The organism is Aliiglaciecola sp., assembly GCF_039982535.1.
GTDB lineage: Bacteria > Pseudomonadota > Gammaproteobacteria > Enterobacterales > Alteromonadaceae > Aliiglaciecola.
The window spans coordinates 1-57,671 of sequence record NZ_JBDWYG010000024.1 but is presented as its reverse complement, the minus strand read 5'-3'; the positions used below and the strand labels follow the sequence as shown (position 1 = coordinate 57,671).

At 41.3% G+C, this 57,671-nt stretch carries 50 protein-coding genes (1 of these 50 running past the window's edge); 30 read left to right on the top strand and 20 right to left on the bottom strand.

Features of this window, described 5'->3' with window-relative positions; all coding sequences use genetic code 11:
• Together prfB and lysS are read left to right on the top strand one after the other, a co-directional pair.
• Window positions 1-964, top strand: a protein-coding gene (prfB, locus tag ABJV04_RS05195) for a peptide chain release factor 2 (protein ID WP_348490241.1); it begins 135 nt to the left of the window's first position. Within the gene, window positions 1-964 belong to an annotated coding region that runs on past the window's edge; the region does not span the whole gene.
• Window positions 965-1,007: 43 nt separating this feature from the next.
• Window positions 1,008-2,552, top strand: a complete 1,545-nt coding sequence (gene lysS, locus ABJV04_RS05190) for a lysine--tRNA ligase (protein WP_348490240.1) — start codon at window positions 1,008-1,010, stop codon at window positions 2,550-2,552.
• 33 nt (window positions 2,553-2,585) lie between these two features.
• Here the strand turns inward: lysS and ABJV04_RS05185 are convergent, their stop codons facing one another.
• From ABJV04_RS05185 to ABJV04_RS05170, 4 genes are read right to left on the bottom strand one after another with little or no spacing between them, the layout of a single operon-like run.
• The gene (locus ABJV04_RS05185; protein WP_348490239.1) at window positions 2,586-3,485 is read right to left on the bottom strand and encodes a 2-dehydropantoate 2-reductase; all 900 of its coding nucleotides are present in this window, start codon (window positions 3,483-3,485) and stop codon (window positions 2,586-2,588) included.
• Window positions 3,479-3,853 (bottom strand): VanZ family protein, encoded by a 375-nt coding sequence (locus ABJV04_RS05180; RefSeq protein ID WP_348490238.1) that lies wholly within the window; start codon window positions 3,851-3,853, stop codon window positions 3,479-3,481. Before ABJV04_RS05180 ends, ABJV04_RS05185 begins: the two co-directional genes overlap by 7 nt.
• Window positions 3,850-4,551 (bottom strand): TIGR01621 family pseudouridine synthase, encoded by a 702-nt coding sequence (locus tag ABJV04_RS05175; RefSeq protein WP_348490237.1) that lies wholly within the window; start codon window positions 4,549-4,551, stop codon window positions 3,850-3,852. The genes ABJV04_RS05180 and ABJV04_RS05175 overlap by 4 nt, the downstream gene beginning before the upstream one ends.
• Window positions 4,552-4,571: 20 nt before the next feature.
• A complete protein-coding gene (locus tag ABJV04_RS05170; protein ID WP_348490236.1) occupies window positions 4,572-5,129 on the bottom strand; it encodes an Hpt domain-containing protein in 558 nt (185 codons plus the stop codon).
• A gap of 228 nt (window positions 5,130-5,357) precedes the next feature.
• Between ABJV04_RS05170 and ABJV04_RS05165 the strand changes: the two genes are divergently transcribed.
• The 3 genes from ABJV04_RS05165 to ABJV04_RS05155 all read left to right on the top strand — a co-directional run bounded on the left by ABJV04_RS05165 (window position 5,358) and on the right by ABJV04_RS05155 (window position 10,601).
• Complete coding sequence (locus tag ABJV04_RS05165) at window positions 5,358-8,114, top strand: pitrilysin family protein (RefSeq protein ID WP_348490250.1); 2,757 nt, start codon at window positions 5,358-5,360, stop codon at window positions 8,112-8,114.
• Window positions 8,115-8,262: 148 nt separating this feature from the next.
• Entirely contained in the window at window positions 8,263-9,852 is a 1,590-nt protein-coding gene (gene gshA, locus ABJV04_RS05160) for a glutamate--cysteine ligase (protein ID WP_348490249.1), read from the top strand.
• 107 nt (window positions 9,853-9,959) lie between these two features.
• A complete protein-coding gene (locus ABJV04_RS05155) occupies window positions 9,960-10,601 on the top strand; it encodes a hypothetical protein (RefSeq protein WP_348490235.1) in 642 nt (213 codons plus the stop codon).
• A 19-nt stretch (window positions 10,602-10,620) separates the two neighbouring features.
• Here ABJV04_RS05155 and ABJV04_RS05150 read toward each other — a convergent pair whose 3' ends face one another.
• Window positions 10,621-11,349, bottom strand: a complete 729-nt coding sequence (locus ABJV04_RS05150) for an NAD(P)-binding domain-containing protein (RefSeq protein WP_348490234.1) — start codon at window positions 11,347-11,349, stop codon at window positions 10,621-10,623.
• Between the two features lie 279 nt (window positions 11,350-11,628).
• Between ABJV04_RS05150 and ABJV04_RS05145 the strand changes: the two genes are divergently transcribed.
• Window positions 11,629-11,751 (top strand): hypothetical protein, encoded by a 123-nt coding sequence (locus ABJV04_RS05145; RefSeq protein ID WP_348490233.1) that lies wholly within the window; start codon window positions 11,629-11,631, stop codon window positions 11,749-11,751.
• Window positions 11,752-11,796: 45 nt separating this feature from the next.
• Here ABJV04_RS05145 and smrB read toward each other — a convergent pair whose 3' ends face one another.
• On the bottom strand, window positions 11,797-12,399 hold the full coding sequence (gene smrB, locus ABJV04_RS05140) for an endonuclease SmrB (RefSeq protein ID WP_348490232.1): 603 nt from the start codon (window positions 12,397-12,399) through the stop codon (window positions 11,797-11,799).
• A 97-nt stretch (window positions 12,400-12,496) separates the two neighbouring features.
• Between smrB and prmB the strand changes: the two genes are divergently transcribed.
• The 4 genes from prmB to ABJV04_RS05120 all read left to right on the top strand — a co-directional run bounded on the left by prmB (window position 12,497) and on the right by ABJV04_RS05120 (window position 16,706).
• Window positions 12,497-13,438 carry a 50S ribosomal protein L3 N(5)-glutamine methyltransferase gene (prmB, locus tag ABJV04_RS05135; RefSeq protein WP_348490231.1) on the top strand — a complete coding sequence of 314 codons (942 nt, stop codon included), beginning with the start codon at window positions 12,497-12,499 and terminating at the stop codon, window positions 13,436-13,438.
• 20 nt (window positions 13,439-13,458) lie between these two features.
• Window positions 13,459-14,556 carry a chorismate synthase gene (aroC, locus tag ABJV04_RS05130; RefSeq protein WP_348490230.1) on the top strand — a complete coding sequence of 366 codons (1,098 nt, stop codon included), beginning with the start codon at window positions 13,459-13,461 and terminating at the stop codon, window positions 14,554-14,556.
• A gap of 5 nt (window positions 14,557-14,561) precedes the next feature.
• Window positions 14,562-15,749 carry an MFS transporter gene (locus ABJV04_RS05125; protein WP_348490229.1) on the top strand — a complete coding sequence of 396 codons (1,188 nt, stop codon included), beginning with the start codon at window positions 14,562-14,564 and terminating at the stop codon, window positions 15,747-15,749.
• 153 nt (window positions 15,750-15,902) lie between these two features.
• Window positions 15,903-16,706 (top strand): hypothetical protein, encoded by an 804-nt coding sequence (locus ABJV04_RS05120; RefSeq protein ID WP_348490228.1) that lies wholly within the window; start codon window positions 15,903-15,905, stop codon window positions 16,704-16,706.
• Between the two features lie 5 nt (window positions 16,707-16,711).
• Here the strand turns inward: ABJV04_RS05120 and ABJV04_RS05115 are convergent, their stop codons facing one another.
• From ABJV04_RS05115 to ABJV04_RS05100, 4 genes are read right to left on the bottom strand one after another with little or no spacing between them, the layout of a single operon-like run.
• Window positions 16,712-17,875 carry a retropepsin-like aspartic protease gene (locus tag ABJV04_RS05115; RefSeq protein WP_348490227.1) on the bottom strand — a complete coding sequence of 388 codons (1,164 nt, stop codon included), beginning with the start codon at window positions 17,873-17,875 and terminating at the stop codon, window positions 16,712-16,714.
• A gap of 23 nt (window positions 17,876-17,898) precedes the next feature.
• Complete coding sequence (locus ABJV04_RS05110) at window positions 17,899-18,426, bottom strand: thioesterase family protein (protein ID WP_348490226.1); 528 nt, start codon at window positions 18,424-18,426, stop codon at window positions 17,899-17,901.
• A gap of 2 nt (window positions 18,427-18,428) precedes the next feature.
• Window positions 18,429-19,130 (bottom strand): hypothetical protein, encoded by a 702-nt coding sequence (locus ABJV04_RS05105; RefSeq protein WP_348490225.1) that lies wholly within the window; start codon window positions 19,128-19,130, stop codon window positions 18,429-18,431.
• A gap of 7 nt (window positions 19,131-19,137) precedes the next feature.
• Window positions 19,138-19,902, bottom strand: a complete 765-nt coding sequence (locus ABJV04_RS05100) for a CBM9 family sugar-binding protein (RefSeq protein ID WP_348490224.1) — start codon at window positions 19,900-19,902, stop codon at window positions 19,138-19,140.
• A 166-nt stretch (window positions 19,903-20,068) separates the two neighbouring features.
• Here ABJV04_RS05100 and ABJV04_RS05095 point away from each other — a divergent pair, with 166 nt between their 5' ends.
• From ABJV04_RS05095 to ABJV04_RS05070, 6 genes are all read left to right on the top strand, one after another.
• Window positions 20,069-20,629 carry an elongation factor P hydroxylase gene (locus tag ABJV04_RS05095; RefSeq protein WP_348490223.1) on the top strand — a complete coding sequence of 187 codons (561 nt, stop codon included), beginning with the start codon at window positions 20,069-20,071 and terminating at the stop codon, window positions 20,627-20,629.
• Window positions 20,626-21,756 carry an ATP-NAD kinase family protein gene (locus ABJV04_RS05090; protein ID WP_348490222.1) on the top strand — a complete coding sequence of 377 codons (1,131 nt, stop codon included), beginning with the start codon at window positions 20,626-20,628 and terminating at the stop codon, window positions 21,754-21,756. Before ABJV04_RS05095 ends, ABJV04_RS05090 begins: the two co-directional genes overlap by 4 nt.
• 40 nt (window positions 21,757-21,796) lie before the next feature.
• Window positions 21,797-22,084 (top strand): YfcL family protein, encoded by a 288-nt coding sequence (locus tag ABJV04_RS05085; RefSeq protein WP_348490221.1) that lies wholly within the window; start codon window positions 21,797-21,799, stop codon window positions 22,082-22,084.
• A gap of 358 nt (window positions 22,085-22,442) precedes the next feature.
• Window positions 22,443-23,063 carry a FlgO family outer membrane protein gene (locus ABJV04_RS05080; protein ID WP_348490220.1) on the top strand — a complete coding sequence of 207 codons (621 nt, stop codon included), beginning with the start codon at window positions 22,443-22,445 and terminating at the stop codon, window positions 23,061-23,063.
• Window positions 23,064-23,078: 15 nt separating this feature from the next.
• Complete coding sequence (locus ABJV04_RS05075) at window positions 23,079-23,837, top strand: FlgO family outer membrane protein (protein ID WP_348490219.1); 759 nt, start codon at window positions 23,079-23,081, stop codon at window positions 23,835-23,837.
• Between the two features lie 4 nt (window positions 23,838-23,841).
• On the top strand, window positions 23,842-24,576 hold the full coding sequence (locus tag ABJV04_RS05070) for a FlgO family outer membrane protein (protein WP_348490218.1): 735 nt from the start codon (window positions 23,842-23,844) through the stop codon (window positions 24,574-24,576).
• A gap of 40 nt (window positions 24,577-24,616) precedes the next feature.
• Here ABJV04_RS05070 and mnmC read toward each other — a convergent pair whose 3' ends face one another.
• Window positions 24,617-26,644 (bottom strand): bifunctional tRNA (5-methylaminomethyl-2-thiouridine)(34)-methyltransferase MnmD/FAD-dependent 5-carboxymethylaminomethyl-2-thiouridine(34) oxidoreductase MnmC, encoded by a 2,028-nt coding sequence (gene mnmC, locus ABJV04_RS05065; protein ID WP_348490217.1) that lies wholly within the window; start codon window positions 26,642-26,644, stop codon window positions 24,617-24,619.
• A gap of 209 nt (window positions 26,645-26,853) precedes the next feature.
• Here mnmC and fabB point away from each other — a divergent pair, with 209 nt between their 5' ends.
• Complete coding sequence (gene fabB, locus ABJV04_RS05060; protein WP_348490216.1) at window positions 26,854-28,068, top strand: beta-ketoacyl-ACP synthase I; 1,215 nt, start codon at window positions 26,854-26,856, stop codon at window positions 28,066-28,068.
• A gap of 35 nt (window positions 28,069-28,103) precedes the next feature.
• Here the strand turns inward: fabB and ABJV04_RS05055 are convergent, their stop codons facing one another.
• The gene (locus ABJV04_RS05055; RefSeq protein ID WP_348490215.1) at window positions 28,104-28,796 is read right to left on the bottom strand and encodes a Crp/Fnr family transcriptional regulator; all 693 of its coding nucleotides are present in this window, start codon (window positions 28,794-28,796) and stop codon (window positions 28,104-28,106) included.
• Between the two features lie 100 nt (window positions 28,797-28,896).
• Here ABJV04_RS05055 and ABJV04_RS05050 point away from each other — a divergent pair, with 100 nt between their 5' ends.
• Window positions 28,897-29,652, top strand: coding sequence for a class II aldolase/adducin family protein (locus ABJV04_RS05050; protein ID WP_348490248.1), 756 nt, complete (start codon window positions 28,897-28,899; stop codon window positions 29,650-29,652).
• 96 nt (window positions 29,653-29,748) lie between these two features.
• Here the strand turns inward: ABJV04_RS05050 and ABJV04_RS05045 are convergent, their stop codons facing one another.
• The 4 genes from ABJV04_RS05045 to ABJV04_RS05030 all read right to left on the bottom strand — a co-directional run bounded on the left by ABJV04_RS05045 (window position 29,749) and on the right by ABJV04_RS05030 (window position 35,977).
• Window positions 29,749-30,219, bottom strand: coding sequence for an FKBP-type peptidyl-prolyl cis-trans isomerase (locus ABJV04_RS05045; protein WP_348490214.1), 471 nt, complete (start codon window positions 30,217-30,219; stop codon window positions 29,749-29,751).
• A 61-nt stretch (window positions 30,220-30,280) separates the two neighbouring features.
• Window positions 30,281-31,675, bottom strand: a complete 1,395-nt coding sequence (locus tag ABJV04_RS05040; RefSeq protein ID WP_348490213.1) for a M20/M25/M40 family metallo-hydrolase — start codon at window positions 31,673-31,675, stop codon at window positions 30,281-30,283.
• Window positions 31,676-31,925: 250 nt separating this feature from the next.
• Window positions 31,926-32,519: a hypothetical protein gene (locus ABJV04_RS05035; RefSeq protein WP_348490212.1), complete on the bottom strand. Its 594-nt coding sequence runs from the start codon at window positions 32,517-32,519 to the stop codon at window positions 31,926-31,928.
• 77 nt (window positions 32,520-32,596) lie between these two features.
• The gene (locus ABJV04_RS05030; protein WP_348490211.1) at window positions 32,597-35,977 is read right to left on the bottom strand and encodes a CBM35 domain-containing protein; all 3,381 of its coding nucleotides are present in this window, start codon (window positions 35,975-35,977) and stop codon (window positions 32,597-32,599) included.
• Window positions 35,978-36,317: 340 nt separating this feature from the next.
• Here ABJV04_RS05030 and ABJV04_RS05025 point away from each other — a divergent pair, with 340 nt between their 5' ends.
• A complete protein-coding gene (locus tag ABJV04_RS05025) occupies window positions 36,318-37,013 on the top strand; it encodes a GntR family transcriptional regulator (RefSeq protein ID WP_348490210.1) in 696 nt (231 codons plus the stop codon).
• 1 nt (window position 37,014) lies between these two features.
• Here the strand turns inward: ABJV04_RS05025 and ABJV04_RS05020 are convergent, their stop codons facing one another.
• The 3 genes from ABJV04_RS05020 to ABJV04_RS05010 form a co-directional block, all read right to left on the bottom strand.
• Complete coding sequence (locus ABJV04_RS05020; RefSeq protein ID WP_348490209.1) at window positions 37,015-37,980, bottom strand: Gfo/Idh/MocA family oxidoreductase; 966 nt, start codon at window positions 37,978-37,980, stop codon at window positions 37,015-37,017.
• 67 nt (window positions 37,981-38,047) lie between these two features.
• Complete coding sequence (locus tag ABJV04_RS05015) at window positions 38,048-39,139, bottom strand: enolase C-terminal domain-like protein (RefSeq protein ID WP_348490208.1); 1,092 nt, start codon at window positions 39,137-39,139, stop codon at window positions 38,048-38,050.
• 34 nt (window positions 39,140-39,173) lie between these two features.
• A complete protein-coding gene (locus ABJV04_RS05010; protein WP_348490207.1) occupies window positions 39,174-39,860 on the bottom strand; it encodes a GntR family transcriptional regulator in 687 nt (228 codons plus the stop codon).
• Window positions 39,861-40,186: 326 nt separating this feature from the next.
• Between ABJV04_RS05010 and ABJV04_RS05005 the strand changes: the two genes are divergently transcribed.
• From ABJV04_RS05005 to ABJV04_RS04965, 9 genes are all read left to right on the top strand, one after another.
• A complete protein-coding gene (locus tag ABJV04_RS05005) occupies window positions 40,187-42,955 on the top strand; it encodes a TonB-dependent receptor (protein WP_348490206.1) in 2,769 nt (922 codons plus the stop codon).
• 59 nt (window positions 42,956-43,014) lie between these two features.
• On the top strand, window positions 43,015-45,480 hold the full coding sequence (locus ABJV04_RS05000; protein ID WP_348490205.1) for a sodium/solute symporter: 2,466 nt from the start codon (window positions 43,015-43,017) through the stop codon (window positions 45,478-45,480).
• A 19-nt stretch (window positions 45,481-45,499) separates the two neighbouring features.
• A complete protein-coding gene (locus tag ABJV04_RS04995) occupies window positions 45,500-46,537 on the top strand; it encodes an aldo/keto reductase (RefSeq protein WP_348490204.1) in 1,038 nt (345 codons plus the stop codon).
• The gene (locus ABJV04_RS04990; RefSeq protein WP_348490203.1) at window positions 46,538-47,410 is read left to right on the top strand and encodes an amidohydrolase family protein; all 873 of its coding nucleotides are present in this window, start codon (window positions 46,538-46,540) and stop codon (window positions 47,408-47,410) included.
• A gap of 23 nt (window positions 47,411-47,433) precedes the next feature.
• On the top strand, window positions 47,434-48,204 hold the full coding sequence (locus tag ABJV04_RS04985) for an SDR family oxidoreductase (protein ID WP_348490202.1): 771 nt from the start codon (window positions 47,434-47,436) through the stop codon (window positions 48,202-48,204).
• Between the two features lie 12 nt (window positions 48,205-48,216).
• A complete protein-coding gene (locus ABJV04_RS04980; protein WP_348490201.1) occupies window positions 48,217-49,062 on the top strand; it encodes a fumarylacetoacetate hydrolase family protein in 846 nt (281 codons plus the stop codon).
• A 443-nt stretch (window positions 49,063-49,505) separates the two neighbouring features.
• Complete coding sequence (locus ABJV04_RS04975; protein ID WP_348490200.1) at window positions 49,506-50,636, top strand: 4-phosphoerythronate dehydrogenase; 1,131 nt, start codon at window positions 49,506-49,508, stop codon at window positions 50,634-50,636.
• Window positions 50,637-50,694: 58 nt separating this feature from the next.
• Window positions 50,695-51,711 carry an aspartate-semialdehyde dehydrogenase gene (locus ABJV04_RS04970; RefSeq protein WP_348490199.1) on the top strand — a complete coding sequence of 339 codons (1,017 nt, stop codon included), beginning with the start codon at window positions 50,695-50,697 and terminating at the stop codon, window positions 51,709-51,711.
• Window positions 51,712-52,113: 402 nt separating this feature from the next.
• A complete protein-coding gene (locus tag ABJV04_RS04965) occupies window positions 52,114-55,491 on the top strand; it encodes a FimV/HubP family polar landmark protein (RefSeq protein WP_348490198.1) in 3,378 nt (1,125 codons plus the stop codon).
• A gap of 102 nt (window positions 55,492-55,593) precedes the next feature.
• On the opposite strand, the gene ABJV04_RS04960 is transcribed toward ABJV04_RS04965, so the two are convergent.
• Entirely contained in the window at window positions 55,594-56,553 is a 960-nt protein-coding gene (locus tag ABJV04_RS04960) for an integron integrase (RefSeq protein WP_348490197.1), read from the bottom strand.
• Between the two features lie 382 nt (window positions 56,554-56,935).
• Between ABJV04_RS04960 and ABJV04_RS04955 the strand changes: the two genes are divergently transcribed.
• Together ABJV04_RS04955 and ABJV04_RS04950 are read left to right on the top strand one after the other, a co-directional pair.
• Window positions 56,936-57,319, top strand: a complete 384-nt coding sequence (locus ABJV04_RS04955; RefSeq protein ID WP_348490196.1) for a hypothetical protein — start codon at window positions 56,936-56,938, stop codon at window positions 57,317-57,319.
• Window positions 57,320-57,425: 106 nt separating this feature from the next.
• A partial coding sequence (locus ABJV04_RS04950; protein WP_348489376.1) for a hypothetical protein occupies window positions 57,426-57,671 on the top strand: 246 nt, incomplete at its 3' end.

Sequence of the window (57,671 nt, the reverse complement as noted above, 5' to 3'; positions counted from 1 at the left end):
AGTTTGGAATGAGCCATCCCGTGCCCAAGCTTTAGGTAAAGAAAAAGTAGCTTTAGAACAAGTTGTTGAAACTATTGAAAAACTTGATCAAGGTACCGAAGATGTAGAAGGCCTTATTGAATTGGCCGTTGAAGCTGAAGATCAAGAAACCTTTGACGAAGCTCAGGCCGAACTTGACCAGCTAGTTGAGCAACTGGAGTTGCTTGAATTTCGTCGTATGTTTTCAGGGCCGAATGATAGCAATGATTGTTATCTTGATATTCAATCGGGATCTGGCGGAACCGAAGCCCAAGATTGGGCGAATATGATTTTGCGCATGTATTTGCGTTGGGGCGAAGCCCACGGTTTTAAACCAGAACTAATTGAGGTTTCTGATGGTGATGTAGCAGGGATCAAGAGTGCTACCATCCGCTTTGCAGGAGAGTATGCATTTGGTTGGTTACGCACTGAAACTGGGGTACACCGTCTAGTGAGAAAGTCGCCCTTTGATTCAGGTAACCGTCGTCATACGTCATTTGCATCGGCTTTTGTTTATCCAGAAATCAATGACGATATAGAAATTGATATTAACCCAGCCGATCTACGTATTGATACATATCGTGCATCGGGAGCCGGTGGACAACACGTAAACCGGACAGATTCAGCGGTACGGATTACCCATTTACCCACAAATATTGTGGTGCAATGTCAAAATGACCGTTCACAGCATAAAAATAAAGATCAGGCTTTTAAACAGTTAAAAGCTAAATTACACGAATACGAAATGCAAAAACAGAACGACGAGAAACAAGCCATGGAAGACAGTAAGTCCGATATAGGTTGGGGCAGTCAAATTCGTTCTTATGTATTAGATGATTCGCGAATTAAAGATTTACGAACGGGTGTTGAAACCAGAAATACCCAAGCCGTTTTAGATGGCGACTTAGATAAATTCATTCAGGCCAGCTTAAAGTCTGGTCTTTAACAAATAGAGTCTTTTTACAGATTAAACACTTTCAGGAAAGTCGATGACTGACATTCAGCAAGATGAAAATAAACTAATTGCGGAACGCCGCAGCAAACTAGAGCAAATTCGTAGTGAGTGTAGCTCTAATGGTTTTCCAAATTCATTTAGACGTGAATTTTATAGCCAAGATTTACAAAACGAATTTGGCGAGCATGAAAAAGATGCCCTTGCTGAATTAGGCAAAGTGGTTAGTATCGCAGGTCGTATACTGGCGAAACGTGGTCCATTTTTGTTGCTTCAAGACATGACTGGGCGTATTCAATCATACGCAGCAAAAGATACCCAAAAAGATATTAAAGCCCGTTACGGCAGCTTGGATATTGGCGACATCATCGGCGTAAAAGGTGTGTTGCATAAATCTGGTAAAGGCGATTTGTATGTCAACATGGATGAGTATCAATTACTCACAAAATCTTTGCGTCCGTTACCTGAGAAGTTCCATGGCTTGGCAGATCAAGAAACCAAGTATCGTCAGCGTTATGTGGATCTGATCACCAATAATCAAACCCGTGATACCTTTATGATCCGCAGTAAAATTGTGACTGGCATCCGTAATTTCTTAACCCAAAGAAATTACATGGAAGTTGAGACACCTATGTTGCAGGTTATTCCTGGCGGTGCAACGGCCAAACCTTTTGTTACTCATCACAATGCCCTAGATATTGATATGTATTTACGTATCGCTCCAGAGCTCTATTTGAAGCGTCTTGTGGTCGGTGGTTTTGAGCGAGTATTTGAAATTAACAGAAACTTCCGTAATGAAGGTCTGTCAACTCGTCACAACCCTGAATTCACTATGCTTGAGTTTTATCAGGCCTATGCTGATTATCATGACCTAATGAATTTAACCGAAGACATGCTGCGCACATTGGCCCAGGATGTTTTAGGTAGCACTATTATCAAAAGCACTGAAAAAGACATTGAAGGCAATGTTATCAGTGAAGTTGAATATGACTTTGGTCAGCCTTTCGAACGCCTAACCATGAACGATGCAGTTCTGAAATACTGGCCTGAAGCCAATGAAGCGGCAATTAAAGATCCTGAAAATCACTTGGATGAATTAAAAGCCATGGCCAAACAGCTGAAAATTAAAGAGCCTGAAGTTGATGGTATCTGGGGCGCCGGTAAATATTTGTGTGAAATCTTTGAAGCAACTGCGGAAGAGAAATTAATTCAACCTACATTTATCACGGCTTACCCATGGGAAGTTTCACCTTTGGCCCGTCGTAATGATGAAAATCATTTTGTTACCGACAGATTTGAATTCTTCGTGGGTGGACGTGAACTAGCCAATGGTTTCTCGGAGTTGAATGACTCTGAAGATCAAGCTGCGCGCTTTAAAAAGCAAGTAGAAGAAAAAGATGCAGGGGACGACGAAGCCATGCACTTTGATGAAGATTACATTACGGCACTTGAGTATGGTCTTCCTCCTACCGCTGGTGAAGGCATAGGTATCGACCGTTTGGTGATGTTATTCACTGATAGCCCAACCATAAAAGATGTTATTTTATTCCCGCACATGAGACCTCAAGGCACTCAGGAATAACTCATCACATTCTAGTCAAATAGAGACTTATTCTTACTTGTAATAAGTCTCTATTTTTCTTATCTGTTCAAGTAAACTGCTATTTGCTGGGGTGGATACCGATAACTTTTCCCCTTGGCTCACCACATAACCACTGATGTTTTCAATTTCTGTTTGACGTTTATGCTGCACATCTTGATGCATAGACGAATAATTCGCTGCTGTCTTTTCAACTATTGCCATGCAATTGCTCACTAGTTCTTTCTGGCTAACAGGCAAATCTAAACGATTCATTAAAGTCGCAATTTCCGCGCTGACAGCCAAAATTGTGCTGCGATATTGTGCTTCGGCTAATTTCCCATTGGCAATGTCATGAATCGCAGTTAGTGGGTTTATCACTGAATTTACCGCCAACTTACGCCATAATACCTGCAATATATCTTCATGCCAGCTACAAGGTGGCAGCAGTTTTTCAAACAGCCCTTGGAAGTAGAGGTTGTCCTCGCTATTACGCAGCCAGCCTCCTTGAGTCGCGCCAATGCCGGTAATATTTACACCATCTGCTTGAGGTTTAAACGCGCCATAACTGGTGGTTGCAATAATAATGGGATTGTCCGGTACAAGCTGCAAAATATGCTGATGATCCACCATCCCATTATGTAATAAAACCAAAGGAACCTTAGTGTTAAGTTGTGGCTTGTATTGTTGGATAGCGGGAATAATTTGATAGGCTTTGAGGGGCAAAATAAACAGGTCACTATCAATTGAATCCGTCACTTGTTGATAAACCGGTTGCAAAACTGATGCTTGGTGCTGTGGTGATTGTTGTGAAAACTGGCAATGGATTTCAGTAGGGGGGGCAGAGCGAACAATAATACGATAATCGATTTGTAAGTGTTGGCATTGCAGTGCCAATAGGTTGCCGATTGCACCGTTACCTAGAATTGTTAACATGACCATGCCTTGCGTAACACGCGATATATTCTGGTGAAAATTTCAAGCAACAGGCACGCAAGCACAATGCCGATAAAGTCAGCATACAGATCTTCCCAACTGCCACTTCTATACGGAATTACGTTTTGGATACACTCACTTGCCACAGCAAATATGCTCAGCACAAAACCAATAATCCAATGATTAATGCGTAAACTTGCTGCAATTGAACAGGTTAATAGTAAAAAAATGCTAGCGTGTTGTATCTTATCGTAACGGGTGTCGAGGGGAATGTACTCTACCGGGATCACCGCAGCTATGGAAAAGATAAAGAAAATAGATAATCCTAAGACTACGCCCCAAGGGTGTCGAATATAGCGTTCAATCATGTATTCGACTTTTTAATATTTAATTGCGGCCAGGCTAAATCCCAAGGTGATAGTAATGCGGCTACTTTGGGGTTATCTGATGAGATTGCAAAGTGCTGCCCAGATTCTGGCATGCAGTTGATCTGAATGTGTTGCCCAGCATCTTCAAACGCTAAACCATAGGCATGAAGATAGGTGCGATCCGATGGTGTGCCCCCATAACTGCTATCGCCAACAATTGGACTGCTAAGGCTTTTTAACATCACTCTAATTTGGTGGGTTTTACCGGTATGAGGTCTAATTACAAATAGGCGTTGCCCATCACCTAACCCGGCACTAAAAAACTGTCCAGCGGCTGGCTGTAAAACTGATTTTTTAAGGGCCCATTTGCCATCACGTATTTTATGCATATCACCGATGACTGAACCCTGTTTTTTCTTTGGTTTTTTATCGCTGATGGCCAAGTAATATTTCTGAATTTTACGTTCAGCAAAATACTGACTTAACCGACTAGCAGCATTCACGTTTTTAGCTAAGATTAGTAAACCAGAAGTGACTTTATCTAAGCGATGGACTAACCAAAGCTTATCCAGTTGCAATTGCTGTTGAATAAGCGGCAAGATGCCAGATTGTGTCTGTTCATTTTGAACGGCTATACCTTCAGGTTTATTTATAACGACAAAATCATCATTTTCAAACACCACTGGGATCGATTTCATCAGCTCGCAGCCATAACTAACTAAGCGCTTCTATTGATAACATTCAACGCTTCAGGGTAATCCAAATCGTCAACCGCATTAACTATTTCTTGTTTGTCATTTTCTGCTATGGCGCAGTCATCAAGCAAAGAATTTAGCTTATCTGGGGTGACAAATTCATTATTTTTCAACATTTCAATTAATTCGTCACGACTGGTTTTAGGGGATACTCCTGAACCTTCTTGAGATGTTAAGTCATCGTTGGCTAGACTATTAATTTTACTCATTGTCGTATTAAGTAAATTTAGGAAATTCGCTTCGTGTTCAACAATATCAGCTTGATTTATCACACAACTTTCCAAATTCTTAGAGGAAATATGTAAAGCATTAAGTCCTAAGTTGCCAGAAACACCTTTAACGGTGTGAATGACTTCTTTATAAGCCTTGAGATCGTTAGATTGTTTTAAATTAGCCAGCTCATTTTCTAAGTTTTCGTATTGCTCATTGAACTTCAAGAGTAACTTAATCAGTAATGATTGATTACCACTTAGCTGCGATACCGCAAAATCTAAATCAATAATTTGTTCTTCTGTATTCATTTTCGTACTCACCTGACACATTTTCTAACAACATATTACTTTATTTGTGCCATCAAGGTAGACTTAATACACAAGGTTATTTAAAAATTCTCGAATAGAATATTAATAAAAGGCAGTATTGTGAAGAGACTCTTTTTGATAGTGGGAAGCGCAGCGTTACTTCTCACTGGGTGTTCCACTGAAAATCAATCTAATCCACAGGTTTTAATCGATAATCTCCCCGCTGGCATAAAACTAGTTGAACAACACTCAGCTAAAAGCGACGGCGAAGTTTCCATTCCCTTTAGCAAGTATCAATTAGACAACGGTTTGACCGTGGTTTTGCATGAAGATCATTCAGACCCATTGGTGCATGTGGATGTCACTTATCATGTTGGTTCAGCTCGAGAAGAGGTAGGGAAATCTGGTTTTGCTCACTTTTTTGAACATATGATGTTCCAAGGGTCGAAAAACGTAGAAGATGATGAGCACTTTAAGATCATTACCGAAGCTGGCGGCTCAATGAACGGGTCAACCAATAGCGATAGAACTAATTATTACGAGACAGTGCCGGCCAATCAGTTAGAAAAAGTGCTGTGGTTAGAATCTGACCGTATGGGTTTTCTACTCGACACTGTCACCCAAGAAAAATTCGAAATACAACGTGAAACCGTTAAGAATGAACGGGGGCAGAGTTACGACAATCAACCTTACGGTTTGCGCAGTGAGCGTAACGGTGAAACTTTATATCCCGTTGGTCACCCTTATTCATGGTCTACCATTGGTTATGTAGAAGATCTCGACCGAGTCACGGTCGAAGATTTAAAAGCCTTTTTTAAACGCTGGTACGGACCCAACAACGCCGTGTTAACCATTGGCGGTGACATAGATAAAAACAAAACCTTAGCTTGGGTCAAAAAATATTTTGGCAGTATTCCTAAGGGACCGACAGTGGATGCACCAGAAAAGCTGGCGGTGACATTAGAAAGCGATCGTTACGTAACCATTGAAGATCAGGTTTATTTACCGCTTATTCAATTAACTTATCCAACGGTGTATGTCAGACACCCCGATGAAGCGCCTTTAGACGTGCTATCGGATATTTTAGGAGGCGGTAAAACCTCACTATTTTATAAAAACCTAGTGAAAGATAATCATGCTGTGCAAGCAATGGTTTCCCATCCGTGTAGAGAGCTTTCTTGTGAGTTTCAGCTCATTGCCTTGGCAAATCCTGCTAAGTCTACGAAATTATCAGATCTACAACGACGTATAGAAGAATCTTTGCTTGAGTTTGAATCTCGTGGAGTTAGTGCAGATGATTTAGCTAGAACTAAAGCTAGTATTGAGTCTTCGACTATCTTTGGCCTACAAAGCGTTTCCGGAAAAGTATCAACCTTAGCGGCAAACGAAACTTTCGATGGCAAACCGGACTTAGTGCAATACGATCTCAACCGATACAATAATGTAACCGCCGAAGATGTTATGCGGGTTTATCGCAAATACATAAAAGGAAAGGCAAAAGTTGTATTGAGCATAGTGCCTGCGGGTCAAACAGAACTGGTGGCAAAAGCACAGAATTTTGAGCTTCCAGAACGCGATCTTACTACCACCACTGTCAATCAAAAAGTCAAAGCGCCAGTGATAGTGGATGATTTCGACCGTTCAATTATGCCAAAGGCTGGCCCCAACCCCACGGTTAAAGTGCCTGAATACCAGCGTACTCATTTTGACAATGGGATTGAAATGCTTACCCATAGCACGGATGAAACACCCACTGTAACTCTGCTACTGAGTTTAGAAGGGGGACCATTACTTGACCCAATTGAAAAAGCGGGGCTGGCGAGTTTCACTGCCGAAATGATGAATGAATCAACAACAAGCATGTCGAACGAACAAATGGCGAATGAGCTGGCCTTGTTAGGAAGCCAAATTAGCTTCAATGCAGGAGGGCGATATACACAAATTCGGGTAAATTCCTTAGTTCATAACTTAGATAAAACCTTAGCGCTGTTAAAAACCAAATTGTTTAAGCCTGCATTTTTGCAGGAAGATTTTAATCGAATTAAACAAAGCCTAGGGCAACAGATGCAGCAACAATTAAAAAATCCATCGGTGTTGGCTGCACGCGCTACAGATACCTTGTTATACGGTCAAAATAACCGCATAAGCTTGCCTGATTCTGGCAACTTGAATACCCTAAATAACATTGAACTGGAAGATGTTAAGGCGTTTTATCAACAGTATTATTCACCTTCAATGGCCAATTTAGTGATAGTTGGCGATATCGACCAGAAACAAATTAGTCAAGACATACAGTTTCTCATTGATTGGCAGGGTAAACCTTATCAAATACCTGAATATCAGCCATTTCCTGAGCATAAAGAAGCTAAAATCTATTTAGTCGATAAACCAGGTGCTGCGCAATCTGTGGTGCGTATTGTTGAGCTTGCATTGCCTTACGACCCTAGTGGTCAACAATTTAAAAGTAAGTTGATGAATTACCCGTTAGGCGGCATGTTTAATAGCCGAATAAACCTCAATTTACGTGAAGATAAAGGTTACACCTATGGTGCATCAAGTCGTTTTGTAGGTGGTAAAACCCTCGGACGTTTCCAAGCTTCGGCCGATGTTAAACAGGAAAATACCGGGGACAGCATCAAAGAGTTTCTGACTGAAATACAGCAGTTTAGTCAAACCGGAATGACTGAAAGTGAATTGTTATCAATGCGCAGTGCTTATACCCAAGCAGATGCTCTGAGTTATGAAACTCCGTCTAGTAAAGCCAACTTTTTGAATCATTTGCTCACCTATGATTTAGAGCGGGAATATCGAGAAAAGCAAGGTGAGATAATTAAAAATATAAGCTTAGAAGAGCTCAATGAGCTTGCCCGTTCTTTGCTTGATATTAACCGTATGCAAGTTATTGTAGTGGCTGATGCACAAAAGGTTAAACCACAATTAACTGAATTAGAGCGTGAAATTGTTGAAATAAACGTTTCCGAATAAAATTTGTTATTATTTGCTTAAACCTTAATATAGGGGGAGGGGATATGTATCTATTGGTTATTTGGCGATTTTTGCTTGAAAATCAAATATTTTTCCCCACCTTTAATATTCGATTTTTCATTAGGAATGTATTTTGACGTCTAGTTCAATGTCTTTTGCTGATCGCTTAGCGATCCTTCAACACGCAGATGTGCGTGCTACTTTGCCTCAAATTAAACACGGTGTTGAGCGTGAAACGCTTAGAATTAATGCCGATGGTGGCCTAGCGAAAACTCCTCATAATGAAAAATTAGGGGCGGCTTTAACCCACGACTTTATCACTACCGATTTTTCTGAATCTCTGTTGGAGTTTATCACTCCACCTGAGTCAGATCCCAATGTGACCATAGATCAACTTCGTGATGTGCATAAGTACGTAATCGAAAACATTGGTGATGAGCGGTTGTGGCCCATGAGTATGCCGTGTTTTATTAATGGCGAAGACAATATTCCCATTGCCAATTACGGTAGCTCTAATGTGGCAAAAATGAAGAGTCTTTACCGTGTGGGATTAAAAAACCGTTACGGTAGTATGATGCAAGCCATCGCGGGCGTGCATTTTAACTTTTCATTATCCACAGAGTTTTGGCAGCAATGGTTAGCTAACCTTGATGGGGCAAAAGCTGACAAACATAGCATCTCAGATGCCTATTTTGCCATGATCAGAAATTATCGCCGTTTTTGTTGGTTAATCCCATATTTGTTCGGCGCTTCTCCAGCTATTTGTGGCTCATTTATTCGCGGCAAAGAGACTAAGTTACCCTTCCAACATTTAGGTAAAGGGACTATGTACTTACCCTATGCAACCTCACTAAGAATGAGTGACTTAGGGTATACCAATTCTGAACAGTCGGGTTTGAATATCTGTTATAACCAGATGGATAGCTATATTTCATCAGTACGTAAGGCGATTAATACCCCGTCTGAAAAGTATGCTGAATTTGAAAGTAAAGAAGGTGAAGAATATCGCCAACTTAATAGTAATGTACTGCAAATTGAGAATGAGCTTTATTCACCCATTCGTCCTAAACAACCCATTTTACCATTAGAAAAACCCACTGATGCTCTTGCAAAAAGAGGGGTTAACTATATCGAAGTTAGGGCGCTTGATGTCAATCCGTTCAGTGATATCGGGATATCCAAAGAACAGTTTTATTTCTTAGATGTATTCTTAACTTATTGCCTAATTGCGCCAAGTGATTTTATGACCCAAGAGCAATATGCAGAAACAGAAAGTAATCTAAAAGCGGTTGTTGTAAATGGTCGAGATCCAGAGTTGAAATTAAGTGATGAAACTCAGTTGAAGTCTATCCCTCAATGGACAGAGAAGCTTTTCGCCGAAATGGCACAAGTGGCCACTGTATTAGATGAGGCGAATGATTGTAGTCTTTATTCACAAGCACTTGAGCAACAAAAGCAAAAGGTCGCAGATCCGTCATTAACGCCCTCTGCCCAGTTGTTAGAGATGTTAATTAGCGAAAACAAAGATAACGGTACTTTCGGTGTTGAATTGGCACAGAAGTACCGTGATGAATTACTCAACACTGATTATAAAGTTTATTCTGAAGCATCTTTTGAGCAGCAAGCGAAGGACTCTATTAAAATACAAAAACAGAGAGAAGAAGAAGATACCTTGTCTTTTGAAGAGTTTTTAAAAGATTACTTTGCCGCTCCTCAAAGTAATTATTTAACTAAATAATTACTAAAAGTAAGACAAAAAAATGCCTGACTCAAGGTCAGGCATTAAACTACTACCAGGGAAAACACACAATAACTTAAACACACATAGGTATAGAGTCAGTAGTAATGAGAAAGTTCATAAAAAATCCTAGTTTTTGCATAAAAACTTTCTTAGTTGCTAGCCTTTCTATATTTTTCGTAGGCTGCAGCACGACTCCGCCAAAAAATATCAGCAATCTTTGTAATATTTTTGAAGAAAAAAGCCACTGGTATGACGCTGCAAAAGATATGAACGAAAAATGGGGAGTGCCTATTCACGTACCTATGGCGATGATGTATCAAGAAAGTTCTTTCCGGCATGATGCCTTGCCACCTAGAGACTATGTGTTTTTTGGACTCATCCCATGGGGCAGAGTCAGCAGTGCTTACGGTTACTCTCAAGCAAAAACACCCACTTGGTCTGATTATATTAGAGAAACTAAAAATAGCGGTGCAGATCGAGATGATTTTGATGACGCCATTGATTTTATGGGATGGTTTATTTCGAAGACCTACAAAGTTAATGGGATCTCCAAATGGGACGCTTACGCCCAGTACCTTAATTATCACGAAGGCTGGGGTGGCTATAAAAGACGTTCTTACAATAAAAAAGCCTGGTTAGTTAAGGTCGCAAAAAAGGTAAACGCCCGTTCTCTGCGCTACGCGAGTCAACTTAAAAAATGTGAAGCCGAATTAGACAAAAGCTGGTTCTGGAAATTATTTGACTAATTCTAGCGACACAAATTTATCAATTGGTGTTCAGCTTGGCTGCAACTCCCACGTTTTTCAGACCAATATCTAAGGTTGAGAATAACCTTGAGGCGGCATTAGCACTTTTATTATCGTGGGCGCCATGCAATATTCCCTCACTTAATTTAGCCGTCGAATATTGGCTTTTGTGCGCCACATGTAATGGCAAGTAGCATAGGCCGAAATCTTTCCCACAACGCTTGTTAGACCATTTCTCTAAAATTGGTTTTAAGTGCTTTTCACTGCAGGTTGAATTTAAATCGCTGTGAATAACCACCAGATGGTAGTGACCTTTAATTGCTAAGGTAGCTCCAATTTGTTGACACACAGTTTCAATATTTTTAGCCACAGTTGATTCTTGTGGATCAACCTTGCCGATACAAACTAGGGTGACCTCGGTTTGTAATATGGCGTTGTGTAAATCGCTAGTTGCCACTAAGTTGCGTTTATTTCTGGCTGAGATAATCGCGGCTTCAAGTTCTGCGTCTTGGATGGGGGAGTGGTTTTGATTAATGCCATTTACTTTACGAGAGTCCATATCGACAGCAATCACTTTATGATCATTATTAGCAAAAGAAACACTCAGTAAACTGCCCATCAAACCCAATCCTATGACGCTAATACGCTCGTTTTCAGAGCCAACTTCTAATGCTGCAGTTGACGTCGCAGGGTGTCTGTAATTGTAGATAGGTCGCGTTCTAGCCTGACTTTGATGTGAGTGATACATGATAAATTACCTATTTAGTTCTTTAAAAATGTGTATTTAGCGTTAGAACTATAGGTGTCGCATAATTCATTCCATTGTTTAAAAGTCTATTTAAAACAGTGGCTTAGTGTTTTTACAGACTGATTTGACCTTTGTTTTGTTGCTTTTTGCCGACAGTTTTGCAAAAGAGTTGAAATTATGCGCAAATTTGTTGATCCAGATCAGTTCGTTTTCATCCCGCGATCCTATACTCATTGCATAAACTAATTAATCAAATTACATCTACATGAGGAAAACGACATGTTTGCATTATTATTAAAAGATCCAGTGGTTTGGGGCTCTCTATTAGGCTTATCAGTTGTAGTGGGTATTTGCGCTTATTACACTTACTTGTTTGTACACAATACTAGTCACGACTTATAAAGTTGAGTGTTTTGACAAGGCTTTCAATAGCTGGCTTTTGAGGGATCAGAATAAATCGGTAAATGATTCCGGTTGTTCTATCAGCACTAGAAGTGCGCCTTTGCCACCCCATTCTAAAGGGGCTTGGTGAAACCCTTCAACATCGGGATGCTGAACTAGCCAGTTTGGTACTGCGTTTTTTAAAACTAGCGAGCCAAGACCATGAACAATGCACACGCAATGGGCGTTCTGTTTCTTGGCCGCAACAATTAGCGCTGCTATCTCCAATTTCGCATTTTCTTTAGTCAATCCGTGTAAATCCAAAATTAAATCTGGCGGATATTCGCCTCGCCGAAGTCGTTTCACTTCATAACTCGGCTTCCCAGGCTTGATATATTTCAGCGGTCCTTGTTCAGAAAAGTAGGCTTCAAATCCATCGGAAAAATGAAACGATGCGAGTGCTTGCTTGGTTTCTATGTTTTCTTGCTGTTTTTTATGCTGTAAATGCGAAATTTTCTTGCTGGAAGGTCGCGGAGGCGTTATTTTGTCCTGCTTAATTGGCGCAACATCTTTAAATTCACCTCGAAATAGTGAATGGTCATCAGGCTCTGGTGTTTGAACTGGAGCAATAGATAACCTTTTAAATGGATTGTTGGGCTGCTTTTTCATGTTTTGTTATGGTTTATGCGTAATTTGATAGGCAATTTTATCAGAAGCATAGCAAAATACTGACTGGCACTAAACATCTTAAATAAGACCATTATATATGACATCAATTGACTCCATTGATTTGGAAAGTACCGCGACTGAACTCACTTCCATTTTAGACGTGGTGAGGTGGTCCATGAGCCAATTTAATCAAGGGGATTTATATTTTGGCCATGGCACGGATAACGCTTGGAGCGAAGCATTAACACTTGCTCTGCAAGTGCTGCATTTACCGCAAAATATGCCTGAAGATGATATTCGCATGTTGTTGCAATCTACGCTGACAAGTGCGGAAAAGAATCAAATTTTGGCCTTGGTAAAAAGACGTATCACCGAAAAAGTCCCCGTTGCCTATCTGACGAATCAAGCTTGGTTCTGCGGATTGCCATTTTATGTTGATGAAAGGGTGTTAGTACCCCGTTCTCCATTTGCTGAATTGATTAACCAACACTTTTCGTCATGGTTAGAATCAGAGCCTCAACACATTTTAGATTTATGTACAGGCAGTGCGTGCATTGCTATTGCTTTGGCTTATGAGTTTACGGAAGCTCAGGTAGACGCCGTTGATATCAGTGACGATGCTTTACAAGTTGCTGAAATAAACATCCAAGAACATGGCATGCATGATCAGGTGTTTCCGATTAAGTCAGATTTAATGGGGGCACTGGAAGGCCAAAAGTACGATTTGATCGTGTCCAATCCACCTTACGTGGATGCAGAAGACATGGCTGATTTGCCCGATGAATTTCAGCATGAACCTGAACTTGGTTTAGCTGCTGGAGAAGACGGTTTAGATCTGGTTGATCACATACTTCGACAAGCTGTTGAACACTTAAGTCCAGATGGCTGGTTGTTCGTTGAAGTGGGTAATAGCGAAGTGCATATGGATCATAAATATCCAGATTTGGATATTCAATGGGTTGAGTTTGAACACGGTGGAAGTGGCGTGTTTGTGATTAATCAAGCAACTCTTAAAGCCTATTGGGCTACACATAGTTAACCTTAGGAATTGAAATAGATATGGCTGGAAATACATTTGGTAAGCTGTTTACTGTGACCACATTTGGTGAGAGTCATGGTATTGCCATTGGTGGAGTAGTGGACGGTTGCCCTCCCAATTTGGAAATTAGCGAAGAAGATCTGCAAATCGATTTAAATCGTCGCAAGCCAGGCACTTCGCGCTACACCACTGCTAGGCGTGAAGGAGACGAAGTGCAAATTTTGTCTGGTGTATTTGAAGGTAAAACGACAGGTACAAGTATTGGTTTATTAATAAATAATACGAATCAGCGCAGTCAAGATTACTCAAAAATTAAGGATACTTTTCGGCCAGGACATGCTGACTACACTTATCAGCAAAAGTACGGCTTACGTGATTACCGAGGTGGTGGCCGTTCTTCTGCCCGCGAAACCGCTATTCGTGTTGCCGCAGGTGGGATTGCCAAAAAGTATCTAAAACAAATGCATGGAATCGAAATTCATGGCTACTTGTCACAGTTAGGACCAATAAAAATTGAACAAGTAGACCAGAGTGTTACCAATACCAATGCGTTTTTCTGTCCTGATCCATCCAAGCTTGATGATCTTGATGCCTATATGCGTGACCTGATTAAACAAGGGGATTCCATTGGCGCTAAGGTCTCAGTTGTCGCTAAAAATATGCCTGTTGGATTAGGCGAGCCAATATTTGACCGTTTAGATGCGGATTTGGCTTCCGCGATGATGGGCATAAATGCGGTTAAAGGCGTTGAAGTGGGTGATGGCTTTGATGTAGTTGAACAAAAAGGCAGTGAACACCGTGATGAAATCACACCTGATGGATTTAAATCTAATCGTGCTGGTGGGATTTTAGGTGGCATATCTTCAGGGCAAGATGTGATAGTGCATTTGGCACTGAAACCGACATCTAGTATTAGCGTCCCCGGTGATTCAGTGGATATTAACGGTGAGGCAGCAGAAATTATCACCAGAGGGCGTCATGACCCTTGTGTTGGCATCCGTGCGGTTCCTATTGCCGAAGCAATGATGGCCATTGTTTTGATGGATCACTTGTTACGCCATCGTGGCCAAAATGCTGATGTTACTTCAATCACACCGATCATTCCCGGGCAGGCGTAAAACCCTTGCTCGGAGCTAGTGCTTCTCCTCGGCAAGCGAATTCAAAAGTAAATTTAATCTTATTGGCCATCACCTATCTGCTCTACTTTGGGCAGTTAGGGGTGCTAGTGCCATATTTAGGTGTTTTTTTGGATGGCCGAGGGTTCAGTTCACAACAGATTGGTGAGTTGTTTGCGCTGATCACCATAACTCGTATCCTAGGGCCTAACCTCTGGGCGTCCATGGCTGACAAGTCGGGCAAAGGCTTGGCGATATTACGACTCGGCAGCTTGCTCACCGTGAGTACCTTTTGTCTGGTGTTCTGGCTTGATGGTTTTTGGGGCCTAACCTTAGCATTCGCTTTAATGATGATGTTTTGGACTGCGGTACTGCCCCAGCTTGAAGTATTAACCCTGAATTGTGTTGCCAGTGATCCTAGCCGATACAGTCGCATTCGATTGTGGGGGAGTGTGGGTTTTATCATCTTGACAATTATTACTGGTAAAGCCATTGATATTAGTTCTTCTGAAGCCCCTATTTATGTTAGTGCTGTGGTTTTATTAGGTTTATTTTTGGCTACGTTGTTCATTTATGAAGGGCCCAGTAAAGCTAAAAGCCAGACAACTGAAGGTAGCATTTGGCGCAAAGCCAATACCGCTCCGTTTATATTGTTTATGTGCAGTGCCATATTTTTACAGGTTAGTTTCGCAACCTATTATGGCTTTTTTGCCCTATATACACGGGATTTGGGCTACAGCGGTCAAACTACCGGTTTGTTGCTTGCTTTAGCCGTTGCTGCAGAAATTGTGATCTTTCTGTTGGCCGGTAAATTAATTAAAATCTTTGGATTAAAATGGATTTTATTTATCAGTATTGGCTTAACTGCAATACGTTGGTATGTGTTGGGTGTGGCTGCGGAATATTTGTGGATTTTGATCTTAAGTCAGATAATTCATGCTTTTAGTTTTGGGATGCATCATGCTGCGTCAATAAAATTTATCCATGACTATTTTGGACAGGCATACCAAAGCCGTGGACAGGCATTGTATATAAGCATTGCGTTTGGTTTCGGTGGCGCCGTTGGCAATTATGCATCTGGCTATTTGTGGCAACAAGGGGTTGGTTCTTACCAAGCTTTCTTATTTTCTGCCGTTACAGCTTTGCTCGCTGCATTGTTCCTTTTAGGTGTCCCCGCTAAGAGAATGTCACATTAAAGGGAATTGATATTCAGTGATAACCCGCAAACAAATCGTCGAACTTAACTAACCTAAACACAAACCTGCATTTTCACGTCACTTGGGTATATACTCTATTAACAAATTTAAAATCACTGATTTTTAAATCAAGCCAGAGTGTGAAGTTCTATTATGCTTAGAAGTATCTGTTTAGCGTGTATATTTTTGGTTCCCAATGTCTTTGCTCAAGATGATAAAAACCTGTCTAGTTTGACTCGCTTTGACGCCAGCTTAAACCTCAATGCGCACTCTCAAATGGATATTCGTGATGTCAAAATCGGTGATAATGTTTTAGGTCAAACCCTGAATCTAATCAATAAAAATGGTGAAGTACAATATATCTCTGGTGGCAATCGCAGTGATAAAGTCGATATTGTTTTTAAGCAGCCATATTTAGAGTCTGAGCTTCTACAAAACCTTTCCCTGTTGTTCGACAAAGATCTTGGATTTGTTCATCAGATTTCCCTTACTTATCGTATTGCCAGTCGTTATCTGGACATTTTACCGGTTTATAACAAAACCGTGGAGCAAGCAATTGCTAAATACGGTGAACCTATGAGTTTTAAGCAAGTTCAAGATATGACTCAGGATAAGGATGATGAAGTTAGATTGAGTGCTTTTGTGAATAAGTTAACAAACAAAGGCGAAACCGCTGAATTGGTAAAAGATTACTTCGATTATCTGCAAGTCACGCCTAAAACGCACTTTGTCGAAACCGAACAAGGACATGCATTGTTACTAACTGGTTTTAGACAGTGTTACTTCTGGCCAGTAGACGATTTTGAAGAGTTGTTGAGCTTATGTTCTTTTCAGCCCTCCAGTGGCAATATGAAAGGGCAGGGGATCACATTGACACTGCGAAATTTTGCAATTCAAAATAAGATAGCAAATTTTGAGATACGAAAAGCCCAACCGGATATCGAGATAACGTTTTAGTTAACTCAAGAACCTGTTCTGTTTAAAAGCAATATGTCATTTTGTTGATCTATTTTGAAGTCGAATTGGCGAAGAATGTTCATCCCAAGTAAACCATCTGCGTAGCTAAAATCTGGCATAGGTAACACCACTATTGCTACATTATCTAATCGGAAACCAGCAAAAAACAGCTGTTTTAATTGATAAACTGGCGCGTCAAACAGCCCACCTGCGGTATTGATTTTATAAGTTCCCACGTATTCCCAGCTAGTGCGCCTGGATATTCTATCGAAGGCTTCAGCTGTTAGTACTGTAGTGGTAGCACCGGTATCAAGCATCAATTCATGGGTGCTTCTACCAATCATCACGGGCGTTGTATAATGATCACCTAAAGCACGCAATTTAATATTACGCTCATAATCAGTCGCAATTGGGTCGTTTTCTTGAACGGGGGTTGATGTTTTGCTGGCAGAGGTTTGTTGCCCTAATATTTGTCTTATCCGTGCAGCATCTAGATCCCCTTGTTGTAGTGACGCCAACACATTTTCCATCAAAAACTCTTGGTTTTGATAAGCATAGGCTTCAGCCAATGCCACTATAATAGAACGTCGAGTTGGATCGAATTGCCACAAGGGTTCAAGAAATGTTGCCAGCACATCCCATGAGCGAATTGTTTTAAGTTTATCGATATTACTATTGGTCAGCTCAGTAATCAGGGCTAAAACTTTGGCTTTCTCTTCAGTCTGTAAAGGAAGATCCAATAACCCATAATAATGTGCTAACACCTCACTTATGGGCGCAGTTTTAGCGATTAATTGCCCTTCCAATAGCAGGTAATCAATATTTTGTGGATGATTGCGCAGGTATGCTTGTATTGCTTCTTTGGCCTCTGGGAGTTCTCCAGCAGCTAGTTGTTGTTTAATCCAGTATATGGCCTTTTGATATTGACTGCTTTTATCCGACGGGGGGCTGTGCTCAAATTCTGATTGCTCTGTAGTGCGCTGCTGGGCGTTATACAAAGGGAAGGAGCCTGAGTTATTTTCGTTAGCTGAACCTTGTGCTAGCTGCTGGCCGACATTATTGCTTTGGTCAGTGGTGACCACTGATTGTAATTGAAACCAAAAAAGTACGTTTAACGATATGGAGATCCCTAAGCATAACAAAATGATACTCAGCCCGAATTTACTCATGATCTGCAAACCTTTCGCAACATTTAAGCATTAGATACACATACCTTGCCATAAGTATCGCGGAATTCAGCGGGCATACGTTTAGGTTTTCCCGATGATAATGCAATACATACAAAGTCTGTTTGTGCGGTCAAAACAGTGACTCCATCTGACTCTCGAATGAACTGGAATTGACGGGATAACTTTAATCTACTATCGCACTTGGTAACCCACGTAGCACAGAGTAAATGATCGCCCAATACTGCTGCTGCGTGGTATTCAATAACGTGTTTACTAATTGCCATTCCTCTATCTAGTTGTTGATATATGCCAATATCTAACCCTAGAGACATGGAGTGCGACCAAGATACCCGCTCTAATTGTGATACATAAGCCACGTTATTGACGTGGTTATAATGATCTATTTGTTCGACTGCGATTACCCACTTGATAACATGGGGGTGTGGTAACTGCCAAGGAAGGTGTTGGTAATCCGTGATCACTTCCTTGGCTACTTGGTGTTTTGCCGTTTCGTGGGCATCAATTTGATTAATCAGCGACTCATTCGACATGATTAGGCCTCAAATTCGGGGAGAGGGTTAGGCACTTGTTGGGCAAACAATGCATTTTTTAAGGCTCGCTCTCGGGTAATAATAGGCTGGATAAACTCATCAACATTGCCAAGCTTTTTAAATGATTTAAACCCAGATTCAAGAAACTTATGCAAACTTTCAACACCAGCCATTTTAGCTGGTTTGCGTGACAACATTAATAGGGTTGATATACCTTTAATTTTTACTACATCGGCTAAATCCACACCTAACCTTTCAAGTAAAGCGATTTGTTCCTCGCGCTGCTCTTGGTTATCACATTGAACATAGGCTAAAGCATAGCTTTGCCTTGTAACAGGGCCAGGGGTTAAGTTTTCAGTTAAGGCGATATCTAATGCCAAAGATAGACTATTTAAGCGCAGGGCTGCTTCTAACGACTCCAATGCCTGCTTAGGAATTATCTTGGCCATTTTCGGAACGACTCTAGCCAACTCCTGATCTCGTTGACTGAAATCCTGCGGGCCATATAGTTCGTCAATGAAGAAGCCCATTGCCGGGCGAAAACGTTTGCTTTGCCATAAATCTTGATGGGTAGCCAGAAGACGCTTAGTTTGCCAATGCTGCAATTCACGCAAGGGCTGTATAAGCTGGGCTTTTTGAGTATGTTCATGCAGTTCATTGGCATGATGAAGGTGTTGGATAATATTATCCAGAATTAAACTCATAACTTTTTCATTCACCTAAAATTAAAGTATCAAACACGCTGGCATCGATCCAACCGCGATTTTTGTCACCATTCACCGCTTTTACATCTTTGGAGCCTATGAAATGTTCCCGTGTCTCACTATTATCATTGTCGCAGTAGGCTAACATAAAGCCAATTTTTTTGCCCTTTACTAGCCCCTTTGGAGTGTTGGCTTTTGAGGGATCAAAATCATCACCATAAAGTGAAATCGCGGCTTCCCATATAATTTTATGAGGGCCCTTGATGTCTCTTTTCCAGCGGCTTTCAATGTGTTCATTAAACAGTGCAAAGGTACCTTCTGGAGTAATATCAACAACTTGGTTGTCTAGTGCAATATGATAAGCGAAAGCATTATATGAATATTGGTGATTGCCGCCAGATGCATCTTCATCAATAAATATTTCTAACGTATCGTCATCCCAATATTTATCTAGAGGATCGGCATTAAAATCGACCAAACGATCATCTACGATTTCAACTTGCAAATAGAGTTTATCCGCATCCCACAGTAGTCGATAACGACCTTGGAAATCTTGTTTGCTTAAAGGGCCGCCGAGTATGACTTGGTCTATGGGTAACCACGTCGCTTTTTGCCATTGAGTTTCGTTGTTAACTCCGTCAATGATTGGTGGGCTGGATGTTGCTACCACATCGATGGCTACAGCGCCGGTACTGAAAATCAGCGAAAAGAATACTGCCACTGTGCTGCTTATTCTGCTTAAAGGGAAAAATTTCATTGCAAGTCTACGCATATCCTTTCCTTTGAGTACATTAACTTCGTGTTAGCTTGGCTTAAACCAACCTTTATAACAATAACTAAATACATCAAGTGAATACAACCGTTGATGGTGGTTGAGTTACTTAGTTGCAATTGGTTACAATAGGGTTTCTATATTGCAACTCTGTTTCGGATAATTTGTGCATCACTATCGCGACCTAATTGACATCTTTAATCAATGTTTCCAAACAAGTGAGAATACTCGATTAATTAGAGGCGAAAGTGAACCCATTTACTTGCCAGCGGATAATACCACTAGCTATCATCAGGTTGTATTTGCCAATGGTTTTTTTGCCAGTGGATTACATGAAATTGCGCACTGGTGCATTGCCGGTAAACAAAGGCGATTATTAGAGGATTATGGCTATTGGTATTGCCCTGATGGTCGCAATCAAGAGCAACAACTAGCATTTGAGCAGGTGGAAGTAAAACCTCAAGCAATCGAATGGGCGTTTAGTATGGCTGCGAATTTTCCCTTTCAAGTCAGCACCGATAACCTAAATGGTGTTCAGCCAGACAGAGCTGCGTTTCAACACAAAGTGCGTTTGCAGTTAGAACATTATCAACAAAATGGGTTTCCCCCCAGAGCATTAATTATGATCAAGGCTTTATGCTCGTTCTATCAGGTTTCTCTAACATCCATAGTTTTGTGTGATGATACGCTCAATAGCTCAACCTCTGGAGTAAGACTAAGCGCATGAGGCAGTTTAAATTAGGTTTGATTATAAATCCTTATGCCGGCATCGGTGGAGCCTTAGCCTTAAAAGGCAGTGATGGCCCCGAAATCCGTGCAAAAGCGTTGGCAATGGGGGCTGAAAAACGCGCCAATGGGAAAACCAAATTAGCCTTAGAAGAGTTATTACCCCATAAAGACAACTTGACGATTTTCACCGCATCAGGAGAAATGGGGGAAGACCTGTGCCGTTCAATGGGGTTTGAAACCCAAGTTGTTTATACACCTGTGGAGCAGCAAACGGAGGCCTCAGATAGTCAACAGGCAGCCGAATGTTTATTAGACTTTGACGTTGATTTAATCCTCTTTGCGGGAGGCGACGGTACTGCGCGCAACATATTCGACATTGTGGCTGATAAAGTTGCTGTTTTAGGTGTGCCGGCGGGCTGTAAAATTCATTCTGGTGTGTACGCTATCACTCCTAAATCTGCCGGACGGGTGGTGAATATGTTAATCCAAGGGGAAATTGTTAGTCTTAGCGAAGCTGAAGTGAAAGACATTGATGAGGTGCAATTTCGTCAAGGAAAAGTCAGCGCTCGTTACTATGGCGAAATGCGTGTACCCACTGAATTGCGTTATGTTCAAGCCGTTAAAATGGGCGGCAAAGAGTCTGAGGAATTAGTGTTAACCGACATTGCTGCTCAGGTTATTGAATTAATGCAAGATTTCCCCGAAACCGTATTTGTGATGGGATCAGGTTCTACCGTTGGTGCAATTATGCAAGAATTGGGATTGGACAATACCTTGTTGGGCGTAGATATTGTGGTTGATCAGCAATTGATCCATCAAGACGCAACTGAAAATGATATTTTGACCTTTATTGAGAACAAACCCTGCAAACTCGTGATCACCTTAATTGGCGGGCAAGGGCATATCCTTGGTCGCGGTAATCAGCAACTCAGCCCCAAAGTGGTTAACACTATAGGCCGAGAGAACATCAATATAGTGGCAACTAAATCTAAATTGCAGTCGTTGCAAGGGCGCCCACTAATTAGCGACTCTGGAGATGCGCAATTAGACGCGCAATTGTCTGGATTAATCCCCGTCATTACTGGCTATCGTGATCAAGTTTTGTATCCCATAGCCGAAACTTAGCCAATACTTTATTTACCATAACTATTAGGAATCTTTATTAGTGTCCCATCAGCAATTAGAAGCGTTTATTCAACAAGCCGAATCTCAATTAGACTCAGTGGTGGATACCGGTACCGATGACGAGCTGTTCATTGCTGGTTATTTACACGGGCATTTTTCATTGGTAGTAAGCCAAGCTTTGAGCAGTGAACAAGCCAGTATAGAAACCTTAGATAAGCTTTTGTGTGCAAATTTAGACAGTGCGTTTGCGCAAAAAGAACTTGAGCCTGAAGATCAGCAAAAAGTGTTGCTGTTGTGGCAATCGTTAGTAAATAACCCATCGAGTTAGTCACGTACTCACTGTTAATATCTAAAACTTCAATTCTGCCGTTTACAACATTTCTGTCAAAAGCTTGCCGCTAAAGGGTGATTCATTGCCGTTTTCACTCTCTATTGTTGCAGTCGTATTCCAATAACCTACTGATTTAAACGGCGTCTAGGGTCATTTTTGCATTCATTAGATGTTTGCAGAAATGGCTTAATAAATGCAACTCACCTAACCAGATGAACCTATTTATTAATCAGTGTGTGTTTGCTTATAGACGTAATGGCGATACAAACGAAGAACTCATTTAGTTAGTCATCGTTGTTAAAGTTAATGAGTTTTGTGCAAGACAACACTAATTCCTAGAGCAAGAGAGTAGCGTGTGAAAATTCTAAATAAACAAAAATTGCATGGCTGTGTATGGTTAACATTGGTTTTCTGTTTGACGGCATGTTCGTCAATGTCTGACTCTGAGAATCAGCCAAAGATGCAATATGAAGAGTCTTTACCGGCACTAGGTAATATTGAGTATCACACCTCGATACTTGCCAATGAGCTTTTTGCAGGAGTGACAAAAAATCGTGATTACCGTTATGCGGTAGTGAGTTTTGTACCTGTGACTAACCTGCAATTTGATAAAACTTATCAGCATCCATTAATGCTTTTAGGCCATCAGTTAGCCGAAGGAATGGTCACAGAAGCTAGTCGCCGTGGATTTATTACTCAAGACTATAAGATTACAAACGATATATTAGTAACTAAAGAAGCAGAATACGCCTTAAGTCGTGACGTTTCTCGATTAGCGCCATTGCAAAATGTAGACTTTTATATTGCTGGTACTATTACTGAGCAGCAAGAAGGGGCAATTGTAAATGCGAGAATTATTCATGTTGAAAGTAAAGATGTAGTGGCATCGGCAACAAAGTTTTTTCCCGCAGAGCTGTTTTGGCAAAGAGAAAAGGTCACCATGCGAGGTGGCATGATCTACCGTACAGGTTCTTAAATGAAGGAGTCTTAAGTGACTAAACTAATATCAATATTCACCGCTGCTTTGCTAATGTCGGGTTGCTCAAGTTTCTCTTTGTTTGGTGAATCAGACACAGAAAAGCCAGATAATAAATCGAAAACAGAAATGACACCTCAAATGCAAGTTGTCAATATTGTGGCCGATCCTGCGATTCAAAACGCTGATGTTGAGCAATCGTCAACCACTTCCCATTCCCAATCAGATTTATACGGCAGTGAACGTGCTGATGCGTTATACGGCAATGGCAGCGGAACAAGTGCGCGCATGGTTACTAAGCATGTTGGCGATTATGTGCAAAGCATGACCCAAGATTTAATCTCCAACATGGAATATATAACCGATAAAACGCCAGTCGGTGTGACTAATTTTGCCCTCATTGATAGTGACTTACAAAGAAGTAACTTGTTGGGATTTCAACTGACTGAGTCATTTATGCATGAACTGCATAAGTTTCGTATTCCGGTGATTGATTTTAAAGCGACTGAATATATTCGCGTGACTGAACATGGTGACTTTTTACTAAGCAGAGATTTCTTAGAGTTAACAGAGCAATCTCCAATTGAGTATATTCTAACTGGCACTATGACCAAGCACCAAGGTGGCTATATTGTTAATGCGCGGATACTTGGTTTGGAAAGTAAAGCTGTAGTGGCAAGTGCACAGATGTTGATGCCGTTTTATGTGGTGGATGCGTTGTTACCCAGTGAGCACAATATGGTTGATGGTGTGCAACTGACCCAAGGGGAATAGCGCCATGAATCGGACGTTCAAGGTTTACGCTCTTTTTGCTTGTATCTTGCTGGTACTCAGTGGTTGTGCCTCCTCGGATAATGCGTTGGTTCATTGGTTTTCGACTCCTGAGCCACCAGTGGAGGCGCCTGTTGTGCAAGTCGAAAAGGGACCTAATCCAGAGACTGGCCTTGGTTATCGTGCAGATTCAAGAGCAAAAATGCTCAATGCTGACAGTAGCAACAAACAGCAATCAATAGCCATTTATCGTGCCCCAAATTCGTTATATCAACCTGCATTTACACACAAATCCTTATCTGATTATGCCGAGCAGTTGACCATGTCGTTAGTGAAAAACGGCAGACAACTGAACACCCAAAGTAAAGTGGGGGTGGCATCTTTTGTTAATTTCGATAAAACCCTTAAGCAAACTAGCGTATTGGGAAATCAATTGGCTGAAATGTTGATTGTTGAAGTACAAGGCTTTGGGGTGCAAGTGGTGGACTTTAAAACCACCGATTACATTGGCGTGGGTGGCAATGGCGATCTGGTGTTTAGCCGTGATGCGCGTAAATTATCAAACAAGTTAAACCTAGACTACATCTTATCTGGCACTCTGATCCGCAATGAAAAAGGGGTTCGAGTTAACGCAAGAGTGGTTTCCATGGACTCTAAAATAGTCGTTTCAAGCGCGTCCATTTTGATCCCCAATTTTGTGGTTAAGTCATTACAACCAGAATACGTAATAGTTGGCGAATAATCCCTAAACCCCTAACGAGTTTAGCTATTTAGGGATCAGTTTAGGTATAAATACGGCGGATTAAGTTTTTAATCAAAAACCGATTTGGGTTGAGGGCATCAAGAAGTTGTTTGGCCAGAGGTAAGGGCTCGTTACTTATTTGCGATGCTAACAACTCTGAGAGTAGGGGGGCAGTGGTTAATCCTCTAGAGCCTAAACCCGCAAAAACAAATAACCCCTCTAAATCCTGCGCATCTGCATAATGCTCAATGGGCAATGCTTTATATAAATCTTTAAATTGTTGGGATTGCTCGTCTGCGTCAAACGCTGCACCAACTGCTGGAATGTGATCTGGTAACGAGCAGCGAATTGCCGCTCGCCCTGTTTCTTGTCCATAAAGATCCTCTGCCCAACTAGTTTTCGCTAATGCCTTTTTGTGCATCTGTAAATTAGTGCTTTGTTCTGTGCTACGATACTCTTCATTAGTATCTTGTTTGACGTAAGTCGACCCTAGGGCATGAAATCCGTTCAATGCAGGTGTCATGTAGCCCTTGTGACATAACACGGTTTGCAACTTATCCAAGGGAGTTTGGGTTGGGATAGCTTCAACTTGGCCTCTTACCATTTGAAAAGGGATTGCGTTGCAGTATGAAAACTGGCTGATATCAGACCCAGTGGCAATTACCAAAGCGTCAAACTGTTTAGTATGACTGGCATATTTGTCAGGCAGTTCTACCCTCCAATGTTCGCCAGATTTGCTGATCCCCGTCACTTCTGCATCCAGCAATAGTTCACAATTCCCTTGCGCTTGAGCGCATCGAATCATTGCATCGACCAAATCAGGTGGGTTTAACCATCCACCTTGTGGAATAAATAGCCCTTCGTAGGGCAAATCTAATCCAGATATGCGAGTGGATGTTGCTTGATCACTATAGCCAACCAGAGATTCCGGCCAAATGTTGTTTTGTAATAAGTTTTGCTGACGTTTTATCACCGATGGGTTAAAGCCCAACTGCAGTACGCCACACCACTGGTGTGCATATGGGTAGCCTTGCTCAAGCAGTTGCCTATAACGGCGACAGGCAAAACCAAAGGATATTGCTTGAATTCGACTAGCAATATTCGCTTCGGCATTAAGTTGCGGATAAAAACCACCTTGAGGATTGCCAGACGCCCCTTGTGCGACTTTAGAGTCTTTGCACATTAAAGTGACGTTAAACCCTTTTTGGCCCAAAGAAAGGGCTATGTTGGCAGCAGCGATGCCGCCTCCAATAACGCCTATGGTTTGTTTCTGTTTTGCTGTTGTGGTTTGCATACCGTGGCGTTGAAAATAGCGGGCAGTTCGGCGATTGACATCAGGGTGATTAAAGTGACCCACTAACATGTCTCTTTTACGTCCATACCCTTTGGCTTTTTTGACCTCAAAACCTTGTTCCGCTAAGCCTCGTTTAACTATGCCTGCAGCAGTAAAGGTTGCAAAGGTAGCGCCTTGCTTGCTTAGTCTAGCCATTTGTTGGTAAAGGTCTGAGCTCCACATTTCAGGATTTTTGCTTGGGGCAAAACCATCTAAAAACCAAGCATCAACTAGCCCTTGAGGAAGGTTGTGCATGCTTGAAAAAACCTCATTGGCTTCACCTAACCAAAGATCAAGTATCACCTTACCGCTATCAAAACTCAGGCGATGGCAGCCAGCGACTAAATCAGGATAGTGTGCGGTTAATTGTGCAGAGTAGTGTTTTAATTCTGGCCATTTATTTAAGGCAGTGATTAAGTCGACCTTGGGAATTGGAAACTTTTCACAACTAATGAAATGCAAACACTCAGGGGCTGCATCATTTGATGATTGCCTTATTTGCTCAAACAGTTGCCAAACAGCTAAAAAATTTAAACCTGTCCCAAAACCCGTTTCAGCAATCACAAAACTTTTTTGACGGTGTGTTGTCCATACATCAGGTAGTTGATTGTTTTTTATAAAAACATAACGACTTTCCTCTAACCCATTGTGATTAGAGAAATACACATCGTCGAAATCTTCTGCAACGGGAGTACCTTCAGAGTTGTAAACGATTTTGGCTGGTTGAATAGTCAACAGGTGTCCTTAATTTATATTTGAATCATACAGATAACTGGATTCCACTTTATTCTGATTAAAATGGTGATTTTTAGGAAACTTATTAATTCCCATGCTAGCATTACTAAAAGCATTATTTCATTTAGCATAAGAGCAGACCAGTTAAGTCTGTAAAATCATTATTATATGCGGAAAATTCTTCGATTAAATCGTAAAAAAGGTGAAAAATGAGAAGAGCAGTCATAACAGGTATCGGTATTGTTTCTAGCATAGGGAATAACCAGGAAGAAGTTCTGGATTCCTTGCAACAAGGTCGTTCAGGCATCACCTTTTCAGATGAGTTCGCGGAGATGGGTTTGCGTTCACAGGTCTGGGGAAAGGTAGATATCGATTTTAAAGAACATATCGATCGTAAACAGTTACGCTTTATGGGTGACGCAGCGGCTTATGCATACATTGCAATGCAACAAGCTGTTGAAGACTCGGGTTTACCTGAAGATCAGGTGTCCAACATTCGAACTGGTATTATCGCAGGTTCTGGTGGTGCGTCATCAAAAAGTCAGGTAGATGCTGCTGATATTTTGCGTGAAAAAGGGGTGAAACGAGTCGGTCCTTACATGGTCACCAAATCTATGGCCAGTACCGTTTCTGCATGTTTGGCAACACCCTTTAAAATTAAAGGTATCAATTATTCAATTGCTTCAGCTTGTGCTACCAGTGCCCACTGTATTGGTAACGCTCTAGAGTTGATTCAGCTAAACAAACAAGATGTTGTATTTGCTGGTGGCGGTGAAGAACTACACTGGACGTTATCTGTGCAGTTTGATGCTATGGGTGCATTGTCATCGAAGTACAATGATAATCCGGAAGTGGCTTCACGAACCTACGATGCCGATCGCGATGGCTTTGTTAGCTCTGGCGGTGGCGGTATGGTTGTGGTTGAAGAACTTGAACATGCCTTAGCGCGTGGTGCTAAAATTTATGCCGAAGTGGTTGGTTACGGTGCTACTTCTGATGGTGTAGATATGGTTGCTCCTTCTGGTGAAGGCGCTGTTCGCTGCATGCAAATGGCGATGCAAGATGTAGATACGCCCATTGATTACCTTAACACTCACGGTACTTCCACGCCGGTAGGTGATGTTAAAGAATTGGCGGCCATTCAAGAAGTGTTTGGTGGTAAGAGTCCTGCAATCAGCTCAACCAAGTCTATGACTGGTCATGCACTAGGCGCTGCTGGTGTTAATGAAACTATTTACAGTATTTTGATGATGGAAAATGACTTCATTGCACCATCCATTAATATTGATAATTTAGATGAAGCGGCTGAAGGTCTAGATGTCGTGACCTCACCACGTGAAGCTAAACTCAATACTATCATGTCAAACAGTTTTGGTTTCGGTGGAACCAACGCTACATTAGTGTTGAAAAAATACGAAGCTTAAGGGCTTTTTTAGTGAGCAAGGTATTGCCTTGCTCACTATATTTCACACAAAGCTTCTAATTCCTGCATATCGATAATTTCTATCATTCCATAATCAACTTTTATTATATTCTTCTGACCTAATTGGTTTAACAGCTTGTTTACTGTTTGTCGTGAACTGTTGATCATATGGGCCAATGATTCTTGTGATATACCAATTTGTTTGGTTTTTTGATGTTGCCCTGCGTTATGAAGGCCGTTTGCCAGCAGAATAATTCGTCGAGCCAATTGCCCTAATAATGACAATCCGCCTGTTTCATCGATTAAATTAAATGTCACCCTAATTCGCTGACACAACATGCGCATAAAAAATGGATAGAAGTGAGGGTTATCTTGCAGTAATTTTTGAAATGCGAGTTTTGGAACCATAAGTAAATGGGATTTTTCATCAGCATGGGCATCATGGGTTCTGGGCAAATCATCGAACATTGATATTTCCCCAAACCAAGTGCCATTCTCAAGCCATGTCAGCACCATTTCTTTGCCCTGTGAATTAACATTACTGACCCGAATTTTGCCTTTTAAAATACAATAAATACCATCCGCGCTATCGCCTTTAGCATGCAAAATTTGTCCTTTGTTAAGGACTTTTAACTTACTCACCGCAATCAACCCTTGAATCACATGGAGAGGCAGTTGATCCAGCCAATTGTTGTGTTTGAAAAGATACTCTATTTCCGAATTATCCATGGCAATTCCATAAAGATTGTCAAATTGACGACAGTGTAACTCAAATAAATGCCTTACAGTGGCCAAATGTTAATTAATTGTAATTTGGGAAGTAATGAATATGGTCGCCAGTGTTAAACAAAGTGTAAGTGAACAGGAATGGCAAATGCGGGTGGATTTAGCCGCCTGCTATCGGATTGTCGCCCACTATGGTTGGGACGATTTAGTGTTTACCCACATCTCCGCTCGGGTACCAGGGCCTGAGCATCACTTTTTAATTAATCCCTATGGTTTATTATTTGAAGAAGTGACAGCGTCCAACTTAGTCAAAGTGGACCTGCAAGGCAATATTGTAATGGATAGCGAATTCAATATTAATCCAGCGGGTTTTACTATTCACAGTGCCGTGCATGAAGCCAGAGAAGATGCCTTGTGTGTGTTGCATTTACACACCACCGCTGGCGTTGCGATATCAACCCTAAAAGACGGGTTACAGGCCTACAGCCAACAATCTTTGTTTGCCTTGTCATCAATGGCCTACCATGACTATGAAGGTGTGGCCCTCAATCCTGATGAAAAAAGCCGTTTAGTGGAAGATTTGGGCGATAACAGTTTTATGATTTTGCGCAACCATGGACTGCTTACCTGTGGAGAGTCAATTGCGGATACCTTTTTGGGAATGTTCTTATTGCAGCGTTCATGCGAAATTCAATTGCAAGCCCAAGCAACGGGACAGCCCATGATTAAAATTCCGGATCCCATATTAAGTGGTATCCAAGCCCAAGCGAAACAGGTGACTCGCTCTGCTGGTGGCGCATTAGCTTGGCCAGGCATACTACGCAAGTTAGACAGAGTTAATCCAGGCTATGATCAATAGTTGAGATGGTTTTTACATGGCTAAAAAAAAAGGTTTTTCAATTACTGAAAAACCTTTTTTATTGGCTTCGATAATGATGTTATCGGCGGACAAAGTTTATTGAATGTCTAAAAGCTCAACCTCGAAAATAAGCAAAGAGCCTGGGGTGATACTTCCTGTCGCATTGTCGCCATAGGCTAAATCAGCGGGTATAAAAAATTTAAATTTATCACCCACTACCATTAGCTGAACGCCTTCGGTCCAACCGGCAATGACTTGATTCAAAGGAAAGCTAATAGGCTGGCCTCTGTCTACCGAACTATCAAACACAGTGTCATCGATTAACGTACCATGATAATGAACTTTTACCGTAGAGGTAGCTGTTGGATGGGCTTCACCATCGCCTTTTTGTAATACTTGATATTGCAAGCCTGAAGCCGTTTCCACCACACCTTCGTTGGCTTTGTTTTTGGTCAAAAATGCCTTGGCTGTTGCGGTGTTTTCAACGGCTAACTTTTTATTATTTGAATTTCTATTGAAGTAGAATACTGCTAATGCAATAACCACGGCTAAAACAATAAACTTCATAACTTTTCCTATCTTTTTTGATTAATTAACGTAAATACTTAATGGGGTTTGTGTTTATAGACTAATTTCCAGCTAACTCCTTGAGAATAATGCTCCAATGATCCAAACCATCGTAAAACGCTTTAATGGGAAGGCGCTCATTTAGGCCATGGGCAAACATCTCATTTGGATCCATAAATGCACTGGACATCGCCCATGTGGGGATCCCAGCCTTACGAAAGTGTTTACCATCGGTGCCGCCAGACTCCATGTAAGGGATAATATCTAGGTTGGGATACCGTACGTGTACGGCTTTAGCAATAGCAGACATCACGTCTTCTCGTAATTCGGATACGGGACTTTCAACTGGCGCATCCAAAGTGACAAATTCAATCTCATGGTTATCGACCACTTTTTGCAAGCTTTGTTTAACCTCTTCAACAGTGACACCTGGGAAAATGCGACAATTTACTGTGGCCGTAGCTGATTGGGGCAGGGCATTTTCAGCATGGCCTGCTTGTAACATGGTGGTGACGCAAGTGGTGCGGGTTGTCCCCACGTAAGAGGACTCTATCTCTAAGCGATCAGATGCTTGTTTATCAGTAGGGTCTTCAGCGAATGCTAACATTACCCCACCTAATTCACCGCCTATTTGTTTCCCCGTAATACGAAAAAAGTTGCGAGTCATGTCTGTCCACATTACTGGGAAGTGATAGTCTCTAATTTTCAATAAAGCCGTTGATAGCTCATAAATCGCGTTGTCGGGCCGTGGACGAGAACTATGACCGCCTTTATTACGCAATGTCAGTTCAAAACTCACATAGGTTTTTTCTGCAGCTTGAACTTTGTAGGTTAGTGCGTTGCCATTTGCATCCAAACTACCGCCTCCAGCATCTGAATTTAACGCAAATTCTGCCGTTGCGAGTTCAGGACGGTCATTGGCTAACATACGGGTGGTGACCATACCTGTTTCTTCATCACCTGAAAAAACTAGGTAGAGCTCACGATTAGGTACAAATCCCTGTTTTTTTAGGTGAATAAACGTTGATGAGAGCATGGCAATACCATACTTATTATCAATGCTACCACGTCCATAAAAGTTCTTATCATCTTGGGTCAATTCAAAGGGTGGGCGTTCCCAATCTTTTGCCAAGGCCGAAACTACATCCATATGGCCCAATAACAAAATAGGCTTTTTTTGGCTTAAACCATTAGTTGGATAACGCACAATTAAGGAAGCGGTTTCCCCGCTGGGAATAATCTGAATGTCGTCTTCCCTAAAGCCAACCTGTTTAAATTCATCCGCTAAATAAGCTGCCATTTTCGGCACATTTCCTTTGCCAGCAACAGTGGGAATGCCGACGATGGTGCGATAAATCTCCAAGGATTTTTTAGCATGTTCGGAATCTTTTACGGTATTTGCCAACGCTGAGGTGGTTGATATCAGCAAGATACCGAGTACTAAAGCATATTTCATGGAGAAATCTCTTTGATTGGGATGGTTTGATTCCCTAGATTAACGGGAACAAAAGATAAATGCATGTATACAGGCAGTTTTATTTTCACAAATGGCATAACCCACGCAATTTTTCAGCCTAATTAACTATCGCCAATAGCAAATAGGTGGTGATATCAGTTACATTTTTATTCGCGGGCAATATGGGGGAGTGGATGAAAATGCCCTCGTAGAGGTTTAAAAAGAGGGCATTTTTTAATATTAATAAGTATTATTTTTTCCAAACTCTAAAAGCTATGATTGAAAATAGACTCAGGAAAAAGATAGACAACGTTGAGGGGGCTGATACTTGCACAGAATCGTCAACAATATTAACGTCGAAGGTGCCGCCAACGCTGGCAAAGGAAAAATCATCAAAGAAAACTCCACCACCATTTTCAAACAGATCACCAAACATCGCCACCGTCTGACTACCTAAGTTAGTTGCCGTAAAGTTTAGGGTTGCAATGAATGTATCTTCTCCAGAGATCGCAGGAGCAAATAAGTCAGTTAAACCACCTACATCGTTCAATAGGTCGCTATTCATCCACGACGCCACACTGAAACCATCAAAAGTGACATTTGAAAAGCCACTAAAGGTGTTCACGTCTATGGCGTCCACAAAGTTAAATCCGAAGGTTGTTAAGGTTAAATTCGTGGGGGTATCAATGAAGACATCAACGGCAAAAGCGTCGCCTATCTGCACGTCAGAAACGTCACTGAATTCTATGTCGTATTCGATAATATTGGCTTGTGTTGAAGTGACAGTCAGTAGTAAAAATGCGCCTAAAGCAAAAGATGGAAGATATTTATTAACAATGTTCATGTTGTCATTCCTAAATTAATTTTGTGTATAAAGTGAAAAAGCTGTCAGCGTGTTATCCACTGACAGCTATAGGTAAATTATTGATTTCGGTACAATACAAACCAGTGACTGTAATCTAGTCGAGTAATACCACCATCACCGTCTAGGTCAGCCGCTGCAAAGTAATTCTCATCGCCCACTTGGCTGCCCATTGCCGATAAGAAAAGGTCTCTATCTTCTAGATCAATTTGACCATCACAATCGAAATCACCTTCAATACCATTGCTACAGCTATCGTCGCTGTCGCTGATTAATCCAAGGGTGATGTAATCAAGGTTTACCCAGCCGGTATTGTCTATATCATTTTGGAAACGAATGACGCTCAGCCCAGCATTGAGGCTAATCACATCCTGTTTACTTGCCCAACTATCCCAAGCTCCAGTACTAACAAAAGTGCTATCGCCTTGGTCGATATTATTGATATAGACGCTGAGTGAACGGTCACCTGAGGGACCGTCAGGACCCATGGCGTAGTTAACACCTAATTCATAGTCTCCGGCAGTTGGGGCATAAACACTCAATGCCACAGAATCATCTTCATGGACAATATCCGCAACAAAGCCGAATCCACTGAATCCAGTGTGGCTATTGTCTACAACAACGCTGTTGAGTAGACCATCCTCAGCTTCGGTTTTTTGAGTTAATTCAATATAATCTATATTTACATAACCACTGTCTCCGGAATCGTACTGATAACGCAGGGTGTTTTGGCCTTCTTTTAAAGTCACAACATGTTCAGTGTTGGCCCATTCGTTCCACTCCACCGTAGTTTGAAAGTTAGCTTGGGTTTGTTCACTGCCATTAACGTATACGCTTAAAGTCCGGTCGCCACTAGGACCATATGTGCCCATGGCGTAACGCATATCAATGATGTACTGACCAGCAACACCGGCATTGAAGCTAAACTCTACACCGTCGCCTTGATTGAGTATTTGCGCAGCAAATCCAGTGCCGCTGTATCCTGAGTGTTCGTCCTGTGCTTTGGCATTTCCTAGCATATCGGCATCTTCGGCTTCTTGTTTGAAGCTATGATCGATTAACAAGACATAATCGATATTGATAGCATCATCGTCACTGTCTTTTTGCAGGGTTAAGGTTGCACCCTGTGGAATGTCGACTAACACAGTCTCAGTTAACACATAAGACCCCGCCCACTGTCCAGTTGAACTATATTCAACGTCTGCTTGATGTGCGCCGTTTACGTATACGCTATATGTGCCTGTCTTTTTCGATGTGTATCTAAGTTGTAAAGCCGTTGCTTTTGGCATATCAGTAAACTCGATACCAGAACCATTGGTATGAATATTCTCCACTGCCAGCTCACCAGAGGCTTCGCTATCGTTAAAAATTGAACCACTGCCTAACAGGGTGCCACTTTCTGCTTCAATGATGTCGCCTGTAGCCGTGCCTATTAAACCAGGTACTTCAGGTGGTTCAGGGATATCGTCTAATAGATATTGATAGTTTGACTCCAATCCTGCATTAGCAATAATGTCTAAGGCTTCAGCTGGCCAGTCGGCATCCGAGATAACGTGCATATCAGTAATGCTGGAGTTAGGTGCGCCCGTGGCATTGGAGCTGGAAGTAGTATAAATATTACTATAATGATTATCCCGTTTGTCTCGCCACGCATTTAGTTCAAAGTTATCTTGGCCGGGGACGATTTCAAATACCAGATCTTCGCCGGTGTAATAGGCGGTTCCTTCATCAGGGTGATATACCCCTTGGAAATGAGTAGTAGGAGCTTTTACGTAGTTTCTACTTGCTTCCGAGTTGGGTTGGTTACCAAGAGTATAAAAGGCACCACCATCTTCTAGCGTCGTCATAACATTGTAAACGCGGTTGTTATTGAATTTATTGTTTCTGGCGACCGTGGTGTAGTTATCAGGGGTGGTTTCGGGACCGAAATTGTTCCAACCCCAACCTAAACTTACGCCAGTGTAATGGGTATTTTGAATTTGGTTGTGCTCTATGTTTAACCCATTGGTAAAGAAGGCTGTAATGGCAGCATGTCCCCAATAAATGCGCGTTGCGTCGTAGATAAGGTTGTTCTTTATCAATATATTCTGCACCACACCTTCTTCAGCACTAGGATACTTTTCATAGGCACCTCCATCGCCAATATAAACATGTTGTGGGTGAGAGACGTTGATTCCAGAACCACCGATATCGAGAAATGCGTTGCCGATAATTTGTGACTCAAGCACGTCATTTGTAAAGTTAATTCCTTCGCCACCAATGTGCTTAATTACACCATCTTCGAAACTAATGTATTGCCCATGATTAACATTAATTGCACCGGGCATGACATCGTAAGCTGTGTATTTATCGGTGTGCCAGTTTCCGTCGCTGTATGCCATTTTGTAAGTTGACGCTTGTACTGTACTTTTCCCTGCAGAACCTGCCACTTCAGGTAAAGTCGCTTCGGTATAGGCAAAAGTAAGACCTTTAAAGGTGATGTTTTTAACAGGATTGGCTTTTGAATCACCGTTTAGGTTGAGTAAACCGCTGGCATGGGGGGCCCAAACTTCTGCGGTGTCCATATTGACTGTTTCTGTGTAGTAATAAAGGGTGTCTGTGCTGCGATCAAAATAGAATTCGTTGGCGTCATCGAGAAATTCATAAGCATTTAATAACGTATGATTGCCACTGTTGGTGAAGCCACCCCAATTTTGTTTCATGGCGATTGCTGCGTAGGGCTGTGAAAATTTCATAACCCGGTTATCGTCTTCGATTATTGTTTCGCGAACAGTAACAAAGTTGGTATTCCACTTCGTTTGGTTCATTATTTCTATATCGGTAACATTGCTGATTGATGGGAGATCAGACAAATTATAAGTCACACCATCAGGGTGAGAGCCATCAATTCTGGCCCAAGTGGCTTGACCTGCAGTAATATTATACGTACCCCAACTACCTGTTACGCCAACCCGTTGGCTAGCCATATAAGCGCGTTCGCCATTGACGATTAGAGTTCTTAACTTTTCGTCGCGATTCAAGGTTGCCTTGTAAATATTTCCACTATGGTGACTCCAGCCCGTGACTTGAGTAGCACCATTTAAAACCGGTTCTTCACTGTCGTACGCTGCATAAATGACACTATAACCATTTTGGCCTGAGTCCCTTGAGTCGAACTCGATTGGAGTATCAATAGGGTAATTGCCGCCTTTAATATAAATGTAAATATCTTCATTCATATCCTCATTAACAAGTCTGACGGTATCTCGAGCTTTTTCCAAGGTTTTAAACGGTGACGTTAAACTACCTGGGTTAGTATCGTTGCCATCGGGAGCAACGTAATAGGTTTGCCCCACGGCTAAACTGGACATACTCGCTAACATTAACGTGAAGGCGCTCCGGCTTAGTTGTTTAACTAAGCCGGAAGGACTACTAAAGTAATCTGTTTTGGACTGATTCATAAGCTATCTCCTTGTGGATTTACGCTATCTAAAAAGGTTTTTGCTGCGATTTGATATTTCAATGATCTTGATTAATATATTAACGAATGATTAACAATGCATTTATAGTTTATCGTTAATATTTTACAAAATGTTGTAATTTGAAAAAATGGGTTAGTTTAGGGGCTTAACTAAGCCCTTCAGTGAAACTCCCATTTCAAGTGGGGAAAGGGCTAAGAACAGGATATAAAGCTTGCCCTTCTTCGGAATATGAGTACTATTGCCATATCAACATAATAAGAATAATCAGAACTAGATAGCTGTTTGCAAGGCAGTGTTTTATTTGGGTATGGCGGAAAAATTGAATAGTAAAAAGAGCAATTCGACAAACGGAGTGTCGGCAAGCGGTCAAACCGTTTCGTTGAACAAGGCTGCTTATGACAAGATTCTACAATGGGTTTTTGAAGGCAAGTTAGCTCCTGGTTCATTTATGTCACAAAATGAAATATCCAAACTAATGGATATTCCTACCCAACCATTAAGAGATGCCCTTCGTGTATTGGAAAGTGAAAAAATGCTGACCATACACCCTAGAGCCGGTATCCAATTTCGTAAACCGGATTTAGAGTTTATCCGTTCTACCTACCAATTTCGTTCAATTATAGAAAGTGCGGCAGCTCGCCATTTTGCTCAATATGGCCACGAAGATATTATTCAGTCGTTAATCAAAGAGCATAAAGCTCTGATCAAAAAAGTCGAAAAATCGGGTATTACACCCACCGTTTTAGATGAAATAGAAGCAATCGAGCAGAAGTTTCATGGGACTATGATATCCAGTCTGAATAATGAATTTGTTGAGGTGACGGCAACGCGCCTGAAGTATTACATTAAGCTGATTCAGTTAGAACATCATTTCACACCTAATTTGGTTGTGAATACCTTGAACGAACATATTCAAATTTTGCAAGCTTGTGCCGACAGAGATCAAGAAGCTGCCTCTGCGGCATTGATTAGACACTTTAAAGAAGCCTTGCATCGCCATATGAAGCTGTTTTAATTTAAAACATCGAACGAATACGTTCCATTTGCTGTTGCAGAATTAAGCTTGTCGACAGTGGAGCAGTAGGATGCTCTGTTTTATTTTGTAGCAGTTGTTCCGCCACCGCGATGGCTTCGTAGCAATAACCAATGCAAGGTTCAGTATCGATGAACGCGTCTATTTTGGTATCCATTTTATATAATTCACAGGACTTGGCTCGCCAAAAGTCCGGTATTTTTATATAACCTTTTTCACCAATAATTAACGCTGCATTTTGTAAACGGCACTGAAACGACGTAGCCAACGAAAGGGTAACATCACCAGCCGTGGCTAGGATCACTAAGTCATTATCTACACCGGTTGCAGCTTTTTGTGCTTTTAAGGTTAAATCTGTGAGATCGACGGGGTTGAAATAGTGAGCAATGGCTAATGGGTAAATTCCCATGTCTAACAAACAGCCGCCAGCTAAATCAGGGTTGTACATTCTGCCCACAGGATCATATGGCACTCGATAACCAAAATCCGCTTTTATATGTTTAATTTTTCCAATTAATCCTTCTTCAACCCACTGCTTTGCTTTAATTATTGAAGGCAAAAAGTAAGTCCAAAGGGCTTCCATTAAAAATACATTCTGTTGTTTGGCAATGCTTTGTAGCTCAACACATTGCTCAGTTGATATGGTAATTGGCTTTTCGCATAGCACTGACTTTCCAGCTAATAGTGCCGCTCTTGCATGTTCAAAGTGAAAGTTATGGGTTGTGGCGATATAAACGACATCGATATTGGGGTCGTCAAATAATCGCTGATATCCAGCATAGGCATATTGTATGTGGAATTTATCTGCGAATTGTTGTGCTTTGTCTGCTGATCTTGCAGCAATGGCAGCTAATTTTCCATTTCTCACATAAGTCATATCTTCACAGAACTTCTCTGCAATACGGCCAGCGCCTACTATGCCCCAATTCACTTGTTTTTCTAACGCCATTAACTCTCTCCCAAATAGTGCTTTCACTCGTTCGGCTTTAATAGAACCTGCCTAAATTTTTTAAAGATTACGAAACGCTTGGTTTTAATTCAGCAATTGCATCCTTTGAAAGGGTTAATCCGTGTCCCGCCTGGCTAGGTAACTCTATATAGCCTTGATTAATGTTAAAGGGTGAGTCAACGATGTAATCCCAATTAAGCATGGAGTGTTCTGTATATAACACCTCTGGTAGGGCTGAGGCGATATGTACACCCATTTCCATAGGTGTATTACCTAAAGCGATGGGCATGCCTTTTTCTGCACACAACCAACCAATGCGCAGGGCAGAGGAGAAGTCACCGTGAATGTTTATGACATCGGCTGCGTCATTATCAACTAGGGATTTTTTACCTGCTAAATTTAGATACTCACCGGCATTTAGATGGGTATTTGTTAATGCCTGTTTCACTTCTTTTAAACCTGCTATATCGGTTCTTAATATAGGATCTTCAACCCAGTAAATGGGAATACCGGCACCTTCAAATTGTTTAATTTTAGCGATGGCTTCTTTCGGCGACCAAGCCTCATTGGCATCTACCATGATAAGTTTGTCTTGACCAACGATCTCCACAATCTGTTTAAGTCTGCCGATATCTCGGCTGATATCTTGATGGCCAACCTTTACTTTGTAACCACTAAAGTTATGTTTAATGGCGTCGCTGTAAAAGTCGAACACTTGTTCATCGCTCAAATGAAAACACACCCCGCTTCCATAGGCTTTGACCTTAGATTCAGTGCCACCTAGCAGTTGATATAGCGGTAACTCAGCGCGCTTAGCCACTAAATCCCAGAGTGCTTGATCTATAGCTTGGTCCAAATGATAGGGCAGAGATTGGATGTTTCCGCCCCTTGGACGGGTGACTTGATGAATTAGGCTTTCAGGTGCTTGATTCACCATCCCTTGGATGCCACTTGCTTCTAATAACTGTCTAATAAAACTAGCGTTTGGCAAAGGGGCGGTTAACGACTGGAAAAAACCTAAACCTGATAAGCCGTCGCCATCGAAAATTTCTAGTGCGCCTATCCATACTCTGCTTGATGCGATTTGTGAATCTCCAATTATCCTATCTCTGGCATAATCAAAGCAGTGAATTCGAATATTCTCTATTTTAGAGTTCATTTGTTTTCCTTATTCTTTTCAGGCAGTTATTCATCTAGAAGCCCCATAGCCCCATTGCCCTTTTAATTGATTTTTCCAAGTGAGCATCTAGACTCTCTACGGCTTTTGTTTGGTCTCTTTTGGCAATTGCGTCAATTAAAGCCAAGTGTTCTTCATTGGTGCGCAAAAGCATTTCATTGGATGCTAAATCAACTCGATCCAGTCGGGTTAAGCGGATTAAATCCTCATTAGCCAAATAATTTTTGGTAATAATTTGATTATTTAACGACAAAATGAAGGCTGTATGCAGTTCTGAGTCTAACTTTGCCAGCTTTTCACAAATTAGTAAGTTACTGCGACACTTAGTTATTTCATCTTGTATCTCTAGGTGGCGCTGCTTGAAGTCATGTATTTCTTTATCTGAAACTGATCTTATGTAGGATTTTAATCCTTCCCTTTCTAAGATAACTCTCAACTGATAAGTGTTACGAGTAAGGGCAAAGTCAGTGTCTATAATTTGGATACCACTTCGGGGTAAAACGTTAATTAACCCCTCAGTTTCTAATTTGTTTATGGCGACACGCAATGGACTGATTGCAACCTGTAAAACCTTCACAATCTCACTCTGTGTGTAAGTTGCGCCTTTGGCGATATCACCATTTAAAATACTTTCTTTTAACAAACAATAGGCCTCTTCACTTAAATTAACCTTATTGTCTGAAATATCAGTACTTCCACTCATCTCAATGCCTTAATCAGCTTGTTAAATAAATATAAATACGCAACTTGTTGAAATTAAACTCTAATATTTTCAATTGTTACTTTCGTTGTCGACTATAAAATTTCAATTTCGACAATCTAGACCTTCATAAAGAGACTTATTCTGATGAATAGTAAACTTTATGAAATATCAAAAGTCAATGTTAATAGATGTTAAATAGTTTTTAAAAAATATCAACTGTTAGGGTTGAAATATCATAAATTGGGTGTAATATGATTTCCAGCTAGCGAATTTGATCATTCAATTAACAAAAAATACAAACACAATTTATGTCGCAGGGTACAAGTATGAAAAAATTGAAAACTAAGTTATCTGTGTTATCCGTCGTGATCGGAAGCACACTTTTAGTCAATGCTCATTCAGCTGAAGTTACAGACGAAAATAACGACGTTGAAGTGATTGAAGTTCGAGGTGGAATTCGAGGCAGCATCGTTAATTCACAAAATTTAAAACGCGGGGCAAGTGGGGTTGTTGATGCAATCACCACCGAAGACCTTGGTAAGTTTACTGACGATAATATTGGTGATGCCATTAACCGTATTCCTGGTGTCCAGATTCAACGCAATAACAATGGTATTTCAGGTGACCGAGCGTCAATCCGCGGCATGGGCCCTCTTTTTGTTAACACTACAGTGAACGGTCGCTCACCTTTATCCCATGGTGATGAAGGCATCCAAAATATTCGCCAGTTCAACCTTGATGTTATCCCATCGGAAATTATTAGTGGTGTTGTTGTTCGTAAAACGCCTTCTGCTGAAACCATAGAGGGTGGTATTGGTGGTTCAATTGAATTAGAAACACTCAAACCGTTAAATTCATTGAGCTCATTTAAAGATGGCCGCAATTATTTTGGGGCAGCGACGATTTCTGGTTATCACGACAGTCAAACCAGTGAAGTTGCACCTAAATTATCTGGCATCTTCGGGTTTAAAAATGACGACGATACTATTGCTGGTTACGTTTCCGCGATTATCTCTGATGCGGATTATTCAGTAGATGAAGTCTTCACAAGGGCGCAAGAAAGAGATCTGCAATTAGATACAACTGGCGATGGACAGGCCGATACAATTCGTGAAGATGTGCTGTCTCATACTCGAATTTCCTATAATGCCATTCGTGGCAGCAAAGAGCGTCAGTCTATTTCGGCAGGGGTACAATGGAAAATTAATGATAGTTTAGAGTTAACTGTTGATGGGTATACTTCAAGTTTTGACGTTTATTCTCAGCGTCCTACCTTAGATGTCTTCTTCGATTACAGTGGTGTATTCGGTCCTGGTGCTATCGATATTGAAAACAATTTTGTGCAAGGTATAGATGCATCTAAAGTGGTTGGCGGTAGCGGCATTTATTTGAGTCCATTCGACTTATTGTTCGACAATTTGTCTGATAACTCTACCGTCGGTTTTAATCTAATATGGGGAAAATACAGTGACTTTACCCTAGAAGCCGATTACTCCTATTCAACGGTAGATTTTAAACAGGATTTAAGACTTGGTATTTTTGAGTCAAATATCAACACTGTGCTTGATCAAAGTCAGATTACATTTGATGGCACAGGTGATGTACCGTCGTTTACCTTTGGTGCCGATGCCAACGATCCCGCGTCATATGACAGTATCGGGGCCTTCGTTCGTGAACGGGAAGGGGATTCGGATAAACATGCATTTAAATTAGATGGAAAACTCTATATCAACGAAAATTTAACTGCAAAAGGTGGTGTGCGTTATACCACAGCGGAAATTGATATTCGTGAAGCCAGTGCCTTTGGTCTGATTTTTGATGATGAAGCCTTAGAATCAGCGACTTTCGATGGTTCCTTAACAGAAGTGTTGTTCCCTGGGGAGAACCTGGGATATAACCAGTTTTTGCTTGCCGATTATGATGCGCAATTAGCTGCTTATCCGGATATATTTGGCTTAAGTGCAGATAGAAGCTCCTTCGATTCTCCGTTGTACGATGTGGTTGATGGCGCTATGCCATTGGATAGAGCCAGTTCTTTTGTAGTGGAAGAAGATACCTTAGCATTTTATGTGCAATTGGATTTCAACGGTGAGTTTGGTTCGTCTGATTTACCCTTTAGCGGGAATGTCGGCTTACGTGCAGTAGAAACCGATCGCGATGTATATGGTTTCCAAAATGTGCGAGTTGTGCACCCCGTTGCAGGCCAAATTAGTGCAGAATATGTACCATCAACAGTCAGTAATGACGGTTGGGAATACTTACCTAGTGCCAACTTAATGGTTGAGCTAAGTGACGACATGCAACTGCGCTTTGGTATCTCTAAATCCATGTCTCAGCCTGAATATACTGACTTAAAGTCAAATGGAACCGTAGACTTTGTTGACCCATCTGCATCTGGGTATGATCCCACGATTAACCCGACGGCAGAAATTGGTAACCCAAATTTGAAGCCATATACCGCATGGTCATTTGATTCAACTTTTGAATATTACACTCAAAATGACGGTGCTATTTATGCCAGTCTGTTCTACAAAGATGTGTCTAACTTTGTCCTGCGTGAAGCGCGCTCTGATGTGCAGTTAGAAGGTTTCGGTGATCAGCTTTTTGATGTAACTCAACCGGTAAATGTATCTAGCGGTGAAGTTAAAGGTATTGAACTGGGTACCAATATGCCGATTACTGAATTCTTTGGGATTCAAGCTAACTATACATTTGTTGATTCGAGTTTTGATAACCCAGAAAACAATCCTTTATTAAGCTACGGTTTCCCTGGCTCGTCTGAAAATAACTTTAATACCACTGTGTATTATGAAACAGATAAATTCGGAGCAAGGCTAGCCTATGTTTATCGTGATGAGTTCTTCCAAGCCCTAGGTGGTGGTTTTGACCGAGCTAACCAACCTGCGTTTAGTGAAGCGACTGCCCAAGTGGACATTAACCTGTCGTATAACGTAAATGAAAACGTCGAGTTAATTTTAAATGTTATCAATGCCACCGAAGAAAACGCTAGGAATTACATTGTAGATGAATCTAACTTCCGTGATTATGTCACCAGAAGCCGTACAGTTGTTTTTGCCGTCAGAGGTAACTTTTAATTAGAGGGAAGTACATAAATGAGTGTCCGCCTGGACACTCATTTTGTAACTAAATCATCATGAATGTAGAAGTATCACTCCACTCCATCGATTTTTATGTCATTGCCATATACGTCATTTTATTAATGGCTATCGGCCTTTTTGTTTCGTTACGGCAATCAAAAGATGCCTCACTTTTTGTGGGCGATAAAAGTGTTGGTTTTGCCAGTATTGGCATGTCTATTTGGGGGACTAATATTGGTCCGTCATTTCTTATTGCCAGTTTTGGCGCAGCGTACGGCTCAGGTATGTTGATTGCTAATTTTGAGTGGATGGCATGGATATTTATGCTGCTACTGGCCATGGTATTTACACCATACTATTTGAGTTTAAATGTCACGACCATCCCACAAATTATCAAACGCCGTTTCGGCGAGACCATGTACCGCTTATTAACTGCTTATTCGCTGTTGACTGTGGTGGTGGTTTGGCTTGGTGGTGGTTTATATGTTGGCGGTCTGTTGTTTTCACAATTTACTGGTTGGGAATTGTGGCAGTCGGTTTTATTGTTGCTAGTTATCGCTACCAGTTTTACTGTGGTAGGGGGCTTAGCCGCAGTAATTGTGACCGACGCATTTCAAACTGTGTTAATGATAGTGGGAATGGCCGCCTTAACCTTAATTGGTTTGTACGAAGTGGGGGGGATAGGAGAGCTTGTTAGCAAAGCCCCTGCTGAATATTGGTCACTGATTGATTTAGAGTCAGAAGAGGTACCCTGGACAGCATTTATCTTAGGTTATCCTATAATGGCTGTGTGGTTTTGGTGTACTGACCAAACCATCGTTCAACGTGTCTTTGCCGCAAAAGATCTGCCAACTGCACAAAAAGGTGTGTTCCTTGCCGCAGCCTTAAAAATTCTTCCACCTTTTATCTTTATTTTGCCAGGCATTTTATTTTATATCCTCAATCCAGGTATCGAAAATACCGACGGTGCCTTTATTTCCATGGTGAGTGAATACATGCCCGTAGGGTTCAGAGGGTTAATGATTGCGGTTTTGATGGCTGCATTAATTAGTACCTTAGACTCAGGATTAAACTCTTTTAGTACTATTTTTACCTTAGATATCTATGAACCTATGATTAAAAAAGGTGAAAAACTATCCCTAAAAGAAACCCGTTTAGTGGGCCGTATCGTTACTGTTGTTGCCAGTATATTTGCTTTTATCTGGGCTATAGCAATGGAAGGGGTTGCTAGTAACTTGTTTGAGTTGCTGCAAAGTTTAATCGCGTTTTTAGCCCCGCCTTTAACTACCTTGTTTCTAATTGGTTTGTTTTGGCATCGAGTAACAGCTAAGGCGGCAATCTATAGTTTTGTCATTGGCTGTGTTACTTGTATTAGTGTTGGTTTGCTTAGTGTCAATGGCAACACCTTAGGATTGTTTGAGGCTTGGCCACACTTTCTTACTCTGTCGTTCTTATTGTTTGTATTCACATCTTTATTAACTATTGTACTGTCTCTATTAACTCAACATTCTGCAGAAGAGGAGCTACTTCCAAGCTTTAAAGAAATGGCCAGTAAAAGGGATAGTAAATCTAAACAACAATCAAAAAATATTTGGCGGGCATGGGGAATACTAGCCTTGGTGATGGTCTCCCTGTATGTCGGCTTTGAGTATTTGGCGAGCCAAAATGGTTCTACAGCAGTGAAGGAAAGTCAAAACACTATTCCAGCGGCCCCTGAAGTGTCGGTTTATCGCGGCACAAGCCCTATTTTTGATGGCCATGTCAAACCAGAAGAATATGCAGATGCCACAAAATTAAGTGGTATCGAATATTGGACATCGCAATTTTCCCCAGTCAAAGATAGTCAAGATCTCAATGGTAATGTATGGCTAAAACATGATGGTGAGTTTCTATATTTTGCCTTTGATATTAATGACAACCTACTTTACGGGTTCGATACACCAAGGTGGTTACCAGCGGAAAATGAAAAAGCTCATGAATTAACACGAGAGGGTTTTCCATGGTTTGGTGATGGGGTTGAAGTTTTAATCAATGCCGAGAATCAATGGAGTAAACAAGACGGGCAATTAAACAAAGGTAATGGCCACAGTTGGCAGATGGTTGTGAGTACCCATAAATCTAGACTCCATGGCATTGGCCAAGGTGGACTATTGGAAGGTGAAGAACGTTCAATAGAAAGTGCTTGGAACAATTACCAACAGTGGATTCTTGCAGGTGCTATGGAGGCAAAAGTACAGATAAAAGCAGATAATAGCGGCTATACCATTGAATGGAGAATCAAACCCGAGCCTACCTTAGAAATAGCCCCTGGGGAATTTTGGCATGCAGATATGCCCATCACTAAAATGGGCTTCAACATAGCGATTGCTGATTTGGATAATAAACAAGACGGTGAAGGGAATTGGGGCAATTTTCACCATGAGAACTGGTGGTCCGGTAATAGAAACAAACCCACATGGTTAAAAAATTGGGGAACCATGGTCTTACATGGTGATTTTAGACCCGAAGTGCCGGAAAACTAAAAATAACCGAGATAAAACGATGTCGAATATAGCAACCAATGTAATCGGTAAAACCGATCTGAAGGTGACCGCACTGGGGATGGGGGCAGCGTCTTTAGGCAATCTATACCAGCCTATATCTGACCATGATGCACGGCAAACCTTGGATGCAGCGGTTGCAGCAGGGGTTAATCTGTTCGATACCGCGCCAAGATATGGCTTAGGGCTCAGCGAAAGACGCCTAGGTGATGCACTACGAACTGTTCCTAAGTCAGACTACGTTATTTCAACCAAAGTGGGAAGAATCTTGAAACCCGATCAGCATGCTGATGTATCTCAACTGCGTTATGGCTTTCACACGCCAATGCCCTTCGATGCCCATTACGATTATACCTATAGTGGCATAATGCGTTCCTTTGAAGACAGTTTACAGCGCCTCGGGCTGGCACAAATTGACGTATTACTAGTCCATGATATTGGGCAAGATACCCACGCCGCGCAAGACGCTTTTTACTACCAACAACTTTCCTCAAGTGGTTACAAAGCGTTAGACGAACTTAGATCCCAGGGAGTTATAAAAGCTGTTGGCCTTGGGGTAAATGAAACCGAGGTGTGTGAACGGGTGATGGAACTGGGTCAGTTTGACTGTTTTTTATTGGCTGGCCGTTATTCTTTGTTAGAACAGAATCCGTTAAATAGCTTTTTAACTAAATGCACAGCTCACGGAGCTTCGATCATTTTAGGAGGCCCATACAACTCTGGTATTTTAGCCACTGGGGTCAAAGACAATCCCAAACCTTATTATAACTATCAGCCTGCGCCTAAGGCCATTATTGACAAAGTGGCACAAATCGAAGGCCTTTGTGCTGAATTTGAGGTCGATCTAGCCGCAGCAGCCTTACAATTTCCCTTGGCACATCCAGCGGTCGCAACTGTAATCCCTGGTATTGATAGTGCAGCTCGCATGGCACAAACCATTAACTTGTTCGAACAAGCCATACCGCAAGAGTTTTGGGTAAGTTTACAATCAAAAGGCTTAGTGCGTGCTGATGCCCCTTTACCTATGGGCAAACCCTAAATGTTCGAAACCAAAGCTTGGCCATTAGGCAACCAGAAAATAGTCGATAGTCATTTTCATATCTGGCAGTTAACGCGCGCTGACTATCACTGGCTAACACCAGATATAATCGAGCTATACCAGGATTTTAGCCCCCAAGACTATCAACACGTAAGCCACCCAATGAATGTCGAAAAAAAGGTGGTTATTCAAGCTGCAGCAACCGACTCGGAAACCGACTATTTGTTATCTATGGCCGATGCTCAGGGTATTTCTGGGGTGGTTGGCTGGATAGATTTTGAGTCTGCAAGGGAAAAAGTGCTAAAGCGTTTAGCCCAATTAGCCAAGCAACCAACCTTCAAGGGTGTACGCCCGATGTTGCAGGATATTGACGATTCCAATTGGATTTTAAACCCTAATTTTCAGCCTATTTTTAGCTATCTTCACCAGCAGAAACTGAGTTTTGATGCGCTGGTGCGAACATCACAACTGTCAGCCATCAATACACTTGCGCGCCAGTATCCCACCTTGAAAATCGTCATTGATCATTGTGCCAAACCGAATATCGCTGATAACGAGTTTGATGAGTGGGCGCAAAGAATAAGCGCTTTTGTGGCTCTTGAAAATGTGTTTATTAAAGTCTCTGGGCTGACCCTTGAAGCCAATGAACATCAACAACATGCTGAAGATTTTGAAGCGTATTTTAAACATGTATATCAAACATTTGGTGCAAGTCGCATGATGTGGGGGAGTGACTGGCCAGTGTTAAATTTAAAGAGTAACTATTCAGATTGGATGCAAATCTGTCAAACCTTAACAAAGCCGTTTAGTCCGCAAGAGCTAGAGGATTTTTGGTCAGCTAGCGCTACGAAATTTTATAACCTAGGTAAGTAGATTATTAAGCTATGAAAAAAAACATGAATAAGCAAAAAGTATCAGTGGTCACCGGTGGTGGAAGTGGTATCGGTTTTGCCGTTTGTCAGGCTTTGGCTGCAGAAGGGCATAAAGTCATCGTCGTTGATTTATCGGCAGAGGCGAGTGAAGCCGCGGCTCAAGCTATTTTGTCGGCAGGGGGAGAGGCTCAGGCATTAACTTTAGATGTGACCAATCATCAACAGGTCAATCAAGGTTTTGCACATTTAGTGGAGCAACACGGACGTATTGATGTATTGGTCAATAATGCTGGAATTGGCTCAATTGGAACCCTAGAGGAAACCTCTGAAAGCGAACTAGATAAAGTCTACCAGGTGAATGTGAAGGGAGTTTACAACTGTGCATTTGCCTGCATTTCCCATATGAAAAAACAACAGTCAGGTGTGATTGTGAATATGGCCTCTATTGCTTCTAGTGTGGGGATTCCAGACCGGTTTGCCTACTCCATGAGCAAAGGTGCTGTATTAACCATGACCTATTCTATTGCGAAAGATTATGTCGAAGACGGGATCCGTTGTAACTGTGTTGCCCCCGCACGTGTTCATACGCCGTTTGTGGATAATTATTTAGAAAATAATTATCCAGATAACAAACAGGAAATGTTTGAAAAACTGTCTAAGACTCAGCCAATAGGTCGCATGGCCAAGCCTGAAGAAGTCGCCGCACTGGTAAAATATTTATGTTCAGATGAGGCCAGTTTTATTACTGGCAGCAATTTTCCAATCGACGGTGGTTTTGTCACCATAAACAACTAATAGGGAGCGAAAATGAAATTATTACGGTTTGGTGCACAAGGCCAAGAAGCACCAGGGATCTTAGATGGAAACGCGCAAATTCGTGATTTGTCGTCGGTGCTTGATGATATTGATGGTGTGACCTTACAACCTGAATTACTGGACAAAATTAAAGGCCTTGATTTAACCAGTTTACCCATTGTTGATGGAGATGTGCGATTAGGCGCATGTGTTAATAAAGTTGGGAAATTTATCTGTATTGGGCTTAATTATGCCGATCATGCCGCCGAGTCAAATATGCCTATCCCCACCGAGCCGGAAGTATTTTCTAAATTTACCAGCGCAATTTGTGGGCCTAATGATGACATAATCAAACCGAAAAATAGTGACAAGTTAGATTGGGAAGTTGAGCTGGCTATTGTGATTGGTAAGAAAGCATCTTATGTGTCTGAGAATGACGCAGCGGATCATATTGCTGGTTATTGTGTGTGTAACGATGTATCTGAAAGAACCTTCCAGTTAGAGCGCGGTAACCAATGGGATAAAGGTAAAGGGTGTGACAGCTTCGGGCCACTGGGTCCTTATTTAGTCACTGCCGATGAAGTGGCGGATCCTCATAATTTAGGCATGTGGCTTGACGTAAATGGCAAACGTTTCCAAGATGGCAGCACCAAAACCATGATTTTTAAACCTGCTTTCATCGTCAGCTACCTTAGTCAGTTTTGTACCTTAGAGCCGGGCGATGTTATCTCCACTGGCACACCACCAGGCGTTGGTCTTGGTCAAAAACCACCTATCTACCTTAATGTCGGTGACAAAGTAACTCTAGGCATTGCCGGTTTAGGTAGCCAGTCACAAACGGTTGTTGCCCACAGTTAATTGGTTACTAGTTACTGCTAATGAGTATACGACCTAAGGGTGTTAAATATCTTCCTAAAGGGAGTTAGGCAAGCCAAGCTTAATTCCCTTTTTTGCGAATTTAAAGCCAAGGCCTTGTGGTTATGTCCAAAAGCTAAACATACTTACTATCTTTAATGGCTATCTTCGTGGGCTATCTTCATGGACAGCCATCAATCTCCATCTTTATGGACAGCTACCCCTTGCCCAATGCCCCTTTGCTCTTGGTAGGGTGATTTTAGCCTCGCAACAGGGTAAACTGCGCCGGATCAGCTTTATGGTATGTACTTTTAATTCAATCCTTATTGTACTTGGGTATACGTAAGCGCTGGCGGGGGATAGCCCCAATTAACAGAGCAGGGCATGTGTTCCTTGGCTTTTATTTGTTCACAGATTTTTCCTAAACCCTTGGAATAAAAACAAATATGAAAATTTTATACGAAGACTCGATGCCCTATGCCGAGCACTTTTTCTCACGCCTTGGTGATATTCAGTCATTCTCAAGTCAAACCTTAACACCTGATGACCTTACGGATATCGACGTTTTATTGGTGCGCTCAACAACCAAAGTAACCGAACAATTACTTAGCAAAGCACAAAAGTTGAAATACGTTGCCACTGCAACCGCTGGTTCTGACCACATTGATAAACCTATGTTAGCGGCAAAGTCTATTCCTTGGGGCAGTGCGGCAGGCTGCAATGCAATTGCGGTGGCAGAATATGTGTTGAGTTGTTTAGTCAATGAGTATGCAGACTGCTTGACTGATTTAGCAGATAAAACCGTTGGAATTGTGGGGGCAGGTCATGTTGGTACCCAACTCGATAAACGTTTACAGGTATTGGGTATAAAAACTAAATTATGTGATCCGCCATTACAAAAAGCCGGTGATACAAGACGTTTTTACGCCTTCGAGGAGATCTGTCAGTGTGACATTATTAGCTTGCACGTGCCTTTTGTTACTGAGGGGGAAGATGCTACCCACCACATGTTTGATCATGAAAGGTTATCTAACCTGCAAGACAACCAATTATTAATCAACGCCTGTCGTGGTGAAGTAATTGATAATCAAGCTGCTAAAAGCCTGTTACAACAAGGTAAGGCACTGCGTCTGAATATGGACGTATGGGAAAATGAACCAGGGATTGATTTTGACTTGGTTCCTCACTGCCGAATTGCCACCGCCCATATTGCGGGTCATACCATTGAAGGTAAGGCAAGAGGAACCTATATGTTGTATGAGCAGTTGTGTCAGCGATTTAACTTGCCTCAGGAATTGAATTTTAAAAGCTGTTTGCCGGCTGCGGAAACCATCGAAATTAAACACTTATCTGATAAAAGCAAATTCGAACAAGTCAGTGCCGCCATTTTGAGTACTTACGATGTTAAAATGGATAGTGATTCGTTCAAACAAGGGGTGAAATCTGCTGCAGACTTCGTTTATAGCCGAAAACACTATGCTATAAGAAGAGAATTTGCATCTGTTACCTTAAAAACTGGAAATTTAGACATTTCCGAGGCACTCTACGGCCTTGGTTTTAATACCATTGGAGAGTAGGCTAATTGTTTATTCAGTATTAGCTTAATTTGATTATATTTTTTGGAGTAATGCACTAATGTCTCGCGCTTTTGATGTTGCTGTTTTAGGGGCAACTGGTTTAGTTGGTCAACACATGATTGAAATTCTCGAACAACGAGGATTTCCGGTTAATAAATTGTATCCATTGGCGAGCAGTCGCTCTGCGGGTGGTAAAGTGACCTTCAAGGGCAAAGAGATTACCGTATTAGATGCAGATACCTTCGATTGGTCTAGCGTTCAATTGGGCTTTTTCTCTGCTGGTGGCAGTGTGTCTGAAATTTTCGCACCAAAAGCCGCAGAAGCGGGTTGTGTCGTTATCGACAACACTTCACATTATCGTTACGAACCTGATATTCCATTAGTTGTGCCAGAGGTTAACCCTCACGCTTTAGCTGATTTTAGAAATCGTAATATCATTGCCAACCCTAATTGCTCAACTATCCAAATGATGGTGGCTTTAAAGCCTATTCAAGACGCAGTTGGCATTGCGCGTATTAACGTTTCAACGTATCAGTCTGTTTCTGGCGCAGGTAAATCTGCAATGGAAGAGTTGGCTAAACAAACTACAGACTTGTTGAGTGGCAGAGAAATCACTCCTAAAGCCTTTAGTCGCCAAATTGCCTTTAATGTTATCCCACAAATTGATGTGTTCATGGACAATGACTACACCAAAGAAGAAATGAAAATGGTTTGGGAAACGCAAAAAATAATGGGTGATGATTCTATTTTGGTCAACGCTACTGCTGTACGAGTACCGGTATTCTTTGGCCATGGCGAAGCCATCCATTTAGAGACTCATTCACCGTTGGATGCAGAAGATGCTAAACGATTATTAGCCGATGCCCCTGGCGTTAAGTTGCTAGAGAACCCAGAAGACTTCCCAACTCAAGTTGGTGACGCTAGCGGTCAGGACGAAACATTTGTTGGTCGAGTACGAAATGATATCTCTCATCCAAATGGTTTAAACATGTGGGTCGTGTCTGACAATGTCAGAAAAGGTGCGGCTTTGAACAGTGTTCAAATAGCAGAAGTACTGGTTCGAGATTACATGTAAGAATAGGTTTATGTTTAAAAGGTCAGACTCATGTCTGGCCTTTTTTTTGATTTATTTTTAGTAATTTACAGCTATGCCGATAACTAAAGATAACGTTATATATTAATCACCAATTGACGTTTTAATCGATTAAAAGCAGCTATATGATGCTTAATGTTCTATCTATGTAGATCATCGTTGTTATGTGGTTTATATTTGTGGTAATTGATACTGATTAAAGACATTGGTTTGGAATGAGTTTTGCTTATTCCTCATATTATGATTCTCTACGATAGCTTAACACCCGTAGGTGCAAGTTAGCGGTTATTAGTTAGAGACGGATTTTTAATACTAATTTTATGGAATTGGTCACATTTTTGTGAGCAAAAAATAATAATTATTACAGGGCGACGACTTAATTATATGAATGTGCGACAGGTAGCGTTTTTACTATTTGCCAGCGTAGGACTTTTGTCTATTAGCGCCACTATTGATGCCCAACAATTACAAATTAGAGGGCCTAAGAGTAATACGGCTGAGCTTTCAGGTAGTACCTATGGTCCAGTGGTGCCAGCAGATACGCTATGGCGAATAGCCAGCAAATACCGTCAGAATAAAAACCTCTCTGTTTATCAGGTGATGCAGGCCATTTACCAACTCAATCCTGATGCCTTTGAAGATCAAAATTTTAATCATTTAGTTGATGGCAGTATTCTGAAGCTTCCTTCAGAACGTTATGTGGCTAGAATTGATCCTAAAGCTGCACAAATGAAAGCGGAACAGGATGATAATGCTTGGCGAGCTTTCACAAAAGGTGAAACCCAGCAAGTTATCGTCAAAACTTCCCAAGAAGCAGCAAGTAAAGATGATCTAACAGAAACCAAGCAAGTCATTGAAGAAAAACTCAGTGCCCTTGATGCGGAACAAAATCGCCAGTTCACGGCAATTCGGCAGCAATTTGCCGAGTCAATCGAAAGTGTACAAACCCTGCTTAATGAAAATCGTAAGTTAGTTGACCGTTTAGATACCGTTGACACTGAAATTAGTAGTTTACGCGGACGCGTTGATGAAGAGTTGCAAGTGCAAATGGACCAAATGTTGGCACTGCAAAACGAATTATTAGCTATCTCTCGAGAGGCAGAAAGCCAGCGCAAAGCTGAGATGGAAAAGAGTAGTTTTGCATGGTTGACCGATCCATTATTTCTTATCCTTCTATCTGTATTGTTGACTATTAGTTTGCTTGGTGCATTTGCCATGTGGCTAATTCGCCGTAAGCGCCCTGAAGCTGAAAGCGAAGCTATACTTGACGAAAATCACGCCGCTATTTTAGAGCAAAGTGATGAAATGGATGATCTGGCTGATGCATTAACCAACGAGTTAAGCGAAGAGTTAGAAGACAGTGATGATGATTTATTTGGAGATGATGATCTCCTAGATGATGTATTGTCAGAAGAACTAGAAGAGTCATTAGATGCCAATAGTGACGAAAGCTTTGAAGCCTTTGATGATTTAGATGACGACAGTTTAGATCCAGTTATTGAAGAATCCACAACTGACACGGCAGAAGATGACGGTGGTCTGGAAGATGATCTCGATAACCTGTTTGATGAAGATGAGTTACTTGCAGACATTGGAGATGAGTTAGGTGACGCCGATGCTGATTTGGACCCATTAGCAGAACAGAACGATTCCCAAGAATTAGAAAAAGATGATTTAGATTTGTCTGAGTCGAATCTAGATGAAATTGCTAACGATGAAACTGATGAATTAGGCGAATTACCTGATTTAGATATTGATATCCCTGAAGATAAAGCTGACGAAAGTGAGCCTACGACAGACGATTCAGATGTTTCAACTGAGTTACCTGCTGCCAAAATCACGCCACCTGCTATTGATGATGAACCCGACAAACCTGAAATAAGTATCGACGAATTACTTGAGCAACCTCTTTCAGAAGAGGATGAAGACTCTATTATTTCTGATAACTCAGATGTAATGAATGAGGAAATGCTCCAGAGTATCGATAAAGAAATTCATCAGCAAAATGCTCAACTCGATAATATTACCGATGAATTGCTTAATGAAATAGAGCAATTGGAACAAATGGGTGGAATGCTCGACGAAGAGCCGGAATCAATAGAAGAACCTGATCCCACGGAAAGTCAGATGGGAATTCAGGAATTAGATTCGTTATCAGAAAACATTGATGAAGACGATGTTATCGATGATTTAAGCGATGATAGCGGTGAAGAATTAGATATTGCTGATGAGCTTTTCGATACCGTCGACGATGAGGATACTGATTCGTCGAATAATACACAAACTGCTGAGCAGCCTCCAGAACTTGAAGACAACGATAAACTTGATGCTGACGATATTGACGATTTGCTAAATCAACAGAGTGTTGAGGATAGCAGTGTGGAATCTTTATCAGCGGATGAACTCTTGGCTGAGCTTGAAAGTGATAAGCAAGCACAAACAGACGAAATAGCAGCCTCTGACTCTTCTTTATCTGTGGACTCCGAAGATGAACAACCTCAATCAGAAAGGGCCGCTGTTGACGAGACTCAAGACACAGAAGAAGAGCCCGCTGTTGATGAGGTTCAAGATACAGCAGAAGAGCCATCTGTTGACGAGATTCAAGATACAGCAGAAGAGCCCGCTGTTGATGAAGTTCAAGACACATCAGAAGAACCAGTTATTGATGAGGTTCAAGATACAGCAGAAGAACCAGCTGTTGACGAGATTCAAGACACAGTAGAAGAGCCAGCTGTTGACGAGATTCAAGACACAGCAGATCCATTAGAAGCTGAGGATGATTTACCCACAGAATCCAGCTCTGAAAACGACACTACATCATTAGATAGTGATGAAATTGAGGATCTTGACAAAGCATTAGATGATTTCGAACAAGAGGTTGTGTCAGAAGCAACAAGCTTTGATGTTGAGTTAGATGATGACAATCTAGCGCTGCCCGGCGAAGACTCGGATGATATGCAATTAGAGCAGATTATCCCCATCGAGAAAGAAGACGATATTGAAAAAGTCCTTTCTGATTTAGACGAAAAAATACCCAGTATCGATGATATAGATAGTTTATCCACAGACGACTCTGATGGTTTTGATGATGCCGATTTAGATGAAGCTCTGAGAGCTTTCGATGAAGATTATTTAGCTGATCAAGACAGCGCTGCTGATGAAACATCAGCCGAAAAGTCAGAAAACGTCGAATTAGATGATCTGCCTGGATTGGGTGACTGGTTATCGTCTGAAGAAGCAGCCGAAACCAATTCCCTAGATGAGCTTGAAAACACGAGCTTTGATGAGTTGCTCGATAGCATAGATGCCACAGAAGATGACAGCGAAGAAGTCGAATCAATAGATGATAAAGATGCATTATCTAATATAGATAGTGGGTTAGATTTTGATGCACTATTAAACGATGTGGATACTCCATCAACTCAGCATTCAACATCTGAAGCAGCCCCTGAGCAAAAATCGGAAGAAGACTTTTTAGACGTGGATGATTTAATTAAAGAGAGTATCGAAGCTGAAGGAAGCCTTGATATTGATAAAGAGTTAAATCTTGCCGCAGCTTTTGAATCCTATGAAGGTTTTGGTGAGGCTGATGAGGTAGATGTGGATTCAGATAACGGTATTGGTGCTAAGTTAGATTTAGCCCAAGCATATATCGAAACTGATGATATTAGCGCTGCCAAAGAATTACTTGAAGAAGTATTGCAAAAAGGCGACGAGGCACAGCAAGAAGAAGCTAGAGAGTTACTAGGAAAACTTGCTTAAAAGCTTCTCTATGGAATTACTTGGATTAGAGTGATTAGCAAAAGGGGAGTTACAATCTGATCTGGTGTTTTTATGGAAAACAGTTAACTTTCTATTGAATCGTTACCTATCTAAAGGACTGGACGTTCCAGAAGAATGTTGGCCAATAACGTGAGTATAGATTTGCGTTGTTCGTAAGTCGTTATGACCAAGTAATTCTTGTACAGTTCTGATATCAGCACCGGAAAGCAACAGTTGAGTAGCAAACGAGTGCCTAAAAGTATGTGCCGTCACATGCTTTGTAACCTCTGATGCTTTAACTGCTTTCCTTAGCGCTTTGGTTAACGCCGTCCAATGCAAATGATGGCGGCAATAGTAACCATCAACTGGATGCTGACATCTATTTGTTGAAGGAAACAAATACTGCCATTTGAACTCTTTAATCGCATAGGGGTACTTTCTTGCTAGTCCGGAAGGCAAACTCGTTTCACCACCGCCCTCTGCGATGTCCTTCTGGTGAAGCTGCCGAACGGCGTTGATTTGAGTCTTTAGGGAGGCTATTAGATTGTTTGGTAACATCGTGACTCTATCTTTACCGCCTTTTCCTCTGAATACAAAAATACTTTTCGTAGCGAAGTCGATGTCTTTAACTCTAAGTTTAAGCAGTTCAGCTTTACGTAGCCCACAACCGTAAAGTAAGGAAAACATCAGTCGATACTTTTCATTCATCTGACCAATAATGCTCATTGCCTCATCATGACTTAAGACGGTAGGTACTCGTTTAGGCGCTCTAGCACGAACCGTATCCGGTAAAAGCGTTAACTCTCGCTCAAAGACGTGTTTATACATAAACACGATTGAGCACAATGCCAAGTTTTGCGTTGAGGAGGTGACATGTCTGTCAACGGCTAGATGAGTGAGAAATGCAGTAACCTCTTGTTCACCTAAGTCTTTTGGGTGGCGTTTTTGATTAAAAAGAATGAATCGCTTTATCCATACAAGATAGGTTTTCTCAGTCTGAATAGAATAATGCTTAGTCCTCATTATTTTGCGTATATCTTCAAGAAATGGGCTTTGTGCCATGAAATATCTCCAATTCTATAGTTACGTAATTACTGAGATCTCTCAGTAACACGCATTATAAAATTGTTTGGAATGCTCTGTAGCCTGTACTTGGTATGGTTTTAGGTTCAGTTTTTGGTGTGTAATTACTGTGAAGTCTTAGTAAATACAGAAAATGAACACCAATATTATCTAACATATTGAAAAATATAGGATTGTTAAATTCTTAAGGTTGAGATTACTGAGAATTCTCAGTAACACGCTGAATTTCTGATGGTAAAACACATAATATTTAAAGTAAGCTACTGATATAAGTAAAAGAATTGTGGAGGCCAATAGTGAAACTTGATGCGTGTTACTGTGAGGTCTACATAATAAGATGTTAGGCGTCTTGGAGATTTAGGTGGGTAGTCATACACAATTTGGATTTTTATCAGTTTTACTTATCTTAATGATGTTTTTTGCTTATCTTGCATTTAAGCCCCAGCCGCAAGTTTTTGATGTGATAAAAGGTGGTAGATGTCCTCCAAAAGTATTTTGTCATTCCCATTGCAGCAACCATGCTATAGCTATAATTTCGGACAAAAAAGTAAAGTATCGAGGTGAAGTATTTCAAGCTGAAGCTTTAATTGAGCAAATAAAGTTGGCTGACATGGAATGTGGTTCTTATTCGGTGACAATTTTAGCTGATGCAAGAATTAAGCATGGTTTAATAGTAGAGTTAAGCGATAAAATAAAACATGCTTTACCAAATGTAGTTTTAAGTTGGGATAGCAGTGACGCCTAACAAACGCATTAAAGTGGACGCTTAACAGTTGGCTGGCGCTCATTCTTCTCTAAGTTTAGCCAACTGTTATCCGCCATTTATGCGGAGCGTTATACAGCAAGGAAGTATGAGCGAAAAATTCAAACATAATAGCCTTAATTTAGGCTTTTCATCGCTAACAATTATATGTGCTTACTACTTGGGTGTCGGTGGTTTCTTGTTCTGGTTTGGCGGTCTTTTAATTATTCCCGCCATTGCTTTATGGTTTCAGTTTAAGTACTCACTTGGTAATCTAATTGAGCGTTTAGGTACTTCTGTCGTACCTTGGCTAGTTCTTTGCAGTGTTGGTTTATTTTGGGCGTCAAAAACTGAG

Coding starts and splice junctions, on each gene's coding strand:
- ABJV04_RS05070 (WP_348490218.1), top strand. CDS start 23,842: ATGAATCGGACGTTCAAGGTTTACGCTCTTTTTGCTTGTATCTTGCTG.
- aroC (WP_348490230.1), top strand. CDS start 13,459: ATGGCTGGAAATACATTTGGTAAGCTGTTTACTGTGACCACATTTGGT.
- ABJV04_RS04975 (WP_348490200.1), top strand. CDS start 49,506: ATGAAAATTTTATACGAAGACTCGATGCCCTATGCCGAGCACTTTTTC.
- ABJV04_RS04965 (WP_348490198.1), top strand. CDS start 52,114: ATGAATGTGCGACAGGTAGCGTTTTTACTATTTGCCAGCGTAGGACTT.
- ABJV04_RS05115 (WP_348490227.1), bottom strand. CDS start 17,875: ATGAGTAAATTCGGGCTGAGTATCATTTTGTTATGCTTAGGGATCTCC.
- ABJV04_RS05030 (WP_348490211.1), bottom strand. CDS start 35,977: ATGAATCAGTCCAAAACAGATTACTTTAGTAGTCCTTCCGGCTTAGTT.
- ABJV04_RS05100 (WP_348490224.1), bottom strand. CDS start 19,902: ATGCGTAGACTTGCAATGAAATTTTTCCCTTTAAGCAGAATAAGCAGC.
- smrB (WP_348490232.1), bottom strand. CDS start 12,399: ATGAAAAAGCAGCCCAACAATCCATTTAAAAGGTTATCTATTGCTCCA.
- ABJV04_RS05055 (WP_348490215.1), bottom strand. CDS start 28,796: ATGGATAATTCGGAAATAGAGTATCTTTTCAAACACAACAATTGGCTG.
- ABJV04_RS05090 (WP_348490222.1), top strand. CDS start 20,626: ATGAGGCAGTTTAAATTAGGTTTGATTATAAATCCTTATGCCGGCATC.
- ABJV04_RS05175 (WP_348490237.1), bottom strand. CDS start 4,551: ATGAAATCGATCCCAGTGGTGTTTGAAAATGATGATTTTGTCGTTATA.
- ABJV04_RS05110 (WP_348490226.1), bottom strand. CDS start 18,426: ATGTCGAATGAGTCGCTGATTAATCAAATTGATGCCCACGAAACGGCA.
- ABJV04_RS05155 (WP_348490235.1), top strand. CDS start 9,960: ATGAGAAAGTTCATAAAAAATCCTAGTTTTTGCATAAAAACTTTCTTA.
- ABJV04_RS05005 (WP_348490206.1), top strand. CDS start 40,187: ATGAAAAAATTGAAAACTAAGTTATCTGTGTTATCCGTCGTGATCGGA.
- prmB (WP_348490231.1), top strand. CDS start 12,497: ATGACATCAATTGACTCCATTGATTTGGAAAGTACCGCGACTGAACTC.
- ABJV04_RS05145 (WP_348490233.1), top strand. CDS start 11,629: ATGTTTGCATTATTATTAAAAGATCCAGTGGTTTGGGGCTCTCTATTA.
- ABJV04_RS04970 (WP_348490199.1), top strand. CDS start 50,695: ATGTCTCGCGCTTTTGATGTTGCTGTTTTAGGGGCAACTGGTTTAGTT.
- ABJV04_RS05000 (WP_348490205.1), top strand. CDS start 43,015: ATGAATGTAGAAGTATCACTCCACTCCATCGATTTTTATGTCATTGCC.
- ABJV04_RS05020 (WP_348490209.1), bottom strand. CDS start 37,980: ATGGCGTTAGAAAAACAAGTGAATTGGGGCATAGTAGGCGCTGGCCGT.
- ABJV04_RS05035 (WP_348490212.1), bottom strand. CDS start 32,519: ATGAACATTGTTAATAAATATCTTCCATCTTTTGCTTTAGGCGCATTT.
- ABJV04_RS05015 (WP_348490208.1), bottom strand. CDS start 39,139: ATGAACTCTAAAATAGAGAATATTCGAATTCACTGCTTTGATTATGCC.
- ABJV04_RS05045 (WP_348490214.1), bottom strand. CDS start 30,219: ATGAAGTTTATTGTTTTAGCCGTGGTTATTGCATTAGCAGTATTCTAC.
- ABJV04_RS05120 (WP_348490228.1), top strand. CDS start 15,903: ATGCTTAGAAGTATCTGTTTAGCGTGTATATTTTTGGTTCCCAATGTC.
- ABJV04_RS05185 (WP_348490239.1), bottom strand. CDS start 3,485: ATGTTAACAATTCTAGGTAACGGTGCAATCGGCAACCTATTGGCACTG.
- ABJV04_RS05050 (WP_348490248.1), top strand. CDS start 28,897: ATGGTCGCCAGTGTTAAACAAAGTGTAAGTGAACAGGAATGGCAAATG.
- lysS (WP_348490240.1), top strand. CDS start 1,008: ATGACTGACATTCAGCAAGATGAAAATAAACTAATTGCGGAACGCCGC.
- ABJV04_RS05180 (WP_348490238.1), bottom strand. CDS start 3,853: ATGATTGAACGCTATATTCGACACCCTTGGGGCGTAGTCTTAGGATTA.
- ABJV04_RS04980 (WP_348490201.1), top strand. CDS start 48,217: ATGAAATTATTACGGTTTGGTGCACAAGGCCAAGAAGCACCAGGGATC.
- ABJV04_RS04990 (WP_348490203.1), top strand. CDS start 46,538: ATGTTCGAAACCAAAGCTTGGCCATTAGGCAACCAGAAAATAGTCGAT.
- ABJV04_RS04985 (WP_348490202.1), top strand. CDS start 47,434: ATGAATAAGCAAAAAGTATCAGTGGTCACCGGTGGTGGAAGTGGTATC.
- ABJV04_RS05105 (WP_348490225.1), bottom strand. CDS start 19,130: ATGAGTTTAATTCTGGATAATATTATCCAACACCTTCATCATGCCAAT.
- fabB (WP_348490216.1), top strand. CDS start 26,854: ATGAGAAGAGCAGTCATAACAGGTATCGGTATTGTTTCTAGCATAGGG.
- ABJV04_RS04995 (WP_348490204.1), top strand. CDS start 45,500: ATGTCGAATATAGCAACCAATGTAATCGGTAAAACCGATCTGAAGGTG.
- gshA (WP_348490249.1), top strand. CDS start 8,263: ATGTCTTTTGCTGATCGCTTAGCGATCCTTCAACACGCAGATGTGCGT.
- ABJV04_RS05010 (WP_348490207.1), bottom strand. CDS start 39,860: ATGAGTGGAAGTACTGATATTTCAGACAATAAGGTTAATTTAAGTGAA.
- ABJV04_RS04960 (WP_348490197.1), bottom strand. CDS start 56,553: ATGGCACAAAGCCCATTTCTTGAAGATATACGCAAAATAATGAGGACT.
- ABJV04_RS05150 (WP_348490234.1), bottom strand. CDS start 11,349: ATGTATCACTCACATCAAAGTCAGGCTAGAACGCGACCTATCTACAAT.
- ABJV04_RS05170 (WP_348490236.1), bottom strand. CDS start 5,129: ATGAATACAGAAGAACAAATTATTGATTTAGATTTTGCGGTATCGCAG.
- ABJV04_RS05040 (WP_348490213.1), bottom strand. CDS start 31,675: ATGAAATATGCTTTAGTACTCGGTATCTTGCTGATATCAACCACCTCA.